We start from the raw sequence: 57,536 nt of genomic DNA, 5'->3' as shown, positions 1-57,536 counted from the left end.
ATGCTGCACGCTCGATCGCCGTCTTCATCGACCGGCTCCGCCTGATGGACGCAATCTCGGCGGAGGAGATCACCAATATCGATCTGACCGACTATTTCCGCCGGCGCTTCGGCAATCCCTACGCCGTGGTTCACCGCGGCGATCTGCACGGCATCTTCGTCCGCGCCTGCGAAACGCACGCTAATGTCACGCTTCGGACCGATTGCGACGTCGTCGGCTACGAGCAGAACGGTGCGCAGGCCTCGGCCCTGCTCAAGTCCGGCGAGCGCGTCACCGGGTGCCTGCTGATCGGCGCGGACGGGCTGCGCTCCCGCATCCGCCAGCAGATGATCGGCGACGGCGCGCCGCGAATTGCCGGCCACACCACCTATCGCTCCGTCATCCCGACCGAACAGATGCCGCAGGATCTGCGCTGGAACGCGGCGACGCTATGGGCCGGTGCCAAGTGTCATCTCGTGCACTATCCGCTTTCGGGCTGGAAGGTGTTCAATCTTGCGATCACCTGCCACAACGATCCCGCCGAGGCTTTCGCCGCCAGGCCCGTGACCCACGAGGAAGTCCTCGCAGGTTTTCGCGACGTGCATCCGCGCGCAAAGGCAATCATTCATCACGGACGGGACTGGAAGGCGTGGGTGACCAGCGACCGCGATCCGACGGATCGCTGGGTCGACGGGCGCGTCGTCCTTCTCGGCGATGCCGCACATCCGATGCTGCAATATTTTGCGCAAGGCGCCTGCATGGCGCTGGAAGACGCCATTTGGCTCGCCGAAGAGCTCGACGAGCGGAAAGGCGACATCGCACATGCGCTCGATCAATACAGGAATGCGCGACTGCTGCGCACCGCGCGCGTCCAGCTCCAGGCCCGGGAGCTCGGCACTCACGTCTATCATCCGGCCGGCGTCCACGCGCTATTGCGCAATCAGCTCATTCGCGAGACCAGCCTGGAGCGCTTCTGCGAGAACCTGGCCTGGCTGTATCAGGATCCGTTCCCCGAACGGAAGCCGTTGACCGCTCGACGCCGTTAATTCGGCGGCACGTCGATCGGAACGAGAAATGCGAAGCCATATTTGGCGTCCTCGCCGCGCGCCTCATCGAGGCCGCGTCCAAGTTCGACCGCGGCAATCTCGGCGGGAAGCGCGAGCCTGACCTGTCGGACATGATCCGGGCACAGGAGAGGACGCCCACCCGAACGCATGCTCGCCAATTCCTCGACGAACCAGGCCTCCTGCACGCGCGCCCGGGCGGATCGCAGTGAACTGGCCGAGAACGCCAGAACCGGTCTCTGGTTGATCTCCAGCACGAAGCAGCGCTGTCGCGCCGCCTGTGCGGCGCGATTGCTCTTGCGTGCCGTCGACCTGCCTTCAGCTCGGCCACTCGCGCGCGTCATCTCAACACCATCAGAAGTTCGCCGTGGCTGACAATCTGAACACACGTGGAGACCCCGGCGTGATGTTGTTATTCCTGTCGGCCGTCGGAACTCAGGGTCGTCAATGACGGCAAGATTTGCGCGCTGGAGATCGTCGATGACGGCCCAGGCATTCCCGAGGATGCAATGCCGTTCATCTACGACCGCTTCTTCAGGGCTGCGCCCCAGGGCGTCGAGGGGACCGGGCTTGGTCTTGCGATCGCCAAATCCACCGCCGACCGGCACGGCTTCATGCTGATGCATCAGAACCGGAGCGGCGCGACGGGCATCGTCGCGCATGTCCGGTTTGACCTGACCATCCTGCCGACGGCGTGAGCTAACCGATCGTCTGCAGCGCCGGAAACGTCTCCAGCAGCCAGATGCTGACATTCGAGACCGCGCCGGTGAGAAAGCCGATGCCAGTGATCACCATCAGGACGCCCATGGCACGCTCGACATTGACGAGCTGGCCCTTCATCCGCGCGAACAGCTTCGAGAACTGCTCGATCATCAGGGCGGCGATCAGAAAGGGAATGCCGAGGCCGGCCGAATAGACTGCGAGCAGGCCCGCCCCCTTCGTCACCGTCGCCTCCGCCGCGGCGATCGAGAGGATCGCGGCGAGGATCGGGCCGATGCACGGCGTCCAGCCGAACGCGAAGGCGAGGCCCATCACATAGGCGCCCCACAGGCCGACAGGTTTGGGCGCAGTCAGGCGCCCCTCGCGCATCAACAGGCCGATCCGGGTCAGCCCCAGGAAATGCAGGCCCATGATGATGATGACGACGCCGGCAAGGATCGACAGCTCGGCCGACCAGGCACGGATCAGCCCGCCGATCAGCGAAGCGCTGGCGCCGAGCGCCACGAACACCGTGGAGAAACCGAGCACGAACAGGAGCGCCGACATCATGATGGCGCGCTTGGACGCCGAGGCCGACTCCTTGTTCTCGACATGCTCGATCGTGGCGCCCGTGAGATAGATCAGATAGGGCGGAACCAGGGGCAGAACGCAGGGAGAGAGGAAGCTGACGAGGCCGGCAATCAGGGCCGCCGGGATCGAGACATTTTGCATGATGCAGTCGGAGCCATCTCAGGCTCTTTGGCCGCGCACCGGGAATGCGCGCGGGCGGGAGCCGAACCGGCTCTGGTGTAGCCGATGCCGGGGAATGCGCACAACAGAGGCGCACGAAACCAGGCTCCTCCCGATGCCGTCTGCGATCACAGATGCGGCATCGGGACGCGCACAAACCTCGCCAAAAAGCGAGACTCGGCGGCGCGGCTACTTCACCACGCGGAGCAGCGGACGCCGGGGCTGGTCCTGCGTCTGCTTGGAGGGGGGCTGCGGTTCGCTTCCAGCGCTCCGCAACATTTCGTCGCACAGCGCCTTGAGATCGGCACTGTCAATTCCTTTGAGCTTCATCCGCACGTCGAGGATGACGATAGACAGCAGCTCGGCCGACTCGCGGTTATTGCTCTCGTTGAGAACCTTGCGGCACTCCTCAAGCGTTTCCAGCACCGACTGCAACTGTTCGTCTGAATGCGACACCGGCGTTCTTTCCGTTAGTTCGGCCTGCGAGACGTGTTTGTGGAAATCCCCTCGGCCCCCATGGGGTACCGAGAATAACACGAGGCGCCGACGCCTCCGAACATGATTTCAGTATGATTTTGCCGGGAAACCGTGGTTCCCGCGAACATCGACCCGCTGCGCGGGACGCCATTATCGTCGTCGCAGAGAGTCGAACGCGCGGCGCTGGATGATCGACCCATTCCGCGCAGTGACAGTTCGCGCGCAAGGACTTCCGTGACGGAAAACGCCGACAATCCTGCAGCCATTTCAGGGCTCGCAACGGAACTCACGCCACACCCCTCATTCCAACGTTGGTCGGCCGATTCGATTCTCAGCCTTGGTAACACTCGGATACCGCCCACGAGGCGGTAACGATGGCGTTCAAAAGTCGCCGTTCCCCAACCCGCAGTGGTTGTGGTTTGCGCCCAATTCTGCCAGTTTAGCAACCCGAAGGGACTTGTATGCACTCCTTGGCGGAAAGGGGCGTTCCACAGGAGGAACGCCCAAAGATCAATATCAGCGGCCTCTCCGATTGGGATGCGGCCCGCATATTCCTGGAAGTCGTTCGATGCGGCAGTTTTCGCTCGGCGTCTGAACGCCTGTCGCTGTCGATCAACGCCGTCCGCCGCCGGATTGATGATTTCGAGCGCCAGACCGGCACCACCCTGTTCACCCGCGACGTCCACGGCACGCATCTGACCGATGAAGGTGCACTGGTGGTCTCCGCCGTTGAGCGCATGGAGGCGGCTGCCTTCGACGTGCTGCGCACCAGCGATTCGACGGCCAACGCCCTGTCCGGCGAAGTTCGTGTGGCCGTCACCGAGGGTCTCGGGACGTTCTGGCTCGCCCCGCGGCTGGTCGAATTCCAGCAGGCCTATCCGAAGATCCTGGTCGACTTGCATTGCGCGATGCGCTCGGCCGACGTCTCGCGTCACGAGGCCGACGTCGCCATCCATCTGTCGCGTCCCTCCGCGCTCGACGTCAAGCTGGTGCGGCTCGGCCGCATGCACCTGATGTTCTGGGCTTCGGAAAAATACCTTGAGAAACACGGCACGCCGCGCTCGGCACTCGAATTGATCAAGCACCGCCTGGTGCTGCAATTCGCCGACCAGCTTGCCGCCAAGGAAACCTTCGAGAGCTTCTTCCCAGGCGTTCCGGAACGTGACCTGCTGGTCATGAAGACCAACGTCTCAAGCGCCAATTATTGGGCGGTCGCGAATGGCGCCGGCATCGGCGTATTCCCGAGCTACGCCATTGCGCTTGGCGGGAAGTTGATTCCACTGGAGGTCGAGCTGAACAGGCCGCTGGATATCTGGTTGTCCTACCACCCTGGTAGCGGCCGGATTCCACGCGTTCGGCACATGATTGACTGGCTGATCGAGGCTTTCAATCCGGCGCGATTCCCGTGGTTTAAGGAAGAGTTCGTGCATCCGCATGAATTCAAGGACGAGTATATGGGCGAACCCCTGACCCAGCTCTTCGGGGGATTTTCAACCGAAGAACAAAGGTGAGAGTATGAAAACAGCGGCGAAAAGAATGAAGCAGCGCAGTGCCGGCAAGCCGGACATTGAGCTTGGCAAGCGGATCCGCCTGCGGCGCGTCGAGATGAAGATCTCGCAGGCCGAGCTCGGTGAGAAGCTCGGCGTGAGCTTCCAGCAGGTCCAGAAATACGAGAAGGGCGTCAATCGCGTCGGCGCGGCTCGGCTTCAGCAGATCGCCACCGCCCTCGATGTGCCCGTGACCTTCTTCTATGACGGCGACAACAAAGCGCGCGAAGTCGAGAGCTTGCTGTTCCTCGATTCGGCCTTCAGCCTCCGCCTGCTTCGCGCCTACAGCAAGATCAAGGACCAGACGGTGCAGCGTCAGCTCGTCTCGCTGATGGAATCGATCGCAGCGAACGAGGCTTGAGCCGATCGGGCTCTGACCTTGACGGCTGATGTTCAATCCGCCGCGTCACGGGGGCGCGGCCGGATTGAACGAGACCCAGTCCGCGCGCTTGCGCGCGGCTCTCCTTTCGGGGCGGCCAAGCCGCCCTTTTTTCTTGCGGATTTCTAGCTGCGGGTTTCTTGCTACGGGTTTCCTGGCAATTTGCCCGCCATCGCCGCGGATTTCGCGAACCCATCCCGCCCTGCTGCGACCCAATCGAGACGCCGCGCCTCGGACGCGCGGGCTTACGACTGCCGCGCTTATTGGGACCTCAACTCCGGGGCTCTAGCTTCCCGCCGATTTTTGCGAATCGGCGCACGCGGCGCGGCGAGCGGGAATTGCCAATGCGAGCGCCCGTCCGGGCCTCGTCCTCGTGGGGAAGATGGGACACATGTCGAAACGCCATGCGATGATCGTTGCCGTCGGCGTGCTCGCGAGCGCCTCCGCGCTGGCGCAAACCGAAACCACGGGACAGGCAGGCCCCAGGCCGGCAACGACGGCCGGTACGGTACCGGCAGCGGCAGCGGCGAACCCGGCCCATGCTGCCGCGCCGAAGGCTGCCGCGCCCGCTTCGACGGCGGAGAGCCGCTCCGCCGCGGCGCTCGCGCTGACGCACGAGCCAACCTATGACGAGGGCTCGGCCCAACGCATCAAGGATGCCGCGCTCAGCTACTCCGATCTTGCCGTACGCGGCGGCTGGCCGGCCATCCCTGCCGATGCCAAGTTCGCGCTCGGCGTCCAGGGCGCGAGCGACGAGCTGCTGCGCAAGCGTCTGATCGTCTCCGGCGATCTCGCCGCCGACAAGGCCGGCGGCGCCTTCGACCAGGATCTCGCCGACGCCGTAAAACGCTTCCAGGCCCGCCATGGACTGGCGCCGACCGGCACGGTGACGCCGCGCACGGTCGCGGCGATGAACGTCTCCGTGCAGAAGCGCATCCAGCAGCTGGAGGCTTCGCTCCAACGGCTCGAGAACATGAACTTCGGCTTCGGCCAGCGCTATGTCGTGGTCAACATCCCCGCCGCCTTTGCCGAAGCGGTCGAGAACGATGTGGTGGTACGGCGCTATCGCGTGATCGTCGGCAAGACCGAGAAGCCTTCGCCGACCCTGACGGCCCAGATCACCAGCGTCGTGCTCAATCCGACCTGGACGGTGCCGTCCTCGATCGCCAAGACCGAGATCTCGGCGCATATGCGCAAGGATCCGACCTATCTGTCGCGCATGCACATGGAGGTGCTCGACGCCCACGACAATCCGATTGATCCGCATTCGGTCGACTGGTCGGGCACGCACACGCCGAACTTCACCGTGCGCCAGCACAACGGCACCTTCAACGCGCTCGGTGCGGTGAAGATCGACATGCCGAACGCCTATTCGGTCTATATGCACGACACCAACCAGCGCAACCTGTTCAGCGACGACTACCGCTTCGATTCCCACGGATGCTCGCGCGTCGACAATGTGCACGATCTCGCCGCCTGGCTGCTGAAGGACCAGCCGAAATGGAGTCGCGCCGCGATCGATGCGGAGATTGCGAGCGGCCAGCACCTCGAGGTCGCCATGGCGAAGAAGGTGCCGGTGGCCTGGATCTACCTCACGGCATGGATGACCAAGGACCAGACCGTCCAGTTCCGCAACGACGTCTATAATCAGGACGAGCAGTTGCTGGAGGCCACCGCCGAAGAGGCGGCGTTCTTCAGCAATGCCGGCAGCCATCCCCTGACCGCGCACATGCACGCAACGCAGTAGAGCATGATCCGGAAAAGTGCAGCGGTTTCCGAAAAGATCATGCTCAAGGAATAACCGCTTCTCGCGCCATGCAATCGCGGCACAGGCGGATGCAAAGCCGCGTCCCTCGTCGCGGTTGACCCGGGCCGCGCCGCGGCCGCACATTGCCCCCGGCCTACGACAGCGAGCGCGCAATGCCTGACAATTCCAGCACGACCGAAACACCCCTTGCCGACGGCAAGATCCTCAAGCAGGTCATCGACGGCGTCGGTGTGATCACCTTCAACAATCCCGACAAGCGCAACGCGATGTCGCTGGAGATGTGGGAGGGATTTGGCGAGGCGCTGACGAGCCTGCGCGATGACGAGACGGTGCGCGTCGTGATCCTGCGCGGCGCCGGCGGCAGGGCATTCGTCTCCGGGGCCGACATCAGCCAGTTCGAGAAGACCCGGCACAATGCAGCGGCGTCCGAGGAATATGCCAGGCGCAGTGCCGCCCAGCGCGCGCTGCTCGCCGACTATCCCAAGCCGACCATCGCCTGCATCGAGGGCTTTTGCCTCGGCGGCGGCATGCAGGTCGCGATGCTCGCCGACATCCGCCTCGCCGCGCATGGCAGCCAGTTCGGCATTCCCGCAGCAAAACTCGGCATCGCCTATGGCTATGACGGCTTGAAGCATCTGGTGTCGCTGGTCGGTCCGTCCTGGGCACGGCTTCTGATGTACACGGGCATGCGGATCGATTCCGCCGAGGCGCTGCGCATTGGCCTTGTCGAGCGCTTGTTTCCGATCGACGAGTTGTGGGGGGAGACGATGACGATCGCGCAGACCATCTCCGAGAACGCCCCGCTCGCGATCAAGGCGGCGAAGATCACCATCGCGCAGGTGTTGAAGGACGAGAGCCAGCGCGACCTGGAGGCGATCAAGGCGATCGGCCACGCCTGCATGGACAGCGCGGATTTTCGCGAGGGCCGGCAGGCCTTCATGGAAAAGCGCAAGCCGCAGTTTACGGGCAAGTAGCCTCGGCGTCCGGCCGCGCCAAACCAAGCAGCGCGAATGCGCTAATGCAATGACCTGACCCCGCCGATTGATGAGCAATACGGCCTGGGTAGATCAGTGTCAGCATCGCTGACCAGCCTCTCAAAAATTATCGGAGTGGTCGATCGGAGGAAAACGGTCTACGTTTCGAGCGCTCGGTCGAATTGCGATGCGGACCTGGAGCCACCTCATGATCAAAACTCCAGTTGTGTTTGTTGCCAGAGCCGCGGCGGGATTTCGTTCGCGCACCCTCATCGGGGCAATCAGCTCCGTACCCAACTTCAGTACAGCCCAACCGTCTATGTCATTCGGCGCGGACCGCCAACGGACTGCCGAGAAGCACGTGATCAAACATGGCAACGGGAGAAACGCTTATGGGTATCAATCTAAAAAGCGCATGTGACGGGATTCTGCAAAAGGTCGTGACTGGCAAGGACCGCGTTCCCGGCGTGGTAGCGATGATTACGGATCGCTCGGCCAACATCTACGAAGGCTCGGCCGGCGAGCGCAGCCTTGGCGGGGGCCACGCAATGACGACCGATACCGTGTTTGCGATCTTTTCGACAACGAAGGCCATCACTGGCACCGCGGTCCTGCAATGCGTCGAGGACGGCAAACTTGACCTGGATGCCCCCGCCAAGAACTACGTGCCTGACATTGGCAAGCTCGAGGTGCTCACCGGGTTCGATGCCAAGGGCAATCCGAAACTGCGAGCTCCGACGCGCGACATCACGACCCGGATGCTAATGCTGCACACCGCCGGCCTTGGCTACGATTTCTTCAACGCCAATTACCTTCGCCTGGCACAGGAGCGCGGCCAGCCGAGCGTGGTGACCTGCTCGAAGGCATCCCTGAACACGCCGCTACTGTTCGATCCTGGCGACAAATGGGAATATGGCAGCAACATCGACTGGGCCGGCCAAGTCGTCGAAAGCATCCGCGGCAAGCGCCTTGGCGAGGTGATGAGGGAGCGGATCTTTGCGCCACTCGGCATGGAGGACATCGCCTTTTCGCTGCCCCCCTCGATGCGTTCGCGCCTCGCAACGATCCACCAACGCGAAGCCGACGGATCGCTGACTCCCCTCCCCGATATGCAACTTCCGCCTGAGCCCGAGGTCCACATGGGCGGCCACGGTCTCTATGGCTCGATCGGCGAGTACATGAAATTCATTCGCATGTGGCTGAACGACGGGGCCGGATCGCAGGGGCGTGTGCTCAAGAAGGAAACGGTCGAGGCCGCCGTCCGGAACGGCCTGCAGGCACATCAGACCGTCACGATGCTACCCGGCATCATTCCGAGCCTGTCGAACGATGCCGAGTTCTTTCCCGGCCTGAAGAAATCCTGGTGCTTGACCTTCATGGTGAACGACGAGGACGCGCCGACCGGCCGCCCGGCCGGAGCGATCGGTTGGGCTGGACTCGCCAACACGTTCTACTGGATCGATCGCAAGAACGGGTTCGGCGGGTATTGGGCGACGCAAATCCTGCCGTTCGGCGACCCGACCTCCTTCGGCGGCTACATGGAATTCGAAACTGCCGCCTACGCGACCGGTGAGGCGCGCGCCGCGGCGTAGTGCCGCGCGAGCGCCTACCTGCACCCACGGCGCCTCCGCTTTCCACGCGATGGAGCGAGCGCGCCGTGGCGCGGCTTTCCGATGGCGCCGAGCTTCTGTTCTGCTCCCGCAGGCCGGTGCCTGCATAAGCCGAAGAACCACCGAACACGAATGCAGGGAGAATTCTCACAACGCGAGGTAGGTCATGACAAACATTGAATCCGCGCAACGGGCCGGCGCGAAAGCCGACTTCGATGCGGTCATCATCGGCGCCGGGTTCTCCGGCATGTATATGCTCCATTCGCTGCGCGACAAGCTTGACTTGAACGTCACGGTGTTCGAGGCCGGCGACGGTGTCGGCGGCACCTGGTACTGGAATCGTTATCCCGGCGCGCGCTGCGACTCCGACAGCTACATTTACTGTTACACGTTCGACAAGAACCTGTTGCAGGAGTGGAACTGGTCCGAGCGCTATCCCGAGCAGGACGAGATCCTGCGCTACCTCGAGCACTGCGCCGAGCGGTTCGACCTGAAGCCCGACATCCAGTTCGGCAAGCGCGTCGTCGAAGTCCTCTTCGATGAGGACACCGAGCTGTGGACCATACGCACCGACAAAGGCGACGCCGTGACGACGCGCTACGTCATCCCGGCCGTCGGGGCTCTGTCGACCGCGAACGTACCGCCGATCGAGGGGCTGAGCTCCTTCAAGGGCAAGTGCTACCACACGAGCCAGTGGCCGCACGATGGTGTCGACTTTACCGCGAAGCGTGTAGGCGTCATCGGCACTGGAGCGACCGCGGTGCAGGCGATTCCGGAGATTGCGCAGCAGGCCAAGCACTTGACCGTGTTCCAGCGCACGCCAAACTTCTGCGTGCCGGCCCGCAACGGCCGCGTCGATCCCGAAGTGACCAAAGCACGCAAAGCCGATTACGACGGAATCCGACAGCGCATCAAGGATTCCTTCTTCGGGTTCGAGCTGAATTTCATACCGCAGTCGGTGCTCGAGACACCGCCCGAGGAACGCGAGAAGCAGTTCGACAAGATGTGGGATGCGGGCGGCTTCGCCTTCTGGCTGGCGAACTATCAGGACATGTTCTTTTCCAAGGAAGCGAACGACGTCATCGCCGACTACCTCAAGCGAAAGATCCGATCGGTTGTCAACGACCCGGCGATCGCCGAGAAGTTGACGCCGAAGTCTTATCCCTACGGCACCAAGCGCCAACCGTTGGACACCAACTATTTTGAGACCTTCAATAAGAAGAACGTAGCGCTGGTGGATGCGAGCACCGACGGTCCTATCGAGGAGATCACGCCGAATGGCATTCGAGCGGGCGGCAAGGAGTATCCGCTCGACATCATCGTCATCGCCACTGGCTTCGACGCGATGACCGGCCCGCTGAAGAACCTTGGCATCAAGGGTCGCGGCGGCCGGACGCTGGCGCAGGAATGGGCGGATGGCCCACAGACCTATCTTGGCCTGGCGATCGCCGGGTATCCCAACCTGTTCACGATCACCGGTCCGCAAAGCCCTTCGGTGCTGTCGAACATGCCGGTCTCGATAGAGCAGCATGTCGAATGGATCACTGAATGCATCGCTCACATGCGAAGAAACAAACTTGCGACGATTGAGGCGAGCCCGCAGGCGCAGGACGAATGGGGCACCCACGTCGCCGAAATCGTGAACTCGACCCTCATGACCGGCACCAATTCCTGGTACATGGGCGCCAACATAGAAGGCAAGCCGCGTCGATTCATGCCCTATCTCGGGCCGGAGGGCGTGGGCGGATACCGCAGAAAGTGCGCCGAGGTCGCAGAGAAGGGCTACGAAGGCTTCGTATTCGGAAGCACTGGCCAAAGCGGTACCGTGCACACGATTGCGGCCGAATAGGCTCAAGCGAGCCGTGACCGGGCGCTGCGTTCAATGTCGCGGCTCCCGTCATGGTCGCGCCGACCGGCAATGCGGCGCTGGCCGAGCCAATAGCCCGCGCGAGGCATCAACATCCCTCGCGCGGGATCTGCGAACATTACGCTGTCATGAGCCGGACGTTTTAACGACGAGCTTTATGTTTAGCAGGTTGACGCCCTTGAAGGGGTTCGGCACGCTTTCGATCGTTCCCGTGCCTGTGGCGTTCGCATAGGCACCTGTCCCCGAAAGGATCGTGTATTCGCCTGTTGATTTGCCGTCCTTGGCCGAACCGGTGTAACGCGCCGTGATCGAGCCATCTTCGAAAGTGTAAGTGCTATAGCCGAAGAAGGGACCCGAGCCTTTGAGCAAGTCCGAAGAATTAATGAACTCTTTCACTCCGATACGACCATCGTTGAAGACGGCGACACCGAAGAATTTACCGGACACAACCGTCTGTCCTTCGACGTTTGCGGCCTCTATGACCTTGACGTCGATCGGCTTCGTGACGAGCTTGAACTCAAGCACCCGTTCACCGGCTACGGCGGTTGACGCCGCGACGGCCAATGCCACGCCAGAAAGGAAAAAGGTGAGAGACTTCCGCATAGGCTCCTCCTGCGCTTGGTGAAATCAAGTCAAGAAGTGCCGACGAGCTACACATCATGCCCCGGTCTTCGCGGTGGCACGAAAGAGAGCCCTCGGCGACGCCCCGGCGGCGGCTGAAGCTCTCTGTACCCCAAGGCGCGAACGCCGGGACGCAACTATAAGTCCTAAGCGATGGAAAAAAGTTCAGGTTTTCGCAGGGTATAATTGTATGCCGAGGCTTGCGCGAAACTCTCAGCGGCCGAAATGGGCGATCTGATCAAGCAGGCCTGCTTAGTACGCGCTCCTGCGAATCTGGTTCCGAAGGCGGGAGATCCCCGAACACCTCGATCAGGCGAAAGCGCTCGCACATCAGCATCATATCCTCGCTGAATCGTCCGAGCCGGCCGAAATAGGTCCGATGGGCGCTGCGCCAATAGGCGAGGCTTCGATCGCCTTCGCCCTCATCGTGCGCAAAGACGGCATCGACTTCATTGAAGCGCCGATAGGTGATCTCGACGGATTCGATGACGCAGCGCGGTTCTCCCCGTCCATCGAGCACGACCCAGCGCTCGCCGGGCGCTGACGTGTTTGGCTCGTCTTCCGTGCTGCATGTTGCAGTCTTGACGCCCTTGATGACGAGTTCGAGCAATTCATCCGCGAGCTCGGGACTGTCGCCGAAGGCGAACGTCCGGAGCTGTTGATACCGTTCGGGGACCGGCTTGCTCATGGTCTGCCGCCTACAGCGCCGCAAGCACCGCTTTCGTAATGTCGGCCGTGCCGTTGCTGCCGCCGAACTCCATCGGCTTGATGCCGCCGGCGTAGATCTGATCCACTGCACGCTCGATCTGCTCGCCGGCTTCCGCCGCGCTCTCGACGCCGTGCTTGTCGGCGAGCCAGTCCAGCATCATCGCCGCCGACAGGATCATGCCGGTGGGATTGGCCTTGCCCTGCCCCATGATGTCTGGTGCGGTGCCGTGGCAGGGCTGGAACACGGCATATTTGTCGCCGATGTCGGCGGACGGCGCCATGCCGAGGCCACCGATCAGGCTCGCGGTGATGTCGGAGACGATGTCGCCGAACATGTTCTCCATCACCATCACGTCGAAATCCCAGGGACGCTTCACCAGCATCGCCGAGCAGGCATCGACATAGAGCCGGTCGGTCTTCACCTCCGGATGCTTCTTCTCGATCTCGTCGAAGATGCCGCGGAAGAATGCAAAGGCCTTGAACACGTTCGCCTTGTCGACGCAGGCAAGCATCCCCGGCTTGCCGCGCGCCTTGCGGCGCTCGGCGAGCCGGAACGAGAACTCGAACAGGCGTTCGGAGGTCTTGCGCGTGATCACCATGGTCTCGCGCGCGTCCTCATGGGTGACGACGCCCTTGCCCATCGAGGCGAACAGGCCTTCGGTGGATTCGCGGATCACGACGAGATCGATGCCGCGCTGGTCGGCGCCGACGATCGGGCTCGGCACCCCCGGAATGAGGCGCGCCGGGCGCACGCCGGCATAGAGATCGAAGATGAGGCGCAGTTCGATCTGCGGCGCGATCTCAGTATTATCGGGGTAGCGGACCGACGGCAGGCCGCAGGCGCCGAGCAGGATCGCGTCGGCCTCCTCGCAGAGCTTGATGGTGGAATCCGGCATTGACTTGCCGGTCGCGAGATAATTGTTGGCGCCGGCGGGCGCCTCGGTGAAGCGGAAGCTCAGGCCGGACTTCGCCTCGATCTTGCGCAAGACTTCGATGGCCGGTGCCATGACTTCGGGACCGATGCCGTCACCGGCGAGCACGGCAATGTGGAAGGCGTTGTTTGCGGACATTTGAGAGACCTTAGGAAGGAACGAGCCAAGGACGTCATTGCGAGGAGCGAAGCGACGAAGCAATCCAGACTGTGTCCGCGGAGGGATTTCTGGATTGCTTCGCTTCGCTCGCAATGACGGCGCAGAGAGCGTTTATTACGGCGTCAGCACCGTGCGACCGACCACCGCGCCCTGCTGCAATTGCACCAGCGCGTCGTTGGCCTTGTTGAGCGGCTGGCGCGTCACCGGGATCGGCGGCACGTTCTTCGCGCGCACGAGGTCGAGCAGCTCCTGCGTCTCGCGCAGATTGCCGACATAGCTGCCCTGGATCGTCACCGCCTTGATCGGGATCAGCGGCAGCGCCCAGGTCGCGCCGCCGCCGAACAGGCCGACGATGACGAGCTTGCCGCCCTTGGTCAGGCAATCGAAGCCGAGTTGCGTGGTCGCGGCGTTGCCGACGAGATCGATCACGGCGCGGATCGGCCCGCCCGCCTTTTTGGCAAGCTGCTCCAGCGCGTCCGGCGCTTTGGGATCGACGGTCGCAAGCGCGCCGGCCTTTTCGGCGGCCTCGCGCTTCCTGGCGTCGATGTCGACCATGATCGCGCCCTTGCCGCCCATTGCCTTCAGCAGCGACAACGCCATCAGGCCGAGGCCGCCGGCGCCGAACATCACGATCGGCGTGTCAAAATGCTGCTCGACCTTCTTCAGCGCGCTGTAGGTGGTGACGCCCGAGCAGGCGTAGGGCGCGGTCGTCGCGGGATCGAGTCCCCTGAGGTTGAGCAGATAGCGCGGATGCGGCACCAGCATGTGGTCGGAATAGCCGCCGTCGCAATAGACGCCGAGCGAGCGCGGCGTCAGGCACATGTTCTCGTCGCCGGCCAGGCACGTGGCGCACTTGCCGCAGCCGATCCAGGGATAGACGAGGCCGACATCGCCGAGCCTGAGATCGCCCTGGTCGGTCGGCTTCACGTCGGGGCCGAAGGCCGCGATTTCGCCGACCGTCTCATGGCCCATGGTCAGCGGCAGATTGATGCCGCGGTCTTTCAGCGACAACGGCTTGCGGCCGTGGCCGAGATCGTAGCCGCCTTCCCAGATGTGGAGGTCGCTGTGGCAGACGCCGGCGGCCTTCACCTTGATCAGCACCTGCGTGCCCGACGGCTGCGGCGTGGCCTCGTCGAACTCCTGCAGCGGCGCCTTGAAATCAGCGACCTTGAAACTCTTCATCGGTGTCCTCCCGGCATACTTCTTTGTCGTCGCCACCATGCCATGACCGGCGGGGCGAAACAAATCCAGGAGCCGTCTTACAGCGTTTTCGAGCGAAGTGGATACCGGTTCGCGTAAAGAAAACGCGTCAAAACGAGAATCTAGCGGCCCGTTCCGATCGCATCGGAACGGGCCTCTAGTTTAGGCCAGCGGATGGTGGCAAGCCGCGAACTGGCCGGGTGCGACCTCGCGCAACTCCGGTATCTCCGCGCTGCATCGCTGGTCGGCCCGCGGGCAGCGGGTGCGGAAGCGGCAGCCGGACGGCGGCGCAATCGGCGATGGCGGCTCGCCGGTCGCCACACTCTCGACGGGACGCACGTCCGGATCGGGCACCGGGATCGCCTGCAACAGCAGGTCCGTGTAGGGATGCGCGGGCCTCGCGAACAATTGTTCCGACGGCCCGACCTCGCAGAGCCGGCCGAGATACATCACCGCGACGCGGTCGCTGACCGCTTTCACCACCGCGAGATCATGCGCGATGAACAGCAGCGTCAGGCCGAAGCGCGCCTTCATCTCCTCGAGCAGATTGAGGATCTGCGCGCGGATAGAGACGTCGAGCGCCGAGACCGGCTCGTCGCAGACGATGAATTCGGGGTTGAGCACCAGCGATCGTGCGATGCAGATGCGCTGGCACTGGCCGCCGGAGAATTCGTGCGGCAGACGGCCCGCCACGATGTCGGGGTCGAGCCCGACCGCAGAAAGCACCTCGTGGACGCGCCGCTTGCGCTCGGCGGCATCCTTGACGCCGGCGATGATCAGCGGCTCGGCGACGATGTCGCCGATGCGCCGGCGTGGATTGAGCGAGGCGATCGGGTCCTGGAAGATCAGCTGCACGCGGCGGCGCATTTTTCGCAGCGCCTCGCCTTCCATCGCAGTGAGGTCCTCGCCGTCGAACAGCACGCGGCCGGATTTGGCGCGGCGCAATTGCAGCACCGCGCGCCCCAGCGTCGACTTGCCGCAGCCGGATTCGCCGACCAGGCCCAGCGTCTCGCCGCGCGCGACCTGGAGGCTGACGCCGGAGACCGCGTGCACCGTCTTGTTGCCGAGGCCATATTCGACGACGAGATTGTCGACGTTCAGGAGCGGCTCAGCGGGCATGGCAAGCTGCATCATGCGTCAATCCCCTCCGTCATCTGGATGGGGTGGAAGCAGGCATAGAGATGATCCGGCATCTCCGCGCCCTTCAATTCGGGCTCGGCCTCGTGACAGCGCCCTGCGGCATAGCGGCAGCGTGGCGCAAACGAGCAGCCTTTAAGTGGCCGGGTCGGATCGGGCGGACGGCCGGAAATGGCCGGCAGCGGCGTATGCGGCGCGGTCTCCAGCTTCGGGATCGCCGCCAGCAGCGCCTCGGTATAGGGCATGTGCATGCGCTTGAACAACGCCTGCGTCGGCGCGCGCTCGACCACCCTGCCCGCATACATCACCGCGACCTCGTCGGCGCGGCCGGCGACGACGCCGAGATCGTGGGTGATGATGATCATCGCCATGTGGCGGCGGCGCTGCTCGCGCGCCAGCAGGTCGAGGATCTGCGCCTGGATCGTGACGTCGAGCGCCGTGGTCGGCTCGTCCGCAATCAACAGTTTCGGCTCGCAGGACAGCGCGATCGCAATCGCGATGCGCTGGCGCATGCCGCCGGAACATTGATGCGGATATTGCGCGAGCCGCTGCTCCGGCGCCGGGATGCCGACGGCGGCGAGCAGCTCGATGCTGCGCTTCCGCGCCGCCGGCGCGTCGAGCTCGAGATGCTCCTGGATCGTCTCCATCAGCTGGGTGCCGATGGTCAGCACCGGGTTGAGCGAGGTCATGGGGTCCTGGAACACGACCGCGAGGTCGCGCCCGCGCAGGCGCCGCAGACGCTCGGAGTCAAGCCGCACCAGATCCTGGCCGTCGAACATCACGCGTCCGGTCAGCTTCGCCTTCTTCGGCAAGAGCTGAAGCACCGCGCGCGATAGCATGGTCTTGCCGCAGCCGGATTCGCCGACGATGCCGAGCGTACGGCCCGCTTCCAGCGACAGGTCGACATGATCCACGGCGCGCAAATTGCCGCGCGGGGTCGGCAGTTCGACCGCCACATCCGCGATGGTGAGAAGCGGCGCGCTCACAGCGCCCCCTGACGCGGGTCGGTCAGCGCCCGCAAGGTGTCGCCGACCAGGTTGAAGGCCAGCACGGTCAAGAACAGCGCGGTTGCCGGCAGGAAGGCCAGCCGCGGCGCGACGTCGAGGCTGTCGCGCCCTTCGCCGATCATGCTGCCCCAGCTCGCCATCGGCGGCGGCACGCCGAGCCCGAGGAAGGACAGCGCGCCCTCGACCACGATGGTGACGGCAACGCCGAGCAGGAAGAAGGCCAGCAGCGGCAGGATCACGTTCGGCAGCAGCTCGCGCAGCAGGATGCGCGCATGACTGGCGCCGAGCGCCTCGGCCGCGATCACGAACTCGCGCCGCGCCAGCGTCAGCGTGGCCGCGCGCGCCACGCGCATGAAGGCGGGAATGCCGAGCACGCCGAGGATCAGGGTGAGATTTGGAATCGACTGGCCGAGATAGGCAGTCACCGCGAGCGCGAAGATCAGCGGCGGAAAGGCCAGCAGCACGTCCATGCTGCCGACCACCAGCGTCTCGAACCGGCCGCGGAAATAGCCGGCGAGGAGACCAAGCGCGCCGCCCAGCGCAAGGCTGATCATCGGCGCGATCAGCCCGACCGTCAGCGAGACGCGTGCCCCAAAGATCAGGCGGGCGAATTCGTCGCGGCCGAGCCCGTCGGTGCCGAGCCAGTGTTCCCCGGAGAACGCCGCACGGCGCTCCAGCATGTCCATGTCTACAGGATTCTGCAGCGGCAGCACCGGCGCGAGGATCGCGAGCGTCAGGACAATCGCGAGCCAGGCGCTTGCGAACCAGAACAGAATGCCGAGCTTGCGCCGGCGCCGAACCGGCTCGGAGACCACCTCGTCCTGCATCGACAGCTCAAGCGTGGCCATGGCGGATCCTCGGATCGAGCACGGCGTAGAGCATATCGACGATGAAATTGACGATGACGAAGCCGCAGGCGACCAGCAGCACCACGCCCTGGAGGATGACGAGGTCGCGGGTGTAGATCGCGCCGACCAGCAGGCGGCCGATGCCCGGCAGCGCGAAGATCGATTCCACGATCAGCGTGCCGCCCAGCAGGCGACCGATGTTGATGCCTGTCACCGTCACCAGCGTCAGCGACGATGGCTTCAGCGCATGCACGAACAGGATGCGCGCCGGCTTGAGGCCTTTGGCCTTGGCGAGCGCGATATAGTCCTCCTGCAGGGTCGCGATCATGTCGGAGCGCAACACCCGCATGATGCCAGGCCATTCAGCCAGCGCCAGCGTCAGCGCCGGCAGCACGAAGAAGCGCAGGTTCGACAGCGGCTCCTCGGTGAACGGCACATAGCCGGTCGCCGGCAGCCAGCGCAGCTCGACCGCGAACAGATAGATCAACAAAATCGCCATCAGGAACGACGGCATCGACAGCATGGCGAAGGCACTGCCGGTCATGAAGCGGTCGAAGGCGCCACCGGCACGCGCGGCGCAGGCGATCGCGAGCGGCACGCCGATCAGGAGCCCGATGAATTCGGCCATCAGCATCAGCTCGAGCGAGACCGGAATGCGCTCGGCCACCGCCTGCAATACCGTCTGCCCGGTGCGGAAGGAGCGGCCGAGATCGCCCTGCAGGACGTGACCGAGCCAGCTCAGATAACGCCACCACAGCGGCTGGTCGAGCCCCATGTCACGGCGCAACGCCGCGACATTCTCCGGCGTCGCCTGATCGCCGAGGATGACATAGGCAAGGTCGCCCGGCAGCAACGCGGCGATCAGGAAGGTGAGCAGCGAGACGGCGAGCAGCACCGGCAGGATGGCAAGGAGCCGCCGCACGACGAAGTTCAGCATCGCGCGGTCATTCCAGCCAGGTGGAGGAGACGTCGATCACGCCGTTGTAGATCTTTGGAAAGCCCTTCAGCTTGGCGCTCGACAGCGCATAATAGGTGTTCTGGAAGGTCCAGAACCAGATCGCCTCCTTGTTGATCAGGCGGCTGATCGCGCAATAATCCTCGGTACGCGCGGCGGGATCGGCGGTGACGCGGGAGTGGTCGAGCAGCCGGTCGAGCTCCGGATCGGCGAAGTTGGCCAGCGCCAGCGGGCTGCCGCTGCGGAAGTTCGCATACATCTGCGGATCGGGATCGGCGAGGTCGACGATGCGCCAGGGTATGAGCTGGAACTGACGCATGAACGCGCGTGGCGGAATGGTGGCCTGGTCGACCTGCTCGATCTCCATGTTGGCGCCGGCGCGCTTCCAGAATTGCTGGAGCACCTGGCCGATCATGCGGCCGCGGGGCGTCGCGGTCACCATCGTCTTGAACTCGACCGGCTTGCCATAATCCTTGATCAGTGCCTTGGCCTTCTCGACATCGAACAGCAGCGCGCCGTCGTCCTTGCACTTGACCCAGGAGCCGTCGCCGTAGGGATTGGTCGCGGGCCGGCTCAGGCCGTTGCTGATCGCCTGCGACATCTTCGGGCGGTCGATCGCCATCACCAGCGCCTGCCGCACCCGGACGTCGTCGAACGGCGCCACCTTGGTGTTGAAGGCATAGACCTGCGCGCCCGAGCCCTTGTAGGTGTGCACGGTGAGCTTGGGGTCCTTCTGCGCCTTCATGATGTTGTCGGCGTCGTTCTCGTCGTCCCAGATGATGTCGGCCTCGCCCGATTGCAGCGAGGCGAAACGCGACTGCGCGTCGGGCAGCGGCTTCAGGATGATGCGGTCGAGATAGGGACGGCCCTTGTCCCAGTAGCCCGGGTTCTTCTCCAGAACCATGCGATCGCCGGCCGTCCATGATTTCAGGATGTAGGGACCGGTGCCGACGGGATTGCGATTGTAGTCGTCGCCCTTGGTCTTCCACGCCGTCGGCGAATGCACGACGTTGTTCTGGCTCTGGATGGTGTTCGTTGCCGGCAGGTTCACGGAAGGATCGGTGAGATTGTAGACGACAGTATATTCGTCGGGCGCCAGCACTTCCTTGACGTTGGTGATGTAGAAGGCGCAGCGGCACTTGTTGGCGGGGTCCTTCTGCCGATCGAAGTTCTCCTTGAAGGCTTGCGCATTGAACGGCGTGCCGTCGTGGAATTTCACGCCCTGGCGCAGCTTGAAGGTCCAGCTCTTGTAATCGTCGGAATGGGTCCAGGACACTGCCAGCTTTGGCGCGGCCTCGCCCTTGTCGTCGAGCGTGGTGAGCGTATCGAAGATCGCGGCCGCGGCGGTGAAGGTCGAGGTGTCGTAGACCCCGACCTTGAGCGGATCGAAGCCCGTAATCTCCAGCTCCTGACCGACGGTGATGCTGCCGCCCGCCTTCTGCGCCTGTGCCGGCTCGGCCGGCGGAAGTAGAGAAAATGCCGCAACAAGGAAAATCGGCGCGTGTTTGCGCGCCGCGGCAGCAAGGTTCGTCATGGTTCCTCCCGGGATCCCTCGTCCGATGTTTCGGATCGTTGAATGACTCGGAGGCGAGCTTGGCGATAAATGTTCGCCACGGCAAGAGAAACACGCGAGTGATCAAACGCTGTAGTGGTGCTGCGATGCGCTCAGTTTGTCGCAGCCGTTTTGCCTGACGGAATTGGCGCATCGCCAGCGAGGCCGATCTCCTCGCGCAATGCGTCCGTGTGCTCGCCGAGCACGGCCATGGCTTGGCGGGCGTGGTGTCGGCGCCCGACATCCGGAACGGCAGATTGAGCACCTGGAACGAGCCACCCTCGTCCTCGACGGACGAGAGCGCCTGCCGGTGCGCGAGTTGCGGATCGGCCAGCGCCTCGGACACGGTGCGATAGGCCGAGGCCGGCACACCGGCCGCGCCAAGCGCGACAAGACACGCGTCGGTCGTGAGCGGCCGCGACCAGGCCTCGACGCCGTCCATCATGTCGGCCCAGTTCTCGCGGCGCGCGGCGTAGGTGGAGAAGCGCGGATCGGAAATCCATTCGGAGCGGCCGATCACGCCCATCAGGCACTGGAACGTCTTCTCGCTCGCGACCGTGATCATGACATAGCCATTGGCCGTCTCGGTCGGCCCGAACATCGGGCGCGGCGGTGGCTTCACCGCGAATTGCGAGCTCTGCAGCTCGATCACCGTCAAGGTCAGCATCGCTTCCAGCATGGAGACGTCGATGTGCTGGCCCTGCCCGGTCACCGTGCGCTGATAGAGCGCCGACGCAATCGCGCCGAAACCGTAGGTGCCGGTGACGACATCGGCATGGTAGATGCCGCAATAATCGGGACGGCTGCGGCCGGGCTGATAGGCGAGATGCGCCATGTCGTAGCCGGAGGCCGCATGGATCACCGGCGCGTAGGCCGGCAGCTCCGCCGAGGGACCGGTCTGGCCGTAGCCCGAGATCGAGCAATAGATCAGCTTTGGATTGACCGGGCACAGGCGGTCGTAGTCGAGCCGCAGCCGGTGCATCACGCCGGGGCGAAAGTTCTCGACCAGGATATCGGCGGTCGCGGCGAGCCGGCGCACCGCCTCCTTGCCCTCCTCGGACTTGAGATCGAGCACGACGCTTTTCTTGCCGACGTTGAGCTGGCCGAATACGGTGCTGCACCCCTTGCGCAGCGGCGGCCGGGTGCGCATCGTCTCGCCGCCGCCGGTCTCGATCTTGATGACCTCGGCGCCCATGTCGGCAAGCATCCGCGCACAATGGGGACCGGCGATGGTGGTCGAAAAATCCAGGACCCTGAGGCCCGCGAAGGCCTTTGTCGTCGTCCCCTCATGCTTATCTGCTAACGGCATGCCTGCTGCGCCCCTCGGCCTCTTAGGAACTATCGAATTTCTCTCTTGTTGATGCGCCGACCCTAGAGGGCGGCGGGTGAGTAGGAAAGTCTTTACCGAACGGACGCGTCTCACGGGCGGGCTTGGGAATTCCAGGACAACTGGACCCGTTCTTGCATAGCAATAAACGGGATCGGAAGAGGGCAGCTGTTCTTGAGGGTCTTGTTCGTCACAACCGAGATGGACGATTTCGTCCGCGTTGGCGGACTCGGCGCCGTTTCCGCTGCACTTCCCAGGGCGCTTCGCCCTCTCGCCGATATCCGGGTCATGTTGCCCGGCTACCGCGACATCATCGAACAACTCACGCATATTCAGATCGTTGGCCGCTGCGCGGCGTTTGCGGAGATGCCGGCCTGCTCGCTCGGCCGGGCTGCGACCAAGGACGGGCTGCCGGTCTATGTGCTGTTGTGCTCACAACTCTACGACCGGCCCGGCAATCCCTATGGCGACGAGTCCGGACACGACTGGCCGGACAACGACATCCGCTTTGCGCGCTTTGCCTCGGCAGCCGCTGAGCTGGCCATGGGCAAGCTGGACAAGAATTGGGCAGCAGACCTGATCCATGCCAATGACTGGCAGGCCTCGCTCGTGCCGGCCTACCTCGCCTGGCGCGGCGCCAAGCTGCCGTCGATCCTGACCATCCACAACCTCGCCTACCAAGGACTCTTCCCGAAGGACTCGCTCCGGCGGATCGGCGTCCCCGAGAGCTCCTTCCATATCGACGGCGTCGAGTTCTACGACCAGCTCTCCTTCCTCAAGGCCGGGCTGGTCTATGCCTCGCACCTCACCACCGTCAGCGGCACCTATGCACGCGAGATCACGACGGAGGAATTCGGCTGCGGTCTCGAAGGCCTGCTTCGTGTCCGCTCCGACGCGGCCGAGCTCACCGGCATCCTCAACGGCATCGACGAGAGCTGGGACCCTCGCTCCTGCTCCCAGCTGGCCCAGCAGTTCGGCGCCGGCGACTGGGTCGGCAAGAAGGCCAATGCGGATTATATCCGCAAGCAGTTTGGCCTGGCGGTCTCGCGCGGGCCGATGTTCGCGATCGTCGCACGCCTGGTGCACCAGAAGGGTATCGACCTCGTGCTGTCGGCCGCCGACGAGATCATCGATGCCGGCGGACAGATCGTGGTCACCGGCTCCGGCGAGCCCGCACTCGAGCAGGCGCTGATCGACGCGCATCGCCGCCGCCCCGACGCGATCGGGGTCACGATCGGCTTCAACGACGCCCAGGCGCGGCGCATCTTCGCGGGCAGCGATTTCACATTGATGCCGTCACGCTTCGAACCGTGCGGCCTCAGCCAGATGTACGCCCAGCGTTTCGGCTCGCTGCCGATCGGTCACCAGACCGGTGGCCTCGCCGAGACCATCACCGACGGCGAGACCGGCTTCCTGTTCTCAAGACCCTCGCACGAATCCTTCCTCGGCGGCGTCCGCCGCGCCTTCTCGGCTTTCGTTGCGCATGACCAGCTCGACTCCATGCGTCGCAGCGCGATGGGGCGATCGTTCTCCTGGAGCATCTCGGCCGGGAGCTACAGCGCGCTGTATCGGAAGCTGGCCTCGGTGTGAGGCTGAGGCGTTCCCACGCGCTCCGTCATTGCGAGGAGCGAAGCGACGAAGCAATCCAGACTGTCTCCGCGGCGATAGTCTGGATTGCTTCGGTGCGCTCGCAATGACGATGTGGAGAGAGTGCGCGCCACTCTATCGCCCGTCACCCTAAGAGTGGAGGCCATCACCCCTTCCCGCGCACATCCATTTGCGGCCGCCCGATCCAGGCGCGGTTGAGACACCGGGTCATCCAGTCGGGCTGCGGCTCGCCCCGCAGCCGTGCCTGCGCTTCCTGGTAGGGACCGACATAGCGCAGCCGGTCCGGCAGTTTGGGATAGACGCGCCTGATCCATCTCAGCGCATTGTCGGCTGCCCGCCTGTCGCGCTCGTCGAATTCAAACCTGAAGCCCGCTCGCAGGCGCTCCGGCAACAAACTCGCGGTGAGCGCGCGATACCATCGCGGTGGTCGCAACCACGGACGCGCGCCGCCAAGGATCTGTGCGGCGATCTCGCGCGCCGCCGGGCTGACGGTCAGCGTGTCCGACTGCACCATCGCCGCGGTGTAGGCCGCAAAGCCGGACCAGTCCGCGGGCAAATCGTCCGCCGTCAATCCGAACAAGGCGCCGAACATCCGGCTCTCACTCCAGTAGCGCTCGCGCTCCTCCGCCGAGAGCGGCGGCAGGACCAGGTCATGCGCCATCACCGCGGTCTCGACCAGCGTCGCATGAACCCAGCGCAGCGACGGAATGTCGTTGGCGCAGTAGCGCGAGCCTGCCGCGAACGGACCGACGGCCTCGGGCATCTCGCCGACGATCATGCTGTGGCGCCGATGCAATTGCCGCGACGACAACTGTGCCCGGTCGAGCGAGCCGAACACCATGGCAAAGACGATGTCGAAGGTACGGTGGAAGCGGCCGATCGGATCGGCAAGGGTCCGCGAATGCTCCGCGATGGCGGCCGCGACCCAGGGATGCGCCAGCTGCAACAACAGCGCGCGGCCGGCGCCGAGAAAGATGACGGCCTCCCGGTCGATCCGCCATGTCACCGTGTCAGGACCGAACACGCCGGCAACCGGTCCCGCGGCGTCGGCGCGGACCCGCCCCAAGGCCAATTCCAGATCGTTCCCGGATACCAACTGCAGGGCCTCTCAAGAGCGGACGACGACCGACAATCCGCAGGGCCTGTGGCAATTCGATGAAAGCGGACGCGGCCCTACTCCGCCGCCATCGGCATCTCGTCCATATGCTCGTGCAGCACCACGCCGGCGAGCGGATCGAATTCGCCGATCCACGGCCTTCGCGCCAGCACCGACCTCGTGTGGGCGTAGCCCGCATGCCAGCGCCGCGTAATGCCTGACGGACTGAAGTCGATATCCTTGGTATGGGTTTCGCGATCGAGCTGCGGCGCCAGCAGTCGCACCACATGCATGCGGGTCGGACAGCCGTAGCTCATCAGCTCCCTCACCGCGGGATCGTTGCGCTCGTTCTCGGGCAACCGCGCGGCAAGCTGGTTGATGACGTGGCGCAGGCGATGGGCCTGCTGCTGCCGCACGATCTGGCTCGCGATGCGGCTGGAGTACTGCACGTCCTTATGGCGGTTCAAGACCTCCGCCATCGTGGTCGGCTCGGCGCCGACGGGATTCCACAGATGCACGGAGAAGATCAGCGAATCCCTGCGTGGATTGTCGTCGAACACGGCCTCCGTCGGCGTGTTCGACAGGATGCCGCCGTCCCAATAAAGGTCGCCATCGATGCGCACCGCCGGAAAAGCCGGCGGCAGCGCGCCCGAAGCCATGACATGCTTCACCGTCAGTTCGCCGTCGCGGCTGTCGAAATAGCGCATTTCGCTGGTGCCGACATGGGCCGCACCGACCGTCAGTCGCGGCACGCAGCGATTGGCGAGATCGAAATCGACCAGCTCGCTCAGCGTCTTCTCCAGCGGCGCGGTCGAATAGAAGCCGGCGTGATCGGCGCCGAGCGGAAAGGAATCTCCCGCATGCGCCAGCAGGTTGGGCCGGAAGAAGCCGGGAATGCCGTTGGTGACGGTCGACAAATAGGTGAGCTTCTCGTTGAAGTCGGGAAAGGCGCCACCCAGAGCCCAGACCGGATTCTGCTCCATCCGCTTCCAGAACTCCTTCAGGCGCGCGAGCCTGTTCTCCGGCGCATTACCGGCGATCAGGCTCCCGTTGATGGCGCCGATCGAGGTGCCGATGACCCAGTCCGGCTCGATCCCGGCCTCGTGCAGGGCCTGGTAGACGCCCGCCTGGTAGGAGCCGAGCGCACCGCCGCCCTGCAGCACCAGCACGACCTGTCCCGGCAGATCGTTAGGCCCGCACATTCCGACATCTTTCTGCATGCTCGTCACGCTCCTGCTCCGGAGAGCCTGCCCCGTCGCTTCTACGCAAAATCCTCCGGCATTGTTACGCCCGGCGACCGCCGGCCGTCCAGCGACCATGTCCGAAAAGGGCTGCGCGGAACCAATGGAGTGTTAACGCTTGACCGGGGCGTCCTGCGGCGGCTCGTCGTCCGCGATGGCGCGCCAGGCCGCGCCGTCGAGATCGTCATATTGGCCGCTGCGCAGCGACCAGAGGAAGGCGACGAGGCCCGCTCCTCCGAGCATCAGCGCCAGCGGCACCAGGATCACCAGGATTTCCATCACACGGTCTCCCGTGACGCACTGCGCGCCCTCAGTGAATTCAGCATCACCAGGATCGACGACCCGCTCATGGCGGCCGCCGCGATCAGGGGCGTCACCACGCCGCTGGTCGCCACCGGCACGGCGAGGACGTTATAGCCGATCGCCAGCCAGAGGTTCTGCCGCATCAGGTGCAGCGCCTTGCGCGCAGAATCGATCGCGGCGACGACAGGCGCCAGCGGCCGGCCGAGGAAGACGAGATCGGCGGTCGCCTGGCTGAGATGCGCGGCCGAGATCGGCGACATCGAGACATGGGCGGCTGCCAGCGAAGGCGCGTCGTTCATGCCGTCGCCGACCATCAGCACTTTGGCGCCGCGCTGCTTCAGTTCCTCGATCCGCGCGATCTTGTCGGCCGGCGTGACGCCGGCGCGCCATTCGGCGATGCCCAGCGCATGGGCCGCCGCGATCACCGCAGGCTCACGGTCGCCGGAGAGAATCTCGATGCCGATATTGCGCGCCTTCAGCGCCGCGATCACGGCCTGCGCGTCCGGGCGCAGACCCTGGCGCACCGAGAGGATGAATTTTTCAGTCCCTTTGCTGAAAGCCACGATGGAGGCTTCGGGATCGAGTGTGGCGCTGCCAACCAGCGCCTCGGCGCGGCAGAAGGACGGACGGCCAAGACGGATCTCGACACCGTCCACCACAGCGCGCACGCCCTGCCCGGCCTCCTCGACCGCACCAACGATCGGCGACCTTGCACCCGCGGCCAGCGCAACGGCAGCGGCGACCGGATGATGGCTCGACAGTGCGAGCCGCCCGGCAAGTTCAAAAATGTCGACGGGAATGTCGGCCGCGTTCATCACTTCGAGATCGGGCAGCGTCAGCGTGCCGGTCTTGTCGAAGATGACGTGGTCGGCTTCGGCCAGCCGCTCGATGGCGTCGCCTGAATTGAGCAGCACGCCCGCTTTGAACATGGCGCCCGCGGCCACCGTCTGTACGGTCGGGATCGCGAGCCCGAGCGCGCAGGGACAGGTGATGATCAGCACAGCCACGCCGGTCACGATCGCATCGTGCCAGCCGGCCCCCGCAATGACCCAGCCCAAAATGGTGATCAGCGCCGTCGCATGCACCACCGGCGCGTAGAGCCGGGAGGCGCGATCTGCGAGCCGCATGTAGCGCGAGCGCGCCTGCAGCGCGTTGTCCAGCAACCGCGTGATCTCGGCGAGCAGCGTCGCCTCCGAGGCCGCCGAGACCCGCACCCGCAGCGTGCCGGAGATGTTCATCGAGCCGGCATAGACCGCCGTGCCCTGCTCCGCCGTGACATACAGCGTTTCGCCGGTGATCAGGCTCTGGTCGATCTCGGAACGCCCCTCGATCACCGTGCCGTCGACGGCGCAACGCTCGCCGGGCCGCAGCAGCACGATGTCGCCGGGATGGATCGCCGCGACGGGGACCTGCGAAATCTCGTCGGGCCCGACGAACTTGGCCGCCGTCTCCGCCTTCAGCGCGGCGAGATTGCCGGCGACCGCGCGGGTCCGCCGCCGCATGTTCTGGTCGAGGAAGCGGCCGACCAGAAGAAACGTGAGCAGCATGATCGCCGCGTCGAAATAGGCGTGCTCGGCGTGATGGATTGTCTCGACCACGGACATGCCGAGCGCAAGGCACACCCCGATCGAGATCGGCACGTCCATGTTGGTGGTCTTGGCCGACAGCGCGCGCCACGCCGAACGGAAGAACGGCTGGCCGGCATAGGCTGCCGCCGGCAGCGCGATCAGCGCCGACAGCCAGTGGAAAAAGTCGCGCTGCTCCGGCAGCATGTCCGAGACGTTGCCCGACCACACCGGGATCGACAGCATCATCACGTTCATGGTGGCGAACGCGGCGACGCCGAGGCAGCGCAGCAGGAAGCGCGATTCCGCAACTTCCGTCGCTTCCGCACTCTCGGTCTCGTAAGGATAGGCCTTGTAGCCGAGTTCCTCGAGGCGATCGATGAACCTGCTAGGATCGAGCGTGTCCTGCTTCCACTCCAGCGCGACGCGGCGGTCGGTGAGATTCACGCGCGCCAGCGTGACGTCGGGGATGGCCGACAGTCCGCGCTCGATCTTGGCCATGCAGCCGGCGCAGTGAACGCCCTCGACCGCGAGATCGATGTGCTTGATACCCTCGCCCGCGGCCCGGACGTAATGAGAAAAATCCCGCGTGACCTGCATGACCATGTCCCTCAGTTCAGGATCACGCGGTTGCGCGACATGAACACGCGTGTCCCGCGCGCCTCGCCTTCGATCACGAGATCCCACTGCCCCGGCGCAACCGACGCGGCATTGCCGCGATAGATGCCGATGCCGGCTTCCGACAGCTCGACTGCGAGATCGGCGCGCTTGTCGGTCGGCCGCTCCAGGCGGCCGCCGAATTTCAACCCGCTCACCGGCTGGCCGCTCGCATCGCGCGCCTCGACCTGAAGCGTGGCAGCACCATCAGCGCGGCGCTCGATATGGGCACTGACCTTCCAGTTGCGCGCGGCCTGGTCCTGTGCTGCCGAGATCTCGCGGTCATAGGTGAGGCCCGCGGCATAGGGGCTGTCGACGTCGGTGCCGGGCAGCGTCGCGATCGCGAGCTTCATCATGGTCACGTTGACGCCGATCACGAGCCCGAAGAAGGCGACCAGCATCAGGAACACTTTTGTTCCGGTCAGCGGCTGGGTGGCCATGGCAGTCTCCTGATCCTAGGGCGAGACGAAGTTGTCGGTGGCGGTGGCGACCTCGCCGAGCCCGATGTCGGTGACGTGGAAGCGAACGGGAACCGACTTTTCCGGATTGCTTTCCGCCGGCGCGGTGACGAGCAGGCGAAGCTCGCTGGTGGAGTCGCGCGGGATCACGATCATCGGCCTATCGGGCGTCACGGAATCGATGCCGACGACATGCGTAGTCAGGTTGGCCGGACCGTTGGCGTCGATCGCGATGACGCGGTCATAGCCGCTCTTGTTCAAGAGCCGCACCGTATAGGCATTGCGGATCGAGCCGTCGCTGAGCCTGACCGCGACCGGATTACGGTCGTGCAGCACGTTGACGTCGAGCAGGCTGCGGGTCGCGAGCGTGTAGATCATGATGCCGCCGACCGCCGCGATGATCGCGCTATAGGCGACGGTGCGGGCCCGGACGATGCGGTAGACCGGCGCCTTGCCTTCCTGGCGGCGCTGGATGTTGATGTCGTTGTCGTAGCCGATCAGCCGCTTCGGCCGGCCGATCTTGGTCATCACGTTGTCGCAGGCATCGATGCAGAGCCCGCACTGGATGCATTCGAGCTGCGGTCCGTTGCGGATGTCGATGCCGGTCGGGCAGACCGCGACGCATTGATAGCAGTCGACGCAGTCGCCGACATGTTCGCCGAGCGCACGCAGCTCGATCGCCTTCTTCACCGAGGTGCGCTTCTCGCCGCGGTCGTAGCGATAGGTGACGTTGAGCGCCCATTCGTCGGTGAGCGCCGCCTGGATGCGCGGCCACGGGCACATATAGGTGCAGACCTGCTCGCGCATGAAGCCGGCGAGCACATAGGTCGTCGCCGTCAGGATGCCGATCCAGATATAGGCGATCATCGGCGCCTGGAAGGTGACGAGCTCCTTCACCAGCGTCGGCGCGTCGTTGAAATAGAGCACCCAGGCGCCGCCGGTCCACCAGGCAATCAGAAGCCAGATCGAATGCTTGAGCACGATCTCGGAGATGCGCTCCAGCTTCATCGGATCGGACGACTTGTCCTTCTTCATCCGCTCGCGCCGGTCGCCCTCGACCAGCCGCTCGACCGCGTAGAACAGATCGGTCCACACCGTCTGCGGACAGAGATAGCCGCACCAGATGCGGCCGCCGACCGAGTTCATCAGGAACAGCGCCACGGCGGCGACAATCAGCAGGCCGGTGAAGTAGTAGACCTCCTGCGGCCACAGCTCGATGAAGAAGAAGTAGAAGCGGCTGTTGGGAAGATCGATCAGCACCGCCTGGCTGGGAGCACCGATGCCGCGATTCCAGCGCACGAACGGCAGGAAGTAGTAGACGCCGAGGCAGAACGCCATCAGGCCCCATTTGACGCGGCGGAACGTACCGGAGACGCTCTGGGGATACACCTTCTTCTGGGCTACGTAGAGCGGCCCGTTGTCATCGTTCGATGTGAGGTCGTTCGGGTTCACGGTCTTGTTCATCGCCAAGAAGCTTCTCGAAAAGGTGCGATTAAACCTAGACCCGGCGCGAGCGCGTCAGTTGATCCAGCTCAAGCGGGGACGCTTTTGTTCGCCCCCGCTTGTCGCGAGCAGGCTATTTGCCACCGCCCAGCGAGTGGACATAGACCGCCATCGCCTTGATGGTGGCGGGATCGAGCCGCCCTTCCCAGGCCGGCATCACACCGGCGCGACCCAGGCTGATGGTCTCGATCAGGCTCGCTTCGTCAGAACCGTAGAGCCAGATCTTGTCGGTCAGATTCGGGGCGCCCATCTCCGGGTTACCCTTGCCGCCGTCACCGTGGCAGGCGACGCAATTCTCCGCAAAGATCTTCTCGCCCTTGGCGGCATCAAAGCCCTTGCGGGTCGAGAGGCCCGACAGCGACCGCACGTAATTGGCGACCGTGACGATCTCGTCGCCCTTCAGCACGCCATCCTTGCCGAAGGCGAGCATCTGGCCCTCATGCGCCTTGGCATGGCCGGAACGCGCGCCGAACTGGATGGTCTGCATGATCTGGTCGAGCGTGCCGCCCCACAGCCAGTCATCGTCGTTGAGATTCGGAAAGCCTTTTGCGCCGGCGCCGCCTGAGCCGTGGCACGGCGCGCAATTGTCGCCGAACACGGTCTTGCCCTTGGCCCGCGCCAGCGCCAGCAAGGCCGGGTCCTTCTCGATGTCGGCGAGCGAAGCCGCGCCCAGCGCCGCCATCTTGTCACCCCTGATCTTCTCGAGATTGGCGAGCTCGACCGCGACGTCGGCGCGCGAGGAATAGCCGAACAGGCCCGTGGTATTGCTGGAGATCAGCGGCCAGGCCGGATAGACGATCCAGTAGCCGATCGCCCAGACGATGGTGAGGTAGAATGAGATCACCCACCAGCGCGGCAGCGGCGTGTTGAGCTCCTTGATGCCGTCCCACTCATGTCCGGTCGTGGACTTGCCGGTGACGGAATCGATGTCGCCATGATGATCGGTCATGATCTCTTACTCCTCCCGCAACGGCAGGCGCGCCGCTTCGTCGAAAGCGGCCTTGTTGCGCGGCCATAATGCGTAGGCGATGATCGCGAGAAAGATCGCGACGAACACCGGCGTCCAGATCGTGGTCACGAGACCGGACGCGAGATTGTCGAGTGTCAGGATGGCTTTCATCGTTGATGCCTTCTCAGCGAAGATTGGCTTTCTCGTTGTAGAGCTTGAAGTCGACCAGCGTGCCGAGCATCTGCAGGTACGCGATCAGCGCGTCCATCTCGGTCGGCGCGCCGGCCTTGCCGTCGAAATTGCGCACGACGGCCTTGGCGTAGCGCTTGCCGAAGGCGTCGGAGCCGGCATTGTCGGGATCGGCCTGGGCCTTTAGATCGGCGCCTGCGTTCGCAATCTGGTCGTCGGTGTAGGGCGTGCCGATGGCCTTGAGCGTCTTCATGTGGTCGGCGATCGTATCGGGATCGACCTCGGTCTGTTTCAGGAACGGATAGCCCGGCATCACCGACTGCGGCACGATCGCGCGCGGGTTGGTCAGATGGGTCACGTGCCAGTCGTCGGAATATTTGGCGCCGACGCGGGCGAGATCCGGACCGGCGCGCTTCGAGCCCCACTGGAACGGGTGGTCGTACATGCTCTCGGCGGCGAGCGAGAAGTGGCCGTAGCGCTCGACCTCGTCGCGCAGCGGGCGGATCATCTGCGAATGACAGAGATAGCAGCCTTCGCGGACATAGACGTTGCGGCCAGCAAGCTCCAGCGGCGTGTAGGGCCTGACGCCGTCGACCGCCTCGATCGTGCTCTTGAGGTAGAACAGCGGGGTGATCTCGACGAGACCGCCGATCGCGATCACCAGCAAAATGCCGACGATCAGGACGATCGAGTTCTTTTCGAAGATTTGGTGGCGTGTCCAGAACGACATGGAAGGCTCCTCATTCCGCCGGCTGAAGCGCGACGGGCATCTGGACTTCCTGTTCGCCGACGCGAACGGTCATCCAGAGATTGTAGGCCATGATCAGCGCGCCGATCAGGAACAGCCCGCCGCCGGCGGCGCGGATGATGTAGAAGGGATGCATCGCCTCGACGCTCTCGATGAAGGAATATTCGAGGAAGCCGAGCGAGGTGTAGGCGCGCCACATCAGGCCCTGCAGGATGCCGGACACCCACATCGCCGAGATGTAGAGGACGATGCCGAGGGTCGCGATCCAGAAGTGCCAGTTGACGAGCTTCAGGCTGTAGAGGCCCTTGCGATTCCACACCCACGGCACCAGGCAGTAGAGCGCGCCGAAGGAGACGAAGCCGACCCAGCCGAGCGCGCCGGAATGCACGTGGCCGATGGTCCAGTCGGTGTAGTGGCTGAGCGAGTTCACCACCTTGATCGACATCATCGGGCCTTCGAAGGTCGACATGCCGTAGAAGGCGACGGAGACTACGAGCATGCGCAGCACGGGATCGGTGCGCAGCTTGTCCCAGGCACCCGACAGCGTCATCAGACCGTTGATCATGCCGCCCCAGGAGGGCATCCACAGCATGATCGAGAAGGTCATGCCGAGCGTCTGCGTCCAGTCCGGCAGCGCCGTGTAGTGCAGATGATGCGGGCCGGCCCAGATGTAGAGGAAGATCAGCGCCCAGAAGTGGATGATCGACAGCCGATAGGAATAGATCGGCCGCTCCGCGCGCTTCGGGATGAAGTAGTACATGATGGCGAGGAAGCCGGCGGTCAGGAAGAAGCCGACCGCGTTGTGGCCGTACCACCACTGGAACATCGCGTCCTGGATGCCGCCCCAGGCGACGTAGGATTTCGAGCCGAACACCGAGACGGGGAGCGCGGGATTGTTGCCGAGATGCAGGACCGCGATCGTCACGATGAAGGCGAGATAGAACCAGTTCGCGACGAAGATGTGCGGCTCCTTGCGCTTGATGATCGTGGCAAGGAAGACCAGCAGATAGACGACCCAGACGATGGTGAGCCAGAGGTCGGCATACCATTCCGGCTCGGCATATTCCTTCGACTGGGTGACACCGAGCAGATAGCCGGTGCCGGCGATCAGGATGAAGAAATTGTAGCCGATCACGACGAACCAGGGCGCGAGGTCGCCCGCAAGGCGCACCCGGCAGGACTTCTGCACGACATAGAGCGACGTGCCGATCAGCACGTTGCCGCCGAAGGCGAAGATCACCGCGGAGGTGTGCAGCGGACGCAGCCGGCCGAAGCTGGTCCAGGGCAGATCGAAGTTCAGTGCGGGCCACGCCAACTGCGAGGCGATGATGAGGCCGACGAGGAAGCCGGCAATGCCCCAGAACATCGCCATGACGGCGGTGAACTTGATCGGACCCATGTTGTAGTTGGGACGGCCGTTGATCTCCGCCGGCGGCAGCGCCGCCGGACGATCGAAGTAGCGGTTGATGATGCCAAAGACCACAACCACGCTCGCCGCCGCGCTGAGCGCGGCGTGGAAGGCAAAGGCCGAATCGAGCGCCTTGGCCGAGGCGATCACGCAGAGGAAGGCGGTGACCGCGAACACGACAGCCAGGCCGCTTTCACCTGCTGTCATCGATTTGGAGATGGAGGGCTGGGGCATCGCGGATTCTCTCTGAAAGACCACGCCGCCAGAAACCACATCCGCCCTCGCGGGGAATTGATTGAAATCAAGATGTACGTTTGGGCTCTACGTATTGGGCAGGCAATTTGAGGCCTGCTCCGTATTTCTGCGGAGCCGCCAGTTAAAGTGCCCTCTCCCCTCATGTCCGCCGAAGCCTTGGCGAAGGCGGATGCGGGAGAGGGCGGCAAGGACCGTGCGGCAGACTCACTCGGGTGAGGGGTATGCTTCCCCGAGTCCAATTCTCTTTTGAGATCGCGGAGACATACCCTCCATCCGGCGCTTCGCGCCACCTTCTCCCACAAGGGGAGAAGGAAGAAGTCACTCCCTTGCCGTCGCCTTCAGCGCCTTGATGACGTCCTCGCGGGCGATGATTCCGACCAACTTCTCGGCGCCGTCGAGCACGATGATGCTTCTGATGCGGTGCTCGACCATGATCTGGAGCACGCGCGTCAGCCGCGTGTCGGGGCTGACATAGATGAACTCGGGCATCATGACGTCGCCGATCCTGCGGCTCATCAGGTCGCGATAGTGCGGCAGCATCTGGCTCGGCGAGAACGCGAAACACTTCAGGATGTCGAACTTGGTGACGATGCCGACCACCTGCCCGTCGTCCTCGACCGGATAGGAGTTGAAATCGTCACGCTCGAACATCTCGCTGAGCGCGAGCAGGTCCTGGTCGCGCCGCGCTGTCCTGACGTTGCGCGTCATGTAGCCGTCGACGGTTTGCTCGAGAAACTTGTACACGGCGCGTCCTCCTCGATTAGCTTTTGGGCCGGGCGGCCGTCAGTGCGACAGCAGCACGCTGCGGGCGGATTGCGTGACCAGATATTCGGTGACGCCGCCGAGGATCAGCTCGCGAAAGCGCGAATGACCATAGGCGCCCGCCACGATCAGGCCGGCCCCGAGGTCGCCGGCGACCTGCTCCAACTGCGCGGCAGCGGTTGCGTTCCGCACCGCCTCCGAGACGCGTGCGCTCGCGGTGACGCCGTGACGGGCGAGCCAGGCGGCAACGTCGGTGACGCCGGCCATCACCGCCGAACGGTCGTCATCGCGCTCCGGGATTTCGACGATGGTGACGTCCCTCGCCTTGCGCAGCATCGGCAGCGCATCGACTACCGCGCGCCGCGCCTCCGGCGTGTCCTTCCATGCCACCAGCACGCTGCGCAGGTCGAGCCAGTTGACCTCATCGGGAACGACGAGAAGCGGGCGGCCGGACTGCATCACCAGGTCCTTGGGGCTGGCGAGCGCGAACGCGTCGGAGAAGGCCGGGCTGTGGCCGCCGCTGACGATGATGTCGGCGCAGCGCGCCTGCGCCAGCACGAAACGCGCCGGAAAATCCATGGCGCCGCGCCACTCCACGCGGCCGCCGCGCGCCTTGGTGACGGCACGGAATTGCGCCTCCAGATCGGCAAGGCGCTTCCTGATGGAGGCTTCCTCCTGATCGATCAGGCTCTGGGCTTCAGCGCCGTCGGTGAAATAGAGCGGCGGCGCGAACTGCGCTGCGGCAACCCCGATCATGGCCGCCTCGAATCGCTCGGCGAGCTCGCCCGCGACCTGAAGGCGCGCCTCGTTGGACTGATCGAGCGTCAGGCTGACCATCACGGTCGCGTAAGTCATGGGGATTCTCCGGACAGCTATGAACTGGCGCGAAATCTAGCCTCGTCGTGACGAGGCAGGATGAGGTAGATCAAATCGCCGGATGCGGCCTTGAGTGAAATCCGCCAATGGAATCAGACATCCGAACTTGCCTCGGGCCGGTCCATGGGCGAAATTGCGGTCATGTTCGCGGCACCACGCCCGCCGCGCGAAGATGGGAGTCATCGATTGTCGCCGACCCGCGTAACGCATCCGCCAGACGATAGTCGCGGCGAGCATTTCCGGGTCCGGATCGAGGGATTCGGCGTCGGCACCTGGGATCTCGACCTCACGACGCGCGAGCTGGAGTGGTCGGAAACCGCGAGGATGCTGCTCGGTATCGAGCTGGGCCAGCCGGCAAGCTACGACCTCTTCCTGTCGCGCCTCGAGCCCGGCGACCGCGCGCGCGTCGAGAACGCGATCAAGCAGGTCTCCGAGCATGGCGGCGGCTTCGACGTCTCCTTCAGGATTTCCGCCAATTCCGGCCGCGGCAAATGGATCAGGGCCCGCGCCGGCTTGATCCGAGACGATTCCGGCGTCGCGCGCCATCTCAGTGGCATCTTCCTCGATATCGACGAGGAGAAGCAGGTCGAGGAAGCCCTGCGCACGCGTGAGACCCACCTCCGCTCGATCCTTCACACCATTCCCGACGCCATGATCGTCATCGACGGTCGCGGCGTCATGCAACTGTTCAGCACCGCCGCCGAGCGCCTGTTCGGCTGGTCCGAGCAGGAGGCGATCGGCCAGAACGTCAACATCCTGATGCCGGAGCCCGACCGCACCCGCCACGACAGCTACATCGCGCGCTATCGCAGTACGAACGATCCGCACATCATCGGCATCGGCCGCATCGTGACCGGCAAGCGCCGCGACGGCACGACCTTCCCGATGCACCTGTCGATCGGCGAGATGCAGTCCGGCGGCGAGCCCTATTTCACCGGCTTCGTCCGCGACCTCACCGAGCACCAGCAGACCCAGGCGCGGCTCCAGGAATTGCAGTCCGAGCTCGTCCACGTTTCGCGGCTGACCGCGATGGGCGAGATGGCCTCGGCGCTTGCCCACGAGATCAACCAGCCGCTGGCGGCGATCAGCAATTACATGAAGGGATCGCGGCGGCTGCTCGCCGGCAGCACCGATCCCAACACGCCGAAGATCGAAAGTGCGATGGATCGCGCCGCGGAGCAGGCCTTGCGCGCCGGCCAGATCATCCGCCGCCTGCGCGACTTCGTCTCCCGCGGCGAGTCCGAGAAGCGGGTCGAGAGCCTGTCCAAGCTGATCGAGGAAGCCGGCGCGCTCGGGCTTGCCGGCGCGCGCGAGCAGAACGTGCAGCTCCGCTTCAGCCTCGATCCCGACGCCGATCTCGTGCTCGCCGACCGCGTGCAGATCCAGCAGGTGCTGGTCAACCTGTTCCGCAACGCGCTGGAAGCGATGGCGCAGTCGCCGCAGCGCGAGCTCGTCGTCGCCAACACCCGCGTCGGCGACGACATGATCGAGGTCGAGGTGTCCGACACCGGCTCCGGATTCCAGGGCGACGTCATTCCTAACCTGTTCCAGACCTTCTTCACCACCAAGGAAACCGGCATGGGCGTGGGACTGTCCATCAGCCGCTCGATCATCGAGGCTCACGGCGGACGCATGTGGGCCGAGAGCAACCCATCAGGCGGCGCGACATTCCGCTTCACTCTCCCGGCAGCCGATGAGAATTGATCCATGACGACCAAGGGACATGTTTACGTCATCGATGACGACGAGGCGATGCGGGACTCGCTGAACTTCCTGCTGGATTCCTCCGGCTTCGGCGTCACCCTGTTTGACGATGCGCAAGCCTTCCTCGATGTCCTGCCCGGCCTCGCCTTCGGCTGCGTCGTCTCCGACGTGCGCATGCCTGGAATCGACGGGATCGAGCTGTTGAAGCGGATGAAGGCGCAGCAAAGCCCGTTCCCGATCCTGATCATGACCGGCCATGGCGACGTGCCGCTCGCGGTCGAGGCGATGAAGTTGGGGGCGGTCGACTTTCTCGAGAAGCCATTCGAGGACGATCGCCTCACCACCATGATCGAGACGGCGATCCGCCAGGCCGAGCCGGCGGCGAAGAACGAGGCGATCTCGCAGGACATCGCCGCCCGCGTCGCCTCCCTCAGCCCGCGCGAGCGCCAGGTCGTGGAAGGGCTGATCGCGGGCCTCTCCAACAAGCTGATCGCCCGTGAATACGACATCAGCCCCCGCACCATCGAGGTCTACCGGGCCAACGTCATGACCAAGATGCAGGCGAACAGCCTCTCGGAGCTGGTCCGGCTGGCGATGCGCGCCGGGATGTTGAAGGATTGAGGCAAATCGGATTGAGGCAAGTCAAAATCATTTTCCCGGGCCGTGCTAGCCAGATGGGATGATCGAGATCGGCTCGCACCGTCAGCGGCTTCCAGTGACGTCATCCGCAAAGCCCACCGTCTACGTGGTCGACGATGATGCCGCCGTGCTGGGATCCCTGCAATTCCTGTTGGAAACGGACGGCTTTGCCGTGCGGACCTTCAGGAACGCGACGGCGCTGCTGAATGCCAGCGGCGCGCAGGAGGCGGACTGCTACGTGATCGACTACAAGATGCCCGACATCAACGGCATCGAGCTGGCCGGCCGGTTGCGCCAGTCCGACGAGCGCACGCCCGTGATCCTGATCACCGGCTATCCCGATGGGAATATCTCGGCCCGGGCGGCCGCCGCAGGCGTCAAGGACGTGATTTTGAAGCCGCTTCTCGACGAAACCCTGGTCAAGTCCATCCGCCACGCCATCCAGGGCGGCCGCGGCAACTAGGGAAGTTTCGTAGCCCGGATGGAGCGCAGCGCAATCCGGGATGACAAACCTCGCTTCGCTCCATCCGGGCTACGCGTTCCCGTGACCTAAGGGATTCTACGTAAGGGCCCCCCCTTAAGATATCTCGCGAAATTTTCGAAGCGCCCGAACCCGCGTACCAAAGCGTCATCAAAACGGAGATGGCGCAGATGCTGACCGAGACGCTCAACACCCAGGCGATCAACACGCAAATTCGTGGCAAGATTGCCCCTGCCCATCCCGTCTCCGACCAGTTCGGCGCGATCGCCGGCCATGTCGGCCTCGTCGCCACCGAGTTCTCCTACCGCAAGGACGAGGAGATCTACGGCGAGGACGAGCCGGCCGAATATGTCTACCAGGTCGTCACCGGCGCGGTGCGCAGCTACAAGCTGCTCTCCGACGGCCGCCGCCAGATCGGCTCCTTCCATCTTCCCGGTGACGTGTTCGGCCTTGAATCCGGTCCCAGCCACCGCCTCGCCGCTGAAGCCATCATCGACACGACCGTGCGCCTGGTGAAGCGCGCGAGCCTGGAGAAGGCCGCCGGCACCGACGTGCAGGTCGCCCGTAAGCTCTGGGCCATGACCGCCGGCGAACTATGTCACGCCGAGGACCACATGCTGCTGCTCGGACGCAAGACCGCGATGGAACGCGTCGCAACCTTCCTGCTCGAGATGGACCGCCGCCTTGCGGTAGCCGGCATGATGGCACTGCCGATGTGCCGCCGCGACATCGGCGACTATCTCGGCCTGACGCTGGAAACCGTGTCGCGCGCGCTGTCGCAGCTTCACGCCCAGGGCATTTTGGGATTTTCCGGCGCCCGCCAGATCGTGCTGCGCAACCGTCAGCGCCTGCACAATCTCGACGCCTGATCGCTTTTTCCCCCCCACCCACTTGGCCGGCTATTCAGCCGGCCATTTTCTTTGGCGCGATCATGCCGGTGCGCCGGGTTTCCGGCATCACAAAGAGGATCAGCAAAAGCCCGGTCGCGGCGACGCCGGACAGCCCGATGAAGGCGGTGGCATTGCCGAACTTGTCGCTGACATAGCCGCCAAGCGCCGTGCTCAAGGACGCCCCGATGCCGGTCGCGGTCCCGACAATGCCTTGCGCCAGATTGAAATGGCCGCTGCCGAAGGCGACGTCGGCCACGATCAGCGGGATCATCACCGCAAACACCGCCGCCGTGATGCCGTCGAACACCTGCACCGCGACCAGCAGATAGGGATCGCGCACGGTCGCAAACAGAAGGCCCCGGATCGTCAGCGCGCCGAACCCGATCAGCAGCAGCGGGCGCCGGCCCCAGAGCTGCGCCTTGCGCCCGACCGTCGGCGACAGCAGCGCGACGATCGCCTGCGGCACGACGATGCAGAAGGCGACGAGCACGGTTGCCCACTGGCTCGACCGCGCCGTCACCGCGCTCGCCATCAGCGGCATCATCGCGGCGTTCGCCAATTGCAGCAGCAGCACGCTCAGCGCGAAGACGATCAGCGGGCGTTGCCGGATCAGGTGCCAGATATTGGTGTCGCCCGGAACCGGCGCCTCGCGCGGCATCTCGCCGTGACAGCGCGCGATGTCCACTTCCTCCTCGCGGATGCGCGACAGCGCGATCAGGGTCGGAATCGCCAGCAGGAAGGTGACCAGGAACACCGAGCGGCTCGACAGCAGATAGCCGGCCGTCCCCATCACGGCGGCGGCGACGCCGTTGCCGAGGGACGCAAAGCGCGCATTGCGGCCGAGCCGTTCGCCGATCGCAAGCGGACCGACGAGGCCGAGGCTGATCGCCGCGATCGCCGGCCCCAGCACGCAGCTCGCTGCCGCATGCAGCGTGGCCGCGGCCACCACCACGGGGAAGATCGGCATCGCCGCATAGGCGAGCGCGCAAATGCCGATGGTCGCGATCGCAAGGGCTGCGACCAGCCTCTCGGACTTCGCGGCATCGATGATCGCGCCACCCGGCATCTGCCCGATCAGCGCGACGATGCCGCCGATCGACAGCACGAGGCCGATCTCGACCTGGGTCCATTTCTGCGTCGTGAGGTAGACCGCGATGAAGGGGCCGAACCCGGTCTGCACGTCGGCGAGGAAGAAGATGAACCAGTCGAGGCCGCGCAGGCTCTGGCGCGACGGCGCCGGAAGGCCCGCAGGCGGCGGCGCGGCAACGTTGTACCGTTCAACGCGGCTATCGCGATCTGCGTGGTTCGGCTTCCTCGACAACAGCACCGGCGGCCATCCCTCCCCGCGCCTCACTGAATCGCTTGCAGCGGCTGCAGGCTGCCGGACGCGCCGAGCACCACCATCGGCGTGTCTTCCTTGTATTCCGGCGCGGCTGCGACCTGCGCCTTGGTCAATTCCAGCGTGATGCTGTCCTTCTTGTTGGCAATCTTGCCGAACCGCATCGCGTTCCAGTCCACCACGATCTTGCGGCTGCCGACGCCGAGGAAGCCGCCGAAATCGATCACGGCGGCGCGCACATGGCCGGTGCGGTCGACGATGATGTCGACAATGCGTCCCATGTCCTCGTCGGCGGCGCTGCGCACGTCACGGCCGAGCACGCCATGGGCGTCGCTCGCACCGATGATGGTCACGGACGGCGGCGGCGCGGCGTCCTTCGGCGTGACCGGCACGGTGGAGGTCGGCGGCTGCACCGCGGCCGGCGCGTTCGCTTCGCCGGGGGGCGTCGTTGGGCCCGCGGGCGGTTCCTCCGCGGCACGCGATACGGCGACCGTCAATCCCGCGACGATCGCCGCGCTCAGAACCAACCATCCTGCGGTACGCATGAACCCTCCTCCCGGCGCGCCGCTAGCGCGCCAGCACGATCGAGACCTGGATCTGGCCGCGCGTGCGCAAGACCTCCAGCGCGACGTCGTCGCCGTGACGACTGACGCGCAGATCCACGCTGGAATTGCCCAGGCGCAGATCGCGCAGGATCACCTCGTTCAGGAACGCCGGCAGATGCGGATTGCGCAGGCGAATCTCGCCGCGCGCGACGTCGAACTCGATGCCGAGCGCTGCCTCCAGCAGCGTGAATGGCGTCGCGCTGGCCCAGGCCTGCGGCGCGCAGGCAACCGGATAGAGCGTCGGGCCGCGCCGCTTCTCGCGCCGGAAGCCGCAGAACAATTCGGGCAGCCGCCGCAGGTCCATGTAGGTCGCCGCGTCGAACAAGCCTTTGAAGACATGCGCCACCGAATGCTTGAGCCCGTAGCGCGCGAGCCCGAGCGCGATCAGCGCATTGTCGTGCGGCCAGATCGAGCCGTCATGATAGGACATCGGATTGTAGCGCACCTCGCCTTGCGCGACCGTGCGAATGCCCCAGCCCGAGAAGAAGTGCGGCGCCATCAGATCGGCGGCGACAAGACGTGCGCGGTCCTCACGGATCATGCCGCTGAACAGCACCTGCCCGGCGTTGGATGTCCGCACCTTGCAGGGCCGTTTCCTGCCGTCGAGCGCGAGCGCATAGGTACCGAGCTCCTCACACCAGAACGCCTTCTCGAACCGCTCGGCCAGCGCCTTGGCCTCGGTCTCGAGCTTTCTGGCGAGGTCCGGCTTGCCGAGCCGCAACGCGCAACGTGCGGCGAGCTGCTTGGCGGCAAAGACGTAACCCTGCACCTCGGCAAGGGCGAGATTGCCTTCCGCAAGCTGGCCATCGGCATGGAAGATCGCGTCATACGAGTCCTTCCAGCCCTGGTTGGCGAGGCCCTTTTCGGTGGCGCGCTGGTATTCGACGAAGCCGTCCCTGTCGGGATCGCCGGGGCCATCGATCCAGGCCAGCCCCGCCTCGATCGCCGGCCACAGCTCGGTCAGGGTCTTTTCATCGCCGGTGCGTTCGAAATAACTTCCGGCGAGCAGCACGAACAGAGCGGTCGAATCCACGCTGCCGTAATATTGCGCGAACGGCACCTCGCGGAGCGCAGCCATCTCGCCGCCACGCATCTCGTGCAGAATTTTTCCGGGCGCCGCATCGTTCAGCGGATCGACCGCCTCTGCCTGAAAATGCGCGAGCCGCCGCAGCACGCCCTTCGCGACCCGCGGATCGATCCACAGCATCTGGAGCGCGGTGATCAGGCCGTCGCGGCCGAACGTCGTCGAGTACCAGGGAATGCCGGCATAGGGATAACGCCCCTGCGGCGTCTCCGTCATCAGCATGTTGAGGTCGGCCATGGCCTGGCACAGCACCTCGTTGAAGATGTTGTTCGACGTCTCGATGCTGGCCATACCCGTCGTCGACTGGCGCATCTCGCGGCGATGCGCAAGCAGGCCCCTGAAAAAGCGCGCGGGCTTCTCCGCGATCGGCCGGTTGCAGGACACCGCCACGAACAGCGATTTCGACTGGTGCGGGTCCAGGTCGAGCTGCCAGGTCGCGGCATTCACCGACAGCCGCGTCGGACGCGGATCGAAATGCAGGCCGGTGGTACGCACGGCATCGTCAAGGCCGCGATAGTGGAACAGCACGTCGGTCGGCCCGAGCAACTTGCTGGTGCCGGTCCCGCGGTGCGGGCGCCGCTCGCCGCGCACCTCGAACAGATCGGCGAAGTCGCTGTCGAACAGCAGCGTCAGCTCCGGGCTGGCGCGACGGTCGCCATGGTTCTGCACGCCGATGCGCTGATAGGCCGTGCCGCGCCACAGGAAGATCGTGCGCACGATGTGCAGCAGGTCTTTCTGCAGCACGATGCGGCCCTGCCGATAGATATCGGGATTGGTGAGATCGACGGTCAGGGCCGAATTGTCATCGCGAAGATTCGAGCCGAGCAGCAGCGGCTGGAGATCGTCGAGCACGAGCTCCAGCCGCGCCAGATAGCGCGTGTCGCAATTGAACAGGCCGTCCGGCCCGCCGGCGGAAGCTCCGATGTCGCCATGGCTATCCAGCACGATGAAGGTGTCGTCGTGCTTCAGCGACCGACGGGGCCGCGCGGCGGGCCCCGTCATCGGAATGTAGAACGCCTGCTCCGCGACGGCCTCCTCCGTCTGCGTTACCGAGATGATCTGGGTTACGGCTTCGGCTGCCATGAGCTGCTCCCCTGCGGCCTGTTTTTCGAACGCGACCAACGCAAACGCAACTGTTGGACTTACGCGGCGAACTTCGCCAGCCGGCTCATCTCCTGCGTCACCAGCTCACGGTAGGGGCCGTGGCCCTGCATCAGTCGGTCGGGCGCGCCGTCCTCGATGATCTTGCCATTCTTCAGCACCAGGACGCGATCGAAATTGCGCAGCGTCGCCAGCCGGTGCGCGATCGCGATCACGGTGCGGCCGCGCATCAGACGCGACAGCGCCTCGCGGATCGCCTCCTCGGATTCGCTGTCGAGCGCGGCGGTCGCTTCGTCCAGCAGCAGGATCGGCGCGTCCTTCAGGAAGGCACGCGCGATCGCGATGCGCTGGCGCTGGCCGCCGGACATTTTCACGCCCCGGTCGCCGACCATGGTGTCGAGGCCTTCCGGCAGGCTGTCGATGAAATCGCAGCGCGCCGCAATCGCCGCGCGCAGCACCTCGTCGTCGGTCGCGTTCGGACGGCCGTAGCGGATGTTCTCGCGGATGGAGCGGTGGAACAGCGAGATATCCTGCGGCACGACCGAAATGGCCTCACGCAGGCTCAGCTGGGTCACCTTGGAAATATCCTGGCCATCGACGGTCACGCTGCCTTCATCGACATCGTAGAACCGCTGCAGCAACGTGAACAGGGTCGATTTCCCTCCGCCCGACTGGCCGACCAGGCCGACGCGCTGGCCGGGCTGAAGCCGCAGGCTGAACCGTTCAAAGATTTTTTCGCCGCCGGGATAGCCGAAGGTGACGTTGTTGTACGCGATCGCGGCACCGCTCTTCATCAGCGGCTCAGCCTCGGGATGATCGCGCAATTCATGCGGCACAAGCAAGGTCGCGATCGCCTCGGTCAGGCGCGCGACGTGCTGGGTGACATCGACCAGCGCCACCGCGAGGTCGCGCGTCGCATTGAGGATGGAGAGGCCGAGCGTACAGACCAGCACGACATCGCCGGTGGTCGCCTCGCCCTGCTGCCAGAGCGTGATCGCCCACGCCATCAGCGCTACCGTCAGGACGACTGTCACGCCGGCATGCGTGAGCCGCAGCTTTTCCAGATAACGCAGGCTACGGCCACGCGCGGTCAGTTCCCGGTTCACCGTTGCGTCGAACCGCTCGTGCTCATGGCCGATGCCGCAGAAGGCGCGGACCAGCGGCATATTGCTGATGACGTCGATCATCTCGCCGTCGACGACGGCGGCCTTGTCGGCAAAGTCGTCATGCAGCGGCTTGCCGGCTGCGGCCAGATGGAACATCGCTATCACCATACCGCCCGCGACCACGATCAGGCCGAGTGCCATATAGGGACTGACGGTTCCAATCAACCCGATCGCCGCAATTGTGGCGATGCACGGCGGCAACACATTCCAGACGAACATGTTCTCGACCGTGAACACCGCGTTCGAGGTCGCGGTGATACGGCTCGTCAGCATGCCCGGCATGCGATCCGAGAAATAGCTCGGCGCGTGTCCGGTCAGATGACGAAATATGTCACGGCGTAAATCGCCCGTGACACGAACGAAGGTGAAGCTCGCGGTCCAGCTCGCGATCCGCCACAGGAAATTATCCGCCGCGATCAGCGACATGAGTAAAATGAATGCCAGCCATACGCTACCACCGTGCGATGTTCCCGCGGACAGGCTGTCGACCAGGGATTTGACGCCGTATTGCGTGCCCACGGAACAGGCAACGGCTGCAACGACAGCGGTCAGGATCACGAGATGCGATGCCGGCCGTCGTCGCAGATAGCGCAGGACAAAGGCAAATGGCCTGCGCGCGTAACCAGAAAGATGATCCATGTGACTGCGACCCCGTCGTATTGATTTCGATTTTTCTATTAGCCGATTGAACATCGACCGCTTCGCCTCGGTTCCCGGGCCGGGCCATCACGACATGCGGATGCGGACGATGTGAGAAGAGGAGATGGCAGCATCGCGGCCGACTGAAGTGTGTCGAAGAAGTAACGTTCGTTGAAGGAACTTCGCAATTGCGAGAACGTTCCCTCGTCTGGCATGCCGGTGCCGAGACACGGCGGGGGTTTAACTTCCATGATCACAGAGGAGATAGCGAGATGCGCATCGCGCAGGTAGCTCCGTTGACTGAGGCTGTTCCACCCAAGCTGTATGGCGGCACCGAGCGGGTGGTGCACTGGTTGACGGAGGAGTTGGTTGCCCTTGGACACGATGTCACCCTGTTCGCCAGCGGCGACTCGCAGACGTCGGCGAAGCTGGACGCACTTTGGCCGCGGGCGCTTCGTCTCGACGGTTCCGTGCGCGATCCCAACGCGCTGCATATGGTCCTCCTGGAGCGCGTGCGGCAGAAATGTGACGAAGAGGAGTTCGACTTCCTCCACTTCCATCTCGACTACTATCCATGGTCCCTGTTCCACCGGCAGCCGACCCCGTTCGCGACCACGCTGCACGGCCGGCTCGACCTGCCGGAGCATCAGCCCGTGTTCAACACCTTCTCGAAAATGCCGGTGATCTCGATCTCGAACGCGCAGCGCAGGCCGGTGCCGCAGGCGAACTGGGTGACGACGATCCACCACGGCCTGCCGGAGACCTTGCTGACGCCGAAGCCGGCGAAGCAGGAATATCTCGCCGTGCTCGGCCGCATCGCGCCCGAGAAGGGCGTCGACCGCGCCATCAAGATCGCGATGCATTGCGGCATCCCGCTGAAGATCGCGGCCAAGGTCGATCGCGCCGACCAGGACTATTACGACGAGCTGATCAGGCCGATGATCCAGAACAATCCGCTGGTCGACTTCATCGGCGAGATCGGTGACCACGAGAAATCGGACTTCCTGAGCGGCGCGCTCGGCCTCCTGCTGCCGATCGACTGGCCGGAGCCGTTCGGTCTCGTGATGATCGAAGCGATGGCCTGCGGCACGCCGGTCGTCGCCTTCAACCGCGGCTCGGTGCCCGAGATCATCGACGAGGGCCTCACCGGCTTCGTGGTCGAGGACATCATCAGCGCCGCCGGCGTCGTCAAACGCCTGCCGCAACTCGATCGCGCGGCCATCCGCAAGCAGTTCGAGAAGCGCTTTACCGCGCGGCGGATGGCGCTGGATTATCTCGCGGCCTATCGCAGCCTGACGGAAGCGCAGGCGCCGCGGATCAAGCTGGTGAGCAGCGCGGAGTAAGGGCCGCTTTCACCTCACGACACACTGTCATGCCCCGGCTTGACCGGGGCATCCAGTACTCCGCGGCTTCTCGGCTCAAGCACTGCGGTCTCTGGAATACTGGATCGCCCGGTCAAGCCGGGCGATGACAGCGAGGGTGCGGAGGGCGATGCCAGCGAGAACGTGGCGAACGGTGCCCTACACCACCACCGCCCGCTTCGGCTCCACAATCTCGAACATGCGCGGGAATTCGTCCGTCAGGGCCATCAGCTCGGCAAGCCGCATCGGGTTGCCCGCGAGCTTGATCTTGCCGGCGGCGACCGCTTCCGGAAAGCTCGTCAGTTTCGCGATGACCTCATCGAGCGTTGCGCGCGCGAGCGTGAAGCTCGCATCCGCATTTTCCGCCTGTACGCCCTCCGTATAAGTCAGCGCGCAATTCTCCAAATTGAGCACGAAGATCTCGCCCGTATCCGAAAAGCTCCAGTTCAGCACGATGTGCTTGCCCTCGGCCTTGGGGCCGTTGAGCCGAATGCCGAGCACGTCCCAGAGCTGCTCGGTGCGTAGCGCCGCCAGCGTCTCGCGCGGCATCGGCGGACGCGGCGGGGTCTTGGGCATGCCATGACGCAGCTCCTGGGCGCCGAACAGATAGGCGTTGCGCCAGGTCGAGCTCTCGGCGGCATAACCGAGCTGCTCGAGCGTATCCGCGAGCAACAGACGCGCCGCTTCATTCTCCGGCTCCGCGAAGACGAGATGGCCGAGCGCCTGCGCGACAAAGCGAAACTCGCCTTTGTCGAAGTCCTTGCGTGCGCGCGCGAGGATGGCCTCGGGCGCCGCCCATGTACTCGACATACTTCTTGCCGGATTCCACCGGCGGCAGCGGATCGAGATTGACCGGGTTGGCATCGTACCAGCCGAGATATTTCTGGTAGATCGCCTTCACATTGTGCCGGATGTGGCCGTAATAGCCGCGGCCGTGCCAGGCACCCTCCAGGCTCTTCGGCAACTGGATCGTCTCGGCGATCTCGGCGGCGGTGAGGCCGTGGTTCATCAGGCGGATGGTCTGGTCATGCGCGAACTTGTAGAGATCGCGCTGCTGCCGGATCATCGTGCCGATCCGCTCGCGCCCCCACACCGGCCAGTGATGCTGGCCGCACATCGCCTCCGCCTTGCCGTCCCAGAGCCGCAAGGCCTCGTTGAGGTACTTCGACCACGCCAGCGCATCGCGCACGTCGGCGCCGCGGAACGGCAGCAGATTGTGGAAATTGTGCGTGCAGTTCTCGGCGAGGTTCAACAGCTTGTAGCGCGGGATGAAGAAGTGCATCTCCGCCGGCGCTTCGCTGTTCGGCGCCATCTGGAATTCGAATTCGACGCCGTCGATCACGCGCCGGTCGCCGGTCGCCATGATCAGATCGGTCGGCCGCAGCAGTGCGACGGCGCCTGCCGCCATCGACTTGCCGAGCCCGTTGTCGACCTGCCCCCGCACGCCTTTGGCAAGGAACGGCCCGAACTGATACTGCGCCCGGCGCAGCATCGCCGGTCCCGCGATGATGTTCTCGGAGACGGCATGCTCCATGAACAGGTTCGGCGCGATGATAGGCACGCGCCCGGTTGCCAGCGTATCCTCCTCCAGCATACCGCGCGCGCCGCCCCAATGGTCGGTATGGGTGTGGGTGAAAATGACGGCGGCCACTGGCTTCTGGCCACGATGCCTGTAATAGAGATCGAGCGCGGCACGTGCGCCCTCGATCGACGTCAGCGTGTCCACGACGATGACACCGCTGTCGCCCTCGATCAGCGTCATGTTGGCGATGTCGAGCCCGCGCACCTGGTAGACGCCGGGCACCACTTCGAACAGCCCGTGCTGCATGTTGAGCCGCGCCTGTCGCCACAAGCTCGGATTGACGGTCGGCGGCGCCTGCTCAGACGACAGGAAGCCGTAGGGCTTCAGGCTCCAGACCGTCCGCCCCTGCGGGTTGGTGATCTCCGCGTTCTCGATCGTGCCGAGGAAGCCGCGCGCGGCATCGTCGAAATCCCGCGTGTCGGAAAACGGCAGCGCATTCAGCATCGCCGTTTGCTGCGCGATGACGGACGGCGTTGCGTCCTTCGGCTCGTTGCTGGCTTCCGTCATGTTGATGTCCTCCCGGCCTGTTGCGAGCATCTAACCGCATCTCGCGGGTGATTGCCATCGCTGGTGGAGGAGGACTGCGTAGCCCGGATGGAGCGAAGCGCAATCCGGGAATCGTGCCACAATCGAGTCGGCCCCCGGATTACGCTTCGCTCCATTCGGGCTACGACTCCGCTCGCAAGCGGTGTACCGTCTACGCGGCGAGCCCTTCGGCGACAGGTACGATCTGATCCACCACCCGCAGCTCCCTTGCCAGCACATAGCCGCCGCGTTCCTGCTTGGCCCGATAGAGCGCCTTGTCGGACCGCGATAGCAGCGCTTCCGCGGTGCGCCCGTCGTCCGGCGCGACGGCAACGCCGACGCTGACACCCACCTCAATGACCTGTCCGTCGACATCATACAGCGCGCTGATCGACTGCACGATGCGCTGCGCCATCGCTCCCGCATCAGCCGCCGCGCGCTGCACCAGGACGAACTCGTCGCCGCCCATCCGGACCACGAGGTCATCCTGCGCGGCGATCGCCTTGAGCCGCCCGGCGACCTGCTTCAGCAGTGCGTCACCGACGGGATGGCCGAACCGGTCGTTCGCCTCCTTGAAGCGGTCGAGATCGAGCGTATGGACGGCAATCATCCCGGCCGCCAGCATCTGCGGCAGGTCCGTGGCCAGCACCGAACGATTGGACACGCCGGTCATCGGGTCCAAGCGCGACAGCTGCTCGAACTGCCGCTTCAGCGTGATCTGGTTGATCGAGGCGTTGAAGCTCAGCCGCACCATCTCGAAACTGGCGGCTACATACATCAGGATGAGGAGCCCGAGCCCGACATGGCGGAGATCTGGCTGCATGAAAGTAACAATCGCGGCGGGGGCGGCAATTGCGACGAGATCGAGCAGCGCCGCGACGGGACGCAGCGCCAGCCGCGCCACGACACCGGCGCCAAAGCCGAAGCCGATGCCGATCGCCATCACGGAACAGAGCGCATCACCCAGCACGATGCTGCGCGCGGCAAACACGCCGAGCACCGAAGCCGTTGCAACGGTGCCGGCAACATAGCGCCGCTCCCAGCGCGCGGCCTCGGCCCGACCGAGCTGCGGCGGACATGCGAGGCGGCGACGGAAAGCGAAGATTTCGAACAGGCGGACAATGGCCACCACCACACCGGCAACCGTCAGGCCGGCCGTCACCATGTCGCCCGTTTCGTAAGTGGTGATCGCGCCGACCATCGCCTGGCAGGCGGCGGCAAGAATGGTGGGCATCGTCGTGCCGTGAAGGCCCGTGATGACTTCCATATAGACGGCGTCCGAAATCGACGCCCGTCCGGATTCCATTCTGTTGAAGAACATGCCAGCCCCACACCCGCTGGCATGGTTCTACCGCAGATCCGTAAAAATGGGTTCCCAGCGCAGCGATGGCATTTGAGCGTGCGGGTTTACCGCGCGTTAGCCATGTCCGGCCGCCCGTCGGCGGTACATGGCCGATCCGTAGCCCGGATGGAGCGAAGCGCAATCCCGGGAAGTCCATCCGTGCGGAAGATCCCGGATTACGCCCGCGCTCCATCCGGGCTACGCACCGTCTGCGCTGCGACTAGTGCATCCCCAGCACCCTCGGCAGCCACAGCGTCAAATCAGGCCAGTAGGTCACGATGACGAGGAAGCCGAGCATGGTGATCAGCCACGGCATCACCGCGACCGCCAGATCGGTGATCCGCATTCGCGCTATCATCGAGGCGACGTAGAGGTTCAAGCCGACAGGCGGATGGCAGAGGCCGACCTCCATGTTGACGTCCATGACGATGCCGAAATGCACGAGGTCGATGCTGAGCTTCTTGGCCGCCGGCGCCAGGATCGGCGCCATGATCAGGATGATCGAGTTCGGCTCCATGAAGTTGCCGGCGAGCAGCAGGAGGATGTTGACGACCAGCAGGAAGCCGACCCAGCCGAGATTCTGCGCCGCGATCCAGTCGGCCAAGGTCGCCGGCAGGTTCTCGTTGGAGAGCACGAAGGAGAACAGCACCGCGTTGGTGACGATGTAGAGCAGCATCGCGCTGGTGTTGGCTGCGCGCAGCAGCACCCGCGGCACGTCCACGATCTTGATCGCCTTGTAGACGAACACCGCGATGACAAAGGAGTAGACCGCAGCCATCGCGGCCGCCTCGGTGGCGGTGAACAGGCCGCTATAGATGCCGCCGATGATGATCACGACCAGCATCAGGCCCCAAATGCTCTCGCGGAAGGTGCGAACGGTCTCGCCCCAGCTCGCCTTCGGCAGCCGCGGATAATCGCGCTTGCGGGCGAGCCACCAGGTGACGATGCAGAGCATGGTCGTCAGCAGGATGCCCGGCAGCAGGCCCGCGACGAACAGCGCGCCAATCGAGGTATTGGTGGAGACCGCGTAGACGATCTTCGGAATCGAGGGCAGCATCAGGATGCCGAGTGAGCCGGCAACGGTGATGATGCCGGCTCCGAAGCGCATCGGATAGCCGTGCCGTACCATCTCCGGCAGCACGATGGCGCCGATCGCCGCCACCGTCGCGACGCTCGAGCCGCACACCAGCGCGAACATCGCGCAGGCGACGATGCCGGCCAGGCCGAGGCCGCCGTGCCAGTGGCCGATCAGCGAGGTCGCGAAATTGATCATGCGGCGCGCGACGCCGCCATGGGTGAGGAAATTGCCGGCGAGGATGAAGAACGGGATCGCCATGATCTCGAACCCCTCGATGCCGGTGAAGAGCTTCATCGAGACCGCTTCGATCGGCACCGTGGTCAGCGTGAACAGGAACGTCATCACGGTGAGGCCGAGCGCGATCGAGACCGGGATGCCGGTCAGCATCAGCGCGATCAGCAGCGCGAACACGGTCGCGGCACGCATCCAGTGCGGCAGCACCACCACGCCGAACTTCTCGGCGAGACACATCGCGAAGATCAGGATCGGCGCCATGATCAGGATGACGCCGAGCGGCGACACTTTTCGCGCGGCAGCCCTGGTCGCCGCGCCGGCGGGCTGCGGGTGCAGCGCCGGCGAGACGTCGGCCTCCACGCCTTCGACATGCGCCTCGTCGTGATGCGGCAGATGGCCGGTCCAGTAGTAGGACCAGCAGACCTGCAGGAAGCGGAAGCACATCAGGCCCGAGCCGAGCGGGATCGCCAGATAGACGAACCACATCGGCGCTTCCAGGTCGTTGGACTGCTGGCCGGTCTTGAACATCTCGGCGACGAAAGAGGCGCCGAAGGCGGCGATCATGCCCGTGAACAGCGCGCCGCACAGCAGCGAGAACAGGATCACGTGCTTGCGCGAATGTTCGGGCAGGCGGTTGACGAGCAGGTCGACGCCGACATGGATGCCGGTGCGCACGCCATAGGCCGCGCCGAACTTGGCCATCCAGATGAACATGTAGATGCAGAGTTCCTGCGCCCAGGACAGGTCGAGCTCGGACAGGAAGGTGAACACCGCCATCGAAAGCGTCGCGAGCCAGCTCATCCCGTGCGCGGCCGCCCATCTGGAGAGGACGATCGATTCGCCTGCGCCGTAACGGTGCACCACGGCGATGAAGATCAAGCCGGTTGCAGCCGCGATGAGCGTCGCGATCAGCCATTCTTCGAGATGGTTGAGCGCCTGATTGAGCACGCGAAGCAAATCAAAGTCCCCCTATCGATGCGAAACGGCCGGGAGTGCGCACACCCCCGACCGTTCGTATTGTCCTTGCGGAACGCGTCAGTTCATCTTGACGTCGAGTTCCTTGGCGACGAGATCGAGCACCTCCTGCCCGACCCGGCCCTTTGCCCATTTGTAAGTCGGCTGCATCGCTTCCTGCCACGCCTTGCGATCGGCGTCAGTCAGATAATGCAGCTTGGTCTTGCCCGTCTTCTTGATCTCGGCCCGCGCGTCCTCGTTCTCCTGGTGCGCGATCTGGTTGGTGTACTCGGTTGCATCCACCATTGCCTTCTCGAGCTGGGCGCGGGTGTCAGGCGGCAGGCCGGACCAGAATTTCGAGTTGACGATGACGGCATATTGCAGATGCGCGTGGTAGGACACGGTGATGTCCTTCTGCACCTCGTAGAACTTCTGCGTCAGATAGTTGGACGCGGTGTTCTCGCAGCCGTCGACCACGCCGGTCTGGAGCGCCTGGTAGACTTCGGAGAACGCCATGATCTGCGGGATCGAGCCCATCAGGCGGAAATACTGGTCGGCGATCTTCGATCCGGAGATGCGGAATTTCAGGCCCTTGAAATCCTCCGGCTTCATCAGCGCCCGATTCGACGACACCATGTGGAAGCCGTTGTCCCAATAGGCGAGCCCGGTGATGCCCTTGGACTCCAGCTTCTGGAACAGCCATTTGCCGACGGTGCCCTTCATCGCGCCGGAATAGGTCGCATCGTCCTTGAACAGCCAGGGCAGGTCGAGCGCCTCGAACTCCTTGATGCCGAGCGGCGCGAATTTCGCGGTCGAGGGCGCCAGCATCTGCACCGAACCAAGCTGAAGCGCCTCGATCTCCTCCTTGTCCTTGTAGAGCGAGGAGTTCGGATAGACTTCGATCTTGACCTTGCCGTCGGTGTACTTCTCGGCGAGTTCCTTGAACTTCAGCGCGCCCTTGCCCTTCGGGGTGTCGTTGGCGACGACGTGGCTGAACTTGATGACGATCGGGCTCTGGGCCTGTGCCACCGCTGGGGTCATAAGAATAGCTGCGGCGGCGACCGCAAGAAGCAGCTTGCGCATGAAGTAACCTCCCAACAACCTCTAAAACCGGGTTCTTTTTGTTTTGCAGCCCAGTAGTGGCAGCAATCCACCACCCGAACAACTAGACCTAAGCCCAATTTGCCGCAGGCAAGCTAGCTTGATGATTGTTGTCCGCGCAACCCGGGACCCGCGCCCAGTCCCGGATTGCGAACGGTTTATGTCGCATTGCGGCAGTGCGATCAGCCCTTGCGCTGGGCGACCATGAACAGACGCCGGAATGGAAACAGGGTCTGCCCCGCCGCATTCTTCGGATAAGCCTTCGCCACCCGCTCGCCATAGGCGGCCTCGAACGCGGCCTTCTCGTCGCCCTGCAGGATGTCGAGATAACGCGTCAGCCAGGTCCCCTTGGTCCATTCCTTCACGGGATTGTCGCCTTCGAGCACCTGCAGATATTCGGTCTCCCAGATGTCAACGTTCTGGGAAAGCGGCGCGAGCAAATCATGATAGAAGGCCGGCCCTTCGACCGGCGGCGGGGTGACGAGATGCTCGACCTTTGACCGCCACGGACCGTTCAGCGCCGTCTCGCCGATCAGCACATGCGATGGCGCGAGGAAGTTGCGCGGCATCTGCACCGCAAGCATGCCGCCGGGCGTCACCTTCTCCATGACCGACGGAAACAGCGCCGCATGATTGGGCAGCCAGTGCAGTGCGGCATTGGAATAGATCAAATCGTATTGCCTGGCGGGGCGCCAATGGCCGAGATCCTCGTGCGACCATTCCACGTCCGGCGCCGCCTTGCGGCCCGCGGCCACCATCTCGGCCGAGCCCTCGACACCGGTCACGGTCGCGTCCGGCCAGCGCTCCTTGATCAGTTTTGTCACGTTGCCGGCCCCTGCCCCGAGATCGGCGATCGCGCGCGGGGCGAAATCCGGAATCCGCATCAACAGGTCGACGGCGGGCCGAAGCCGATGGCCGGAGAATTTCAGGTATTGCTGCGGATCCCAGACCATTGCTCAACGCCTTTTCTTTTTCGTGTTTCCTTCGTCGAGGCTCTTGGTTACCACTGCTCGTCCCGCTCAGGCAATTCGCGAAGCCCGCGGGACGGGCAGGAAACGAACGACAAGAAGCAAAAAGCAAACAAGAGAGCGTGTGACCATGGACCTCGGGCTCAAATCGAAAACCGCAGTCGTGACAGGGGCGAGCATCGGCATCGGCCGCGCCATCGCCAAGGGCCTGGCTGCCGAAGGCGTCCGCGTCGTCGGCGTGGCACGGCGCACCGACCTGCTCGCCGAGTTGGTGAAGGAAGTCGGCTCCGGCCTGATCACGCCGTTCGAGCAGGACGTGATGGCCAAGGATGCGGCGGAGAACATCGCGGCCTTTGCGCAAAAGGAGCTCGGCCATGTCGACATCCTCATCAACAATGCCGGCGGCAGCCGCCCGCTGCCGGTCGATGCGCCCGACAGCAAATGGGACGAGGCGATCGCGCTGAACTTCACCAGCTACCGCCGCATCGCGCATGCGCTGCTGCCGCAGATGATCGAACGCAAATGGGGTCGCATCGTCAACATCACCGGCAAGTCCGAGCCGGAGGGACTCAACGCGGCCTTCGCCGCAAAGGCCGCCGTGCACGCCTGGGCCAAGGGCCTGTCGCGCGAGATCGGCGAGCACGGCATCACCATCAACTGCATCCCGCCCGGCCGCATCATGAGCGAGCAGATCCGCCGCAACTATCCGCCGGATTATCGCGAGCGCTTTGCCGAGGAGGAAATCCCGGTCGGCTATTGGGGCGAGCCGGAGGACCTCGCGGCGCTCGCGGTGTTTTTGGCGTCACCGGTGGCAAGGTACATCACGGGGACGGTGATCCCGGTGGATGGGGGGCTGCGGAGGTATCAGTTCTGAGGCCTTGCCATAGCTTCGCATACAGTGCGCCGCGTCGCCCCGCTCCTGCGGGAATAGCGCGCGACGAACCCCATCGACAACATCCAGAGAGGTCTCGATGATCGAGAGATACTCAGACCACGCGGCAAACGAGCGGACTTTTCTCGCCTGGGTCAGGACGGGCATCGCGATCATCGCGTTTGGCTTTGTCGTCGAGAAATTCAACCTCTTCGTCCGAACAATCGCCGAAGCCAACAGGACGGAGATCGGGTCTCGACTGCAATTCGATCGCTTCACGGGAGCGTTCAGTCACTATGACGGCCTCGCGCTGATCGCGATCGGGATCGCAATCATCGTGATTTCGCTCTTTCGCTTCATCAGGACTGGCCGAATGATTGACGATGCACAATCTCATTCCGCCGGCGGCATCAAGACAGAACTGGTGCTCGCCGTTGTGCTGGGCCTGATCGTTACAGCGATGACCGTCTATTTTGCGCTCTGACTTTGGGCGTAGCACACGGCGCGCTCGCTTCGGCTTGAAGCCTCCGATTCCAGGATCGTTTCATGTCATCCGCTGCAACCATGTTCGCGCAACCATTCTTCCATGGCACGCGGGCTGATTTGAAGCCCGGTGACCTCATCGTCGTCGGCCATCGGTCGAACTTCACCGATGTCAAACCGCCTCGCGTGAGTGGTTTCATGGGCCGGCCGGTCCGGGCCGACAAGGCACGGGCCAACAGCTAGACTAAATAGCTACCGCCTATTCATGGAGCAGCGTTTGCCAGTCTGAAGGCACCGCGCCGTCCGGCCCGGGCACCGGCTGGTCCAACGGATGCGCGTGAGGGCCTTGAAGCTTCGGGCCGGCGAAAGCCTCTCCTGTGCGGTAGTCGTAAAACCATCGTTCGCCCGGCTCGAAGCTCGTGATGATGGGATGACCTGTCGCCGCGTTATGCTTCGTTGCATGCTGATTTGGTGACGTATCACAGCAGCCGATGTGACCGCATTCGACACATCTACGAAGATGAAACCACCATCCGCCCGCGGCCGAGCATTCCACGCAACCCGTTCCGGTCGGCTTGGCCGCAAGGTTGATGCCATCCCTCTCAGACTTCATAGGTCAACTCACTGGAAGCGCGCGCGGTCACCGCAGATGGATTCACGCCGCGATCTCCGCCACTATCACATTTTGCCAGTGTTTTGCCCGCCGGGTCAACATCGCGACAGCAGGGAGCCTCTCGCGGGACAATTGGGGGCGCATTCACACAAAGTTGCGGCTGAGATGCGCAGGCGTGACACGAGGCGTCGTTCGGCGACGAAAAATCGGCACATTCCAATCCCCAACAATGACCGCCTGCGCTGCAGCCACACCGCGGACAGCGGATGGACGAAATGTTCTGCCTATAGAAGCACCACAGGCTTTGCCTTTGCCAGTTCGTCACGGGAGACGCGCAACATGAACAAGTGGGATCAAAAATCTGGAGGGCATCACCCCTGCCCTACCTGTTACGGCCCGCCCTCGTCGCGCCGCGGCTTCCTCGCGGGAGTTGGTGCACTTGGCCTCGCCTCGGCCATCCCGGCCGTTGCGGTGCACGGCCAGACCAAACCAGTGTTGATCGACACGCACCTTCACTTCTATCCGCCCGAATATCAAAAGCTTTGGCTCGGCTACGAAGACGCACGCAAGCAGCCGCACTTTCCCGGTCAGGTTGCCTGGACCCGTGAGAAGCTCGTCGAGGACATGGATCGCAATGGCGTTCGCACTGGCATCCTGTCAGTCGCCTCCACTCCTGGCGTGTGGTTCGACCTCGGGCCAGCGGAAGCCGGCCGGCTCGCACGCGCCTGCAACGAGTATGCAGCGGAGATGATGCGCGACCATCCGGGCCGCTTCGGCCTGTTCGCAACCTTGTCGATGCAGGACGTCGATGCCACGCTCAGGGAGATCGAATATGCGTTCGACACGCTGAAGGCGGACGGGATCGGGCTGCAAAGCAGCTACGGCGACAAATGGCTCGGCAATGCCGCCTACAGGCCGGTGTTCGAGGAGTTGAACCGTCGCAAGGCGGTCGTTTATGTGCACCCGCTGGTCGCGAGTTGCTGTAGCGCGCTCAGCGTCGGCACGTTTCCAGCGGTGATCGAAGTCCCGCACGACACCACACGCACCGTGACGAGCCTTCTGCTCAGCGGCGCATTCGCCCGCCATCGCGACATCAAATGGCTGTTCTCGCACGCCGGCGGCACGATTCCGATGATGGCCGGGCGCATCAATTCGTTCTATGGGGCGCGGCCCGACCTGAAGGAGTTTGCGCCGGAAGGAATCGAAGGCGAGCTACGCCGGCTGCACTACGACACCGCGAATGCGACTTTCGCGCCCTCCATGGCCGCGCTACTCAAGCTCGTACCCGCCTCCCAGATCACCTACGGCAGCGACTATCCTTACTTCAGCCTTGGCCAGTTCGCGCAGTTGCAGAAGCTTGGCCTCTCGACAGACGATCTCGATGCGATCGGCCATCAGAACGCGGCAGGTCTCATTCCCCGGCTGCAGAGTTAGAGCGTCTAGCCGCGTCACCCGACGGCGCGGCGATGCGTGCCCCAGATGCTTGATCTAGTACCCACTTTTCTTGGAACGTGAGTCGTGATTCAAGGTCGGGATGATACCCGAAGCAAGAGAAGTCCACCTTTCGAGGAAAGATCGCAAGGTGCTTGAGGCGTGCT

Annotated in this window: 49 protein-coding genes and 5 pseudogenes (1 of these 54 running past the window's edge); 18 read left to right on the top strand and 36 right to left on the bottom strand. The window is 64.3% G+C overall.

The annotated features are described in order from the left end of the window. On the top strand, positions 1-1,025 hold the 3' portion of the coding sequence (locus QJT78_RS21965) for a 3-hydroxybenzoate 6-monooxygenase (RefSeq protein ID WP_038943249.1). The gene continues 184 nt to the left of window position 1, outside the view; the window shows 1,025 of its 1,209 coding nt (coding positions 185-1,209); its start codon lies off the left edge, out of view; it ends in the stop codon at positions 1,023-1,025. On the opposite strand, the gene QJT78_RS21960 is transcribed toward QJT78_RS21965, so the two are convergent. Beyond that, positions 1,022-1,387, bottom strand: a complete 366-nt coding sequence (locus tag QJT78_RS21960; RefSeq protein ID WP_028152048.1) for a hypothetical protein — start codon at positions 1,385-1,387, stop codon at positions 1,022-1,024. The two genes, QJT78_RS21965 and QJT78_RS21960, sit on opposite strands and share 4 nt — an antisense overlap. 102 nt (positions 1,388-1,489) lie before the next feature. On the opposite strand from QJT78_RS21960, the pseudogene QJT78_RS21955 reads away from it, so the two are divergent. Further along, a pseudogene (locus QJT78_RS21955) lies at positions 1,490-1,741 on the top strand (sensor histidine kinase); the annotation flags it as partial. Between the two features lies 1 nt (position 1,742). Here the strand turns inward: QJT78_RS21955 and QJT78_RS21950 are convergent. Continuing rightward, on the bottom strand, positions 1,743-2,474 hold the full coding sequence (locus QJT78_RS21950; protein WP_038943247.1) for a cytochrome c biogenesis protein CcdA: 732 nt from the start codon (positions 2,472-2,474) through the stop codon (positions 1,743-1,745). A 207-nt stretch (positions 2,475-2,681) separates the two neighbouring features. Further along, positions 2,682-2,948, bottom strand: coding sequence for a hypothetical protein (locus tag QJT78_RS21945; RefSeq protein ID WP_028152051.1), 267 nt, complete (start codon positions 2,946-2,948; stop codon positions 2,682-2,684). Between the two features lie 482 nt (positions 2,949-3,430). On the opposite strand from QJT78_RS21945, the gene QJT78_RS21940 reads away from it, so the two are divergent. The 6 genes from QJT78_RS21940 to QJT78_RS21915 all read left to right on the top strand — a co-directional run bounded on the left by QJT78_RS21940 (position 3,431) and on the right by QJT78_RS21915 (position 11,096). Continuing rightward, on the top strand, positions 3,431-4,480 hold the full coding sequence (locus QJT78_RS21940; protein ID WP_038943246.1) for a LysR family transcriptional regulator: 1,050 nt from the start codon (positions 3,431-3,433) through the stop codon (positions 4,478-4,480). Between the two features lie 25 nt (positions 4,481-4,505). Further along, complete coding sequence (locus QJT78_RS21935) at positions 4,506-4,877, top strand: helix-turn-helix transcriptional regulator (RefSeq protein ID WP_014497036.1); 372 nt, start codon at positions 4,506-4,508, stop codon at positions 4,875-4,877. A 409-nt stretch (positions 4,878-5,286) separates the two neighbouring features. Beyond that, complete coding sequence (locus QJT78_RS21930) at positions 5,287-6,642, top strand: L,D-transpeptidase family protein (protein WP_038943245.1); 1,356 nt, start codon at positions 5,287-5,289, stop codon at positions 6,640-6,642. A gap of 173 nt (positions 6,643-6,815) precedes the next feature. Further along, a complete protein-coding gene (locus tag QJT78_RS21925; RefSeq protein ID WP_028152054.1) occupies positions 6,816-7,637 on the top strand; it encodes an enoyl-CoA hydratase in 822 nt (273 codons plus the stop codon). A gap of 392 nt (positions 7,638-8,029) precedes the next feature. Continuing rightward, on the top strand, positions 8,030-9,229 hold the full coding sequence (locus tag QJT78_RS21920; protein ID WP_038943244.1) for a serine hydrolase domain-containing protein: 1,200 nt from the start codon (positions 8,030-8,032) through the stop codon (positions 9,227-9,229). 184 nt (positions 9,230-9,413) lie between these two features. Then, positions 9,414-11,096, top strand: a complete 1,683-nt coding sequence (locus tag QJT78_RS21915) for an NAD(P)/FAD-dependent oxidoreductase (protein ID WP_028152056.1) — start codon at positions 9,414-9,416, stop codon at positions 11,094-11,096. A gap of 144 nt (positions 11,097-11,240) precedes the next feature. Here QJT78_RS21915 and QJT78_RS21910 read toward each other — a convergent pair whose 3' ends face one another. The 10 genes and pseudogenes from QJT78_RS21910 to QJT78_RS21865 all read right to left on the bottom strand — a co-directional run bounded on the left by QJT78_RS21910 (position 11,241) and on the right by QJT78_RS21865 (position 21,542). Then, the gene (locus QJT78_RS21910) at positions 11,241-11,717 is read right to left on the bottom strand and encodes a hypothetical protein (protein ID WP_028152057.1); all 477 of its coding nucleotides are present in this window, start codon (positions 11,715-11,717) and stop codon (positions 11,241-11,243) included. A 256-nt stretch (positions 11,718-11,973) separates the two neighbouring features. Further along, positions 11,974-12,423: an ASCH domain-containing protein gene (locus QJT78_RS21905; RefSeq protein WP_028152058.1), complete on the bottom strand. Its 450-nt coding sequence runs from the start codon at positions 12,421-12,423 to the stop codon at positions 11,974-11,976. A 10-nt stretch (positions 12,424-12,433) separates the two neighbouring features. Then, complete coding sequence (locus QJT78_RS21900) at positions 12,434-13,513, bottom strand: isocitrate/isopropylmalate dehydrogenase family protein (protein ID WP_028152059.1); 1,080 nt, start codon at positions 13,511-13,513, stop codon at positions 12,434-12,436. A 135-nt stretch (positions 13,514-13,648) separates the two neighbouring features. Beyond that, entirely contained in the window at positions 13,649-14,716 is a 1,068-nt protein-coding gene (locus QJT78_RS21895) for an alcohol dehydrogenase (RefSeq protein ID WP_028152060.1), read from the bottom strand. A gap of 180 nt (positions 14,717-14,896) precedes the next feature. Further along, a complete protein-coding gene (locus QJT78_RS21890; protein WP_028152061.1) occupies positions 14,897-15,868 on the bottom strand; it encodes an oligopeptide/dipeptide ABC transporter ATP-binding protein in 972 nt (323 codons plus the stop codon). After that, positions 15,865-16,857 (bottom strand): ABC transporter ATP-binding protein, encoded by a 993-nt coding sequence (locus QJT78_RS21885; RefSeq protein ID WP_028152062.1) that lies wholly within the window; start codon positions 16,855-16,857, stop codon positions 15,865-15,867. The genes QJT78_RS21890 and QJT78_RS21885 overlap by 4 nt, the downstream gene beginning before the upstream one ends. Then, a complete protein-coding gene (locus QJT78_RS21880; RefSeq protein ID WP_038943241.1) occupies positions 16,854-17,726 on the bottom strand; it encodes an ABC transporter permease in 873 nt (290 codons plus the stop codon). Before QJT78_RS21880 ends, QJT78_RS21885 begins: the two co-directional genes overlap by 4 nt. Beyond that, positions 17,713-18,663 (bottom strand): ABC transporter permease, encoded by a 951-nt coding sequence (locus tag QJT78_RS21875; protein WP_028152064.1) that lies wholly within the window; start codon positions 18,661-18,663, stop codon positions 17,713-17,715. The genes QJT78_RS21880 and QJT78_RS21875 overlap by 14 nt, the downstream gene beginning before the upstream one ends. Positions 18,664-18,670: 7 nt before the next feature. Beyond that, positions 18,671-20,215 carry an ABC transporter substrate-binding protein gene (locus tag QJT78_RS21870; RefSeq protein WP_028152065.1) on the bottom strand — a complete coding sequence of 515 codons (1,545 nt, stop codon included), beginning with the start codon at positions 20,213-20,215 and terminating at the stop codon, positions 18,671-18,673. 131 nt (positions 20,216-20,346) lie between these two features. Beyond that, positions 20,347-21,542, bottom strand: a pseudogene (locus QJT78_RS21865) (CoA transferase). Positions 21,543-21,734: 192 nt separating this feature from the next. Here QJT78_RS21865 and glgA point away from each other — a divergent pair. Further along, the gene (gene glgA, locus QJT78_RS21860) at positions 21,735-23,150 is read left to right on the top strand and encodes a glycogen synthase GlgA (protein WP_049807614.1); all 1,416 of its coding nucleotides are present in this window, start codon (positions 21,735-21,737) and stop codon (positions 23,148-23,150) included. A gap of 163 nt (positions 23,151-23,313) precedes the next feature. On the opposite strand, the gene QJT78_RS21855 is transcribed toward glgA, so the two are convergent. From QJT78_RS21855 to QJT78_RS21800, 12 genes are all read right to left on the bottom strand, one after another. Further along, positions 23,314-24,264, bottom strand: a complete 951-nt coding sequence (locus tag QJT78_RS21855) for an oxygenase MpaB family protein (RefSeq protein WP_028152068.1) — start codon at positions 24,262-24,264, stop codon at positions 23,314-23,316. Between the two features lie 77 nt (positions 24,265-24,341). Then, complete coding sequence (locus QJT78_RS21850) at positions 24,342-25,484, bottom strand: patatin-like phospholipase family protein (RefSeq protein ID WP_028152069.1); 1,143 nt, start codon at positions 25,482-25,484, stop codon at positions 24,342-24,344. A 132-nt stretch (positions 25,485-25,616) separates the two neighbouring features. After that, complete coding sequence (gene ccoS, locus QJT78_RS21845; RefSeq protein ID WP_014497059.1) at positions 25,617-25,784, bottom strand: cbb3-type cytochrome oxidase assembly protein CcoS; 168 nt, start codon at positions 25,782-25,784, stop codon at positions 25,617-25,619. Next, on the bottom strand, positions 25,784-27,973 hold the full coding sequence (locus QJT78_RS21840) for a cation-translocating P-type ATPase (protein WP_038975874.1): 2,190 nt from the start codon (positions 27,971-27,973) through the stop codon (positions 25,784-25,786). The genes ccoS and QJT78_RS21840 overlap by 1 nt, the downstream gene beginning before the upstream one ends. Before the next feature lie 11 nt (positions 27,974-27,984). Next, positions 27,985-28,470, bottom strand: a complete 486-nt coding sequence (locus QJT78_RS21835; RefSeq protein ID WP_028152071.1) for a FixH family protein — start codon at positions 28,468-28,470, stop codon at positions 27,985-27,987. A 15-nt stretch (positions 28,471-28,485) separates the two neighbouring features. Continuing rightward, entirely contained in the window at positions 28,486-29,952 is a 1,467-nt protein-coding gene (gene ccoG / locus QJT78_RS21830) for a cytochrome c oxidase accessory protein CcoG (protein ID WP_038943236.1), read from the bottom strand. Positions 29,953-30,064: 112 nt separating this feature from the next. Next, the gene (gene ccoP / locus QJT78_RS21825) at positions 30,065-30,940 is read right to left on the bottom strand and encodes a cytochrome-c oxidase, cbb3-type subunit III (protein ID WP_028152073.1); all 876 of its coding nucleotides are present in this window, start codon (positions 30,938-30,940) and stop codon (positions 30,065-30,067) included. Positions 30,941-30,946: 6 nt separating this feature from the next. After that, on the bottom strand, positions 30,947-31,111 hold the full coding sequence (locus QJT78_RS21820) for a CcoQ/FixQ family Cbb3-type cytochrome c oxidase assembly chaperone (RefSeq protein ID WP_014497064.1): 165 nt from the start codon (positions 31,109-31,111) through the stop codon (positions 30,947-30,949). A gap of 13 nt (positions 31,112-31,124) precedes the next feature. Continuing rightward, entirely contained in the window at positions 31,125-31,859 is a 735-nt protein-coding gene (gene ccoO, locus QJT78_RS21815; RefSeq protein WP_038943235.1) for a cytochrome-c oxidase, cbb3-type subunit II, read from the bottom strand. A 10-nt stretch (positions 31,860-31,869) separates the two neighbouring features. Next, positions 31,870-33,519, bottom strand: coding sequence for a cytochrome-c oxidase, cbb3-type subunit I (gene ccoN, locus QJT78_RS21810; protein WP_028152075.1), 1,650 nt, complete (start codon positions 33,517-33,519; stop codon positions 31,870-31,872). A 339-nt stretch (positions 33,520-33,858) separates the two neighbouring features. Beyond that, entirely contained in the window at positions 33,859-34,284 is a 426-nt protein-coding gene (locus QJT78_RS21805) for a CBS domain-containing protein (protein ID WP_028152076.1), read from the bottom strand. A gap of 39 nt (positions 34,285-34,323) precedes the next feature. Next, positions 34,324-35,157 (bottom strand): universal stress protein, encoded by an 834-nt coding sequence (locus QJT78_RS21800; protein ID WP_028152077.1) that lies wholly within the window; start codon positions 35,155-35,157, stop codon positions 34,324-34,326. A 207-nt stretch (positions 35,158-35,364) separates the two neighbouring features. Between QJT78_RS21800 and fixL the strand changes: the two genes are divergently transcribed. The 4 genes from fixL (at position 35,365) to QJT78_RS21780 (ending at position 38,871) form a co-directional block, all read left to right on the top strand. Next, positions 35,365-36,882 (top strand): sensor protein FixL, encoded by a 1,518-nt coding sequence (fixL, locus tag QJT78_RS21795; protein ID WP_028152078.1) that lies wholly within the window; start codon positions 35,365-35,367, stop codon positions 36,880-36,882. A 3-nt stretch (positions 36,883-36,885) separates the two neighbouring features. Continuing rightward, positions 36,886-37,503 carry a response regulator FixJ gene (fixJ, locus tag QJT78_RS21790; protein ID WP_038943233.1) on the top strand — a complete coding sequence of 206 codons (618 nt, stop codon included), beginning with the start codon at positions 36,886-36,888 and terminating at the stop codon, positions 37,501-37,503. Positions 37,504-37,561: 58 nt separating this feature from the next. After that, positions 37,562-37,984 carry a response regulator gene (locus tag QJT78_RS21785; RefSeq protein WP_028150100.1) on the top strand — a complete coding sequence of 141 codons (423 nt, stop codon included), beginning with the start codon at positions 37,562-37,564 and terminating at the stop codon, positions 37,982-37,984. 188 nt (positions 37,985-38,172) lie between these two features. After that, positions 38,173-38,871 (top strand): helix-turn-helix domain-containing protein, encoded by a 699-nt coding sequence (locus QJT78_RS21780; RefSeq protein ID WP_028150101.1) that lies wholly within the window; start codon positions 38,173-38,175, stop codon positions 38,869-38,871. A 34-nt stretch (positions 38,872-38,905) separates the two neighbouring features. Here QJT78_RS21780 and QJT78_RS21775 read toward each other — a convergent pair whose 3' ends face one another. From QJT78_RS21775 to QJT78_RS21760, 4 genes are read right to left on the bottom strand one after another with little or no spacing between them, the layout of a single operon-like run. Beyond that, the gene (locus QJT78_RS21775) at positions 38,906-40,219 is read right to left on the bottom strand and encodes an MFS transporter (protein WP_028150102.1); all 1,314 of its coding nucleotides are present in this window, start codon (positions 40,217-40,219) and stop codon (positions 38,906-38,908) included. Positions 40,220-40,242: 23 nt separating this feature from the next. Beyond that, positions 40,243-40,776, bottom strand: coding sequence for a PRC-barrel domain-containing protein (locus QJT78_RS21770; RefSeq protein WP_028150103.1), 534 nt, complete (start codon positions 40,774-40,776; stop codon positions 40,243-40,245). A 22-nt stretch (positions 40,777-40,798) separates the two neighbouring features. After that, positions 40,799-43,003 carry an amylo-alpha-1,6-glucosidase gene (locus tag QJT78_RS21765; RefSeq protein WP_028150104.1) on the bottom strand — a complete coding sequence of 735 codons (2,205 nt, stop codon included), beginning with the start codon at positions 43,001-43,003 and terminating at the stop codon, positions 40,799-40,801. Between the two features lie 59 nt (positions 43,004-43,062). Further along, positions 43,063-44,826: an ABC transporter ATP-binding protein gene (locus QJT78_RS21760; RefSeq protein ID WP_028150105.1), complete on the bottom strand. Its 1,764-nt coding sequence runs from the start codon at positions 44,824-44,826 to the stop codon at positions 43,063-43,065. Between the two features lie 272 nt (positions 44,827-45,098). Here QJT78_RS21760 and QJT78_RS21755 point away from each other — a divergent pair, with 272 nt between their 5' ends. Further along, complete coding sequence (locus QJT78_RS21755; RefSeq protein ID WP_028150106.1) at positions 45,099-46,169, top strand: glycosyltransferase family 4 protein; 1,071 nt, start codon at positions 45,099-45,101, stop codon at positions 46,167-46,169. A gap of 177 nt (positions 46,170-46,346) precedes the next feature. On the opposite strand, the pseudogene QJT78_RS21750 reads toward QJT78_RS21755, so the two are convergent. From QJT78_RS21750 to QJT78_RS21730, 6 genes and pseudogenes are all read right to left on the bottom strand, one after another. After that, positions 46,347-48,276, bottom strand: a pseudogene (locus QJT78_RS21750) (alkyl sulfatase dimerization domain-containing protein). A 190-nt stretch (positions 48,277-48,466) separates the two neighbouring features. Further along, positions 48,467-49,615 carry a GGDEF domain-containing protein gene (locus tag QJT78_RS21745; protein WP_028150108.1) on the bottom strand — a complete coding sequence of 383 codons (1,149 nt, stop codon included), beginning with the start codon at positions 49,613-49,615 and terminating at the stop codon, positions 48,467-48,469. Between the two features lie 241 nt (positions 49,616-49,856). Then, positions 49,857-51,140 carry a TRAP transporter large permease subunit gene (locus QJT78_RS53170; protein WP_038943232.1) on the bottom strand — a complete coding sequence of 428 codons (1,284 nt, stop codon included), beginning with the start codon at positions 51,138-51,140 and terminating at the stop codon, positions 49,857-49,859. A gap of 234 nt (positions 51,141-51,374) precedes the next feature. Beyond that, a pseudogene (locus tag QJT78_RS53165) lies at positions 51,375-51,725 on the bottom strand (TRAP transporter small permease); the annotation flags it as partial. Between the two features lie 258 nt (positions 51,726-51,983). After that, on the bottom strand, positions 51,984-52,985 hold the full coding sequence (locus QJT78_RS21735; protein WP_038943231.1) for a DctP family TRAP transporter solute-binding subunit: 1,002 nt from the start codon (positions 52,983-52,985) through the stop codon (positions 51,984-51,986). A 200-nt stretch (positions 52,986-53,185) separates the two neighbouring features. Continuing rightward, positions 53,186-53,956: a methyltransferase domain-containing protein gene (locus tag QJT78_RS21730; protein WP_028150111.1), complete on the bottom strand. Its 771-nt coding sequence runs from the start codon at positions 53,954-53,956 to the stop codon at positions 53,186-53,188. 145 nt (positions 53,957-54,101) lie between these two features. On the opposite strand from QJT78_RS21730, the gene QJT78_RS21725 reads away from it, so the two are divergent. The 3 genes and pseudogenes from QJT78_RS21725 to QJT78_RS21715 all read left to right on the top strand — a co-directional run. Further along, on the top strand, positions 54,102-54,845 hold the full coding sequence (locus QJT78_RS21725; RefSeq protein ID WP_028150112.1) for an SDR family oxidoreductase: 744 nt from the start codon (positions 54,102-54,104) through the stop codon (positions 54,843-54,845). A gap of 97 nt (positions 54,846-54,942) precedes the next feature. Further along, a complete protein-coding gene (locus QJT78_RS21720; RefSeq protein ID WP_028150113.1) occupies positions 54,943-55,326 on the top strand; it encodes a DUF202 domain-containing protein in 384 nt (127 codons plus the stop codon). Between the two features lie 62 nt (positions 55,327-55,388). Continuing rightward, a pseudogene (locus QJT78_RS21715) lies at positions 55,389-55,502 on the top strand (NAD(+)--rifampin ADP-ribosyltransferase); the annotation flags it as partial. An 82-nt stretch (positions 55,503-55,584) separates the two neighbouring features. Here the strand turns inward: QJT78_RS21715 and QJT78_RS21710 are convergent. Beyond that, entirely contained in the window at positions 55,585-55,938 is a 354-nt protein-coding gene (locus tag QJT78_RS21710) for a UBP-type zinc finger domain-containing protein (protein ID WP_071915981.1), read from the bottom strand. A gap of 339 nt (positions 55,939-56,277) precedes the next feature. Between QJT78_RS21710 and QJT78_RS21705 the strand changes: the two genes are divergently transcribed. Further along, positions 56,278-57,372 carry an amidohydrolase family protein gene (locus QJT78_RS21705; RefSeq protein ID WP_038943230.1) on the top strand — a complete coding sequence of 365 codons (1,095 nt, stop codon included), beginning with the start codon at positions 56,278-56,280 and terminating at the stop codon, positions 57,370-57,372. Positions 57,373-57,536 lie beyond the last annotated feature (164 nt).

The organism is Bradyrhizobium sp. Mp27 (assembly GCF_029953005.1).
Lineage (GTDB): Bacteria > Pseudomonadota > Alphaproteobacteria > Rhizobiales > Xanthobacteraceae > Bradyrhizobium > Bradyrhizobium barranii.
The sequence above is the reverse complement of the archived record's forward strand: the minus strand, read 5'-3'. Positions and strand labels throughout refer to the sequence as shown.

Excerpts from the sequence above, each read along its gene's own strand:
- QJT78_RS21960 (WP_028152048.1), bottom strand. The coding sequence starts at position 1,387 with ATGACGCGCGCGAGTGGCCGAGCTGAAGGCAGGTCGACGGCACGCAAG.
- QJT78_RS21950 (WP_038943247.1), bottom strand. The coding sequence starts at position 2,474 with ATGCAAAATGTCTCGATCCCGGCGGCCCTGATTGCCGGCCTCGTCAGC.
- QJT78_RS21940 (WP_038943246.1), top strand. The coding sequence starts at position 3,431 with ATGCACTCCTTGGCGGAAAGGGGCGTTCCACAGGAGGAACGCCCAAAG.
- QJT78_RS21935 (WP_014497036.1), top strand. The coding sequence starts at position 4,506 with ATGAAGCAGCGCAGTGCCGGCAAGCCGGACATTGAGCTTGGCAAGCGG.
- QJT78_RS21930 (WP_038943245.1), top strand. The coding sequence starts at position 5,287 with ATGTCGAAACGCCATGCGATGATCGTTGCCGTCGGCGTGCTCGCGAGC.
- QJT78_RS21925 (WP_028152054.1), top strand. The coding sequence starts at position 6,816 with ATGCCTGACAATTCCAGCACGACCGAAACACCCCTTGCCGACGGCAAG.
- QJT78_RS21920 (WP_038943244.1), top strand. The coding sequence starts at position 8,030 with ATGGGTATCAATCTAAAAAGCGCATGTGACGGGATTCTGCAAAAGGTC.
- QJT78_RS21915 (WP_028152056.1), top strand. The coding sequence starts at position 9,414 with ATGACAAACATTGAATCCGCGCAACGGGCCGGCGCGAAAGCCGACTTC.
- QJT78_RS21910 (WP_028152057.1), bottom strand. The coding sequence starts at position 11,717 with ATGCGGAAGTCTCTCACCTTTTTCCTTTCTGGCGTGGCATTGGCCGTC.
- QJT78_RS21905 (WP_028152058.1), bottom strand. The coding sequence starts at position 12,423 with ATGAGCAAGCCGGTCCCCGAACGGTATCAACAGCTCCGGACGTTCGCC.
- QJT78_RS21900 (WP_028152059.1), bottom strand. The coding sequence starts at position 13,513 with ATGTCCGCAAACAACGCCTTCCACATTGCCGTGCTCGCCGGTGACGGC.
- QJT78_RS21895 (WP_028152060.1), bottom strand. The coding sequence starts at position 14,716 with ATGAAGAGTTTCAAGGTCGCTGATTTCAAGGCGCCGCTGCAGGAGTTC.
- QJT78_RS21890 (WP_028152061.1), bottom strand. The coding sequence starts at position 15,868 with ATGATGCAGCTTGCCATGCCCGCTGAGCCGCTCCTGAACGTCGACAAT.
- QJT78_RS21880 (WP_038943241.1), bottom strand. The coding sequence starts at position 17,726 with ATGGCCACGCTTGAGCTGTCGATGCAGGACGAGGTGGTCTCCGAGCCG.
- QJT78_RS21875 (WP_028152064.1), bottom strand. The coding sequence starts at position 18,663 with ATGCTGAACTTCGTCGTGCGGCGGCTCCTTGCCATCCTGCCGGTGCTG.
- QJT78_RS21870 (WP_028152065.1), bottom strand. The coding sequence starts at position 20,215 with ATGACGAACCTTGCTGCCGCGGCGCGCAAACACGCGCCGATTTTCCTT.
- QJT78_RS21850 (WP_028152069.1), bottom strand. The coding sequence starts at position 25,484 with ATGCAGAAAGATGTCGGAATGTGCGGGCCTAACGATCTGCCGGGACAG.
- ccoS (WP_014497059.1), bottom strand. The coding sequence starts at position 25,784 with ATGGAAATCCTGGTGATCCTGGTGCCGCTGGCGCTGATGCTCGGAGGA.
- QJT78_RS21840 (WP_038975874.1), bottom strand. The coding sequence starts at position 27,973 with ATGCAGGTCACGCGGGATTTTTCTCATTACGTCCGGGCCGCGGGCGAG.
- QJT78_RS21835 (WP_028152071.1), bottom strand. The coding sequence starts at position 28,470 with ATGGCCACCCAGCCGCTGACCGGAACAAAAGTGTTCCTGATGCTGGTC.
- ccoG (WP_038943236.1), bottom strand. The coding sequence starts at position 29,952 with ATGAACAAGACCGTGAACCCGAACGACCTCACATCGAACGATGACAAC.
- ccoP (WP_028152073.1), bottom strand. The coding sequence starts at position 30,940 with ATGACCGATCATCATGGCGACATCGATTCCGTCACCGGCAAGTCCACG.
- QJT78_RS21820 (WP_014497064.1), bottom strand. The coding sequence starts at position 31,111 with ATGAAAGCCATCCTGACACTCGACAATCTCGCGTCCGGTCTCGTGACC.
- ccoO (WP_038943235.1), bottom strand. The coding sequence starts at position 31,859 with ATGTCGTTCTGGACACGCCACCAAATCTTCGAAAAGAACTCGATCGTC.
- ccoN (WP_028152075.1), bottom strand. The coding sequence starts at position 33,519 with ATGCCCCAGCCCTCCATCTCCAAATCGATGACAGCAGGTGAAAGCGGC.
- QJT78_RS21800 (WP_028152077.1), bottom strand. The coding sequence starts at position 35,157 with ATGACTTACGCGACCGTGATGGTCAGCCTGACGCTCGATCAGTCCAAC.
- fixJ (WP_038943233.1), top strand. The coding sequence starts at position 36,886 with ATGACGACCAAGGGACATGTTTACGTCATCGATGACGACGAGGCGATG.
- QJT78_RS21785 (WP_028150100.1), top strand. The coding sequence starts at position 37,562 with ATGATCGAGATCGGCTCGCACCGTCAGCGGCTTCCAGTGACGTCATCC.
- QJT78_RS21780 (WP_028150101.1), top strand. The coding sequence starts at position 38,173 with ATGCTGACCGAGACGCTCAACACCCAGGCGATCAACACGCAAATTCGT.
- QJT78_RS21770 (WP_028150103.1), bottom strand. The coding sequence starts at position 40,776 with ATGCGTACCGCAGGATGGTTGGTTCTGAGCGCGGCGATCGTCGCGGGA.
- QJT78_RS21765 (WP_028150104.1), bottom strand. The coding sequence starts at position 43,003 with ATGGCAGCCGAAGCCGTAACCCAGATCATCTCGGTAACGCAGACGGAG.
- QJT78_RS21760 (WP_028150105.1), bottom strand. The coding sequence starts at position 44,826 with ATGGATCATCTTTCTGGTTACGCGCGCAGGCCATTTGCCTTTGTCCTG.
- QJT78_RS21755 (WP_028150106.1), top strand. The coding sequence starts at position 45,099 with ATGCGCATCGCGCAGGTAGCTCCGTTGACTGAGGCTGTTCCACCCAAG.
- QJT78_RS21745 (WP_028150108.1), bottom strand. The coding sequence starts at position 49,615 with ATGTTCTTCAACAGAATGGAATCCGGACGGGCGTCGATTTCGGACGCC.
- QJT78_RS53170 (WP_038943232.1), bottom strand. The coding sequence starts at position 51,140 with ATGCGTGCCGCGACCGTGTTCGCGCTGCTGATCGCGCTGATGCTGACC.
- QJT78_RS21735 (WP_038943231.1), bottom strand. The coding sequence starts at position 52,985 with ATGCGCAAGCTGCTTCTTGCGGTCGCCGCCGCAGCTATTCTTATGACC.
- QJT78_RS21730 (WP_028150111.1), bottom strand. The coding sequence starts at position 53,956 with ATGGTCTGGGATCCGCAGCAATACCTGAAATTCTCCGGCCATCGGCTT.
- QJT78_RS21725 (WP_028150112.1), top strand. The coding sequence starts at position 54,102 with ATGGACCTCGGGCTCAAATCGAAAACCGCAGTCGTGACAGGGGCGAGC.
- QJT78_RS21720 (WP_028150113.1), top strand. The coding sequence starts at position 54,943 with ATGATCGAGAGATACTCAGACCACGCGGCAAACGAGCGGACTTTTCTC.
- QJT78_RS21710 (WP_071915981.1), bottom strand. The coding sequence starts at position 55,938 with ATGAAGTCTGAGAGGGATGGCATCAACCTTGCGGCCAAGCCGACCGGA.
- QJT78_RS21705 (WP_038943230.1), top strand. The coding sequence starts at position 56,278 with ATGAACAAGTGGGATCAAAAATCTGGAGGGCATCACCCCTGCCCTACC.